The organism is Metabacillus halosaccharovorans (genome assembly GCF_002019635.1).
Lineage (GTDB): Bacteria > Bacillota > Bacilli > Bacillales > Bacillaceae > Metabacillus > Metabacillus halosaccharovorans.
Map to the genome: position 1 here is coordinate 2,028,290 of NZ_KV917372.1, position 57,671 is coordinate 2,085,960.

The 57,671-nt window shown below is 36.4% G+C and carries 64 protein-coding genes, 1 tRNA gene, 1 pseudogene and 2 riboswitches (1 of these 68 cut by a window edge); of the genes and pseudogenes, 24 read left to right on the forward strand and 42 right to left on the reverse strand.

Features of this window, described 5'->3' with window-relative positions; genetic code table 11:
* Window positions 1-666 precede the first annotated feature (666 nt).
* From BK577_RS26540 to BK577_RS23760, 4 genes and pseudogenes are all read left to right on the forward strand, one after another.
* Window positions 667-883 (forward strand): annotated as a pseudogene (locus tag BK577_RS26540) (IS110 family transposase); the annotation flags it as partial.
* A 239-nt stretch (window positions 884-1,122) separates the two neighbouring features.
* Entirely contained in the window at window positions 1,123-1,542 is a 420-nt protein-coding gene (locus tag BK577_RS23750) for a MarR family winged helix-turn-helix transcriptional regulator (protein ID WP_026560649.1), read from the forward strand.
* A gap of 19 nt (window positions 1,543-1,561) precedes the next feature.
* Window positions 1,562-1,954, forward strand: a complete 393-nt coding sequence (locus BK577_RS23755) for a rhodanese-like domain-containing protein (RefSeq protein WP_026560648.1) — start codon at window positions 1,562-1,564, stop codon at window positions 1,952-1,954.
* Between the two features lie 5 nt (window positions 1,955-1,959).
* A complete protein-coding gene (locus BK577_RS23760) occupies window positions 1,960-2,388 on the forward strand; it encodes an EVE domain-containing protein (protein ID WP_026560647.1) in 429 nt (142 codons plus the stop codon).
* Between the two features lie 267 nt (window positions 2,389-2,655).
* Here BK577_RS23760 and BK577_RS23765 read toward each other — a convergent pair whose 3' ends face one another.
* The gene (locus BK577_RS23765; protein ID WP_026560646.1) at window positions 2,656-2,994 is read right to left on the reverse strand and encodes a winged helix-turn-helix transcriptional regulator; all 339 of its coding nucleotides are present in this window, start codon (window positions 2,992-2,994) and stop codon (window positions 2,656-2,658) included.
* A 105-nt stretch (window positions 2,995-3,099) separates the two neighbouring features.
* Between BK577_RS23765 and BK577_RS23770 the strand changes: the two genes are divergently transcribed.
* Complete coding sequence (locus tag BK577_RS23770) at window positions 3,100-3,483, forward strand: RidA family protein (RefSeq protein WP_078435154.1); 384 nt, start codon at window positions 3,100-3,102, stop codon at window positions 3,481-3,483.
* A gap of 445 nt (window positions 3,484-3,928) precedes the next feature.
* Here BK577_RS23770 and BK577_RS23775 read toward each other — a convergent pair.
* Together BK577_RS23775 and BK577_RS23780 are read right to left on the reverse strand one after the other, a co-directional pair.
* Window positions 3,929-4,000, reverse strand: a tRNA-Val gene (locus BK577_RS23775).
* A gap of 208 nt (window positions 4,001-4,208) precedes the next feature.
* A complete protein-coding gene (locus tag BK577_RS23780; RefSeq protein ID WP_026561103.1) occupies window positions 4,209-5,219 on the reverse strand; it encodes a TAXI family TRAP transporter solute-binding subunit in 1,011 nt (336 codons plus the stop codon).
* 190 nt (window positions 5,220-5,409) lie between these two features.
* Here BK577_RS23780 and BK577_RS23785 point away from each other — a divergent pair, with 190 nt between their 5' ends.
* Window positions 5,410-7,950 (forward strand): bifunctional diguanylate cyclase/phosphodiesterase, encoded by a 2,541-nt coding sequence (locus BK577_RS23785; RefSeq protein ID WP_078435155.1) that lies wholly within the window; start codon window positions 5,410-5,412, stop codon window positions 7,948-7,950.
* A 32-nt stretch (window positions 7,951-7,982) separates the two neighbouring features.
* Here BK577_RS23785 and BK577_RS23790 read toward each other — a convergent pair whose 3' ends face one another.
* From BK577_RS23790 to BK577_RS23805, 4 genes are all read right to left on the reverse strand, one after another.
* Window positions 7,983-8,978 carry a DoxX family membrane protein gene (locus BK577_RS23790; protein WP_078435156.1) on the reverse strand — a complete coding sequence of 332 codons (996 nt, stop codon included), beginning with the start codon at window positions 8,976-8,978 and terminating at the stop codon, window positions 7,983-7,985.
* 142 nt (window positions 8,979-9,120) lie between these two features.
* A complete protein-coding gene (metC, locus tag BK577_RS23795; RefSeq protein ID WP_078435157.1) occupies window positions 9,121-10,308 on the reverse strand; it encodes a cystathionine beta-lyase in 1,188 nt (395 codons plus the stop codon).
* The gene (locus BK577_RS23800) at window positions 10,295-11,419 is read right to left on the reverse strand and encodes a methionine biosynthesis PLP-dependent protein (protein WP_078435158.1); all 1,125 of its coding nucleotides are present in this window, start codon (window positions 11,417-11,419) and stop codon (window positions 10,295-10,297) included. Before BK577_RS23800 ends, metC begins: the two co-directional genes overlap by 14 nt.
* 512 nt (window positions 11,420-11,931) lie before the next feature.
* A riboswitch (SAM riboswitch) is annotated at window positions 11,932-12,071 on the reverse strand.
* A 132-nt stretch (window positions 12,072-12,203) separates the two neighbouring features.
* On the reverse strand, window positions 12,204-12,485 hold the full coding sequence (locus BK577_RS23805; protein WP_078435159.1) for a hypothetical protein: 282 nt from the start codon (window positions 12,483-12,485) through the stop codon (window positions 12,204-12,206).
* Between the two features lie 168 nt (window positions 12,486-12,653).
* Here BK577_RS23805 and BK577_RS23810 point away from each other — a divergent pair, with 168 nt between their 5' ends.
* From BK577_RS23810 to BK577_RS23820, 3 genes are all read left to right on the forward strand, one after another.
* Window positions 12,654-13,379 carry an esterase family protein gene (locus BK577_RS23810; RefSeq protein ID WP_139367426.1) on the forward strand — a complete coding sequence of 242 codons (726 nt, stop codon included), beginning with the start codon at window positions 12,654-12,656 and terminating at the stop codon, window positions 13,377-13,379.
* A gap of 84 nt (window positions 13,380-13,463) precedes the next feature.
* Window positions 13,464-13,982 (forward strand): YjcG family protein, encoded by a 519-nt coding sequence (locus BK577_RS23815; RefSeq protein ID WP_078435161.1) that lies wholly within the window; start codon window positions 13,464-13,466, stop codon window positions 13,980-13,982.
* Complete coding sequence (locus tag BK577_RS23820) at window positions 13,983-14,417, forward strand: GNAT family N-acetyltransferase (RefSeq protein ID WP_026561095.1); 435 nt, start codon at window positions 13,983-13,985, stop codon at window positions 14,415-14,417.
* Window positions 14,418-14,436: 19 nt separating this feature from the next.
* Here BK577_RS23820 and BK577_RS23825 read toward each other — a convergent pair whose 3' ends face one another.
* Window positions 14,437-15,450: a DUF3231 family protein gene (locus BK577_RS23825; protein ID WP_078435162.1), complete on the reverse strand. Its 1,014-nt coding sequence runs from the start codon at window positions 15,448-15,450 to the stop codon at window positions 14,437-14,439.
* Window positions 15,451-15,603: 153 nt separating this feature from the next.
* On the opposite strand from BK577_RS23825, the gene BK577_RS23830 reads away from it, so the two are divergent.
* Window positions 15,604-16,278, forward strand: coding sequence for a YetF domain-containing protein (locus tag BK577_RS23830; RefSeq protein ID WP_180321233.1), 675 nt, complete (start codon window positions 15,604-15,606; stop codon window positions 16,276-16,278).
* 47 nt (window positions 16,279-16,325) lie between these two features.
* Here the strand turns inward: BK577_RS23830 and BK577_RS23835 are convergent, their stop codons facing one another.
* Window positions 16,326-16,571, reverse strand: coding sequence for a hypothetical protein (locus BK577_RS23835; protein WP_034332652.1), 246 nt, complete (start codon window positions 16,569-16,571; stop codon window positions 16,326-16,328).
* A gap of 175 nt (window positions 16,572-16,746) precedes the next feature.
* Between BK577_RS23835 and BK577_RS23840 the strand changes: the two genes are divergently transcribed.
* Window positions 16,747-19,026 carry an ATP-dependent helicase gene (locus BK577_RS23840; protein WP_078435163.1) on the forward strand — a complete coding sequence of 760 codons (2,280 nt, stop codon included), beginning with the start codon at window positions 16,747-16,749 and terminating at the stop codon, window positions 19,024-19,026.
* A 217-nt stretch (window positions 19,027-19,243) separates the two neighbouring features.
* Here the strand turns inward: BK577_RS23840 and spoVIF are convergent, their stop codons facing one another.
* The 6 genes from spoVIF to BK577_RS23865 all read right to left on the reverse strand — a co-directional run bounded on the left by spoVIF (window position 19,244) and on the right by BK577_RS23865 (window position 21,688).
* On the reverse strand, window positions 19,244-19,498 hold the full coding sequence (gene spoVIF / locus BK577_RS23845) for a sporulation-specific transcription regulator SpoVIF (RefSeq protein ID WP_026561091.1): 255 nt from the start codon (window positions 19,496-19,498) through the stop codon (window positions 19,244-19,246).
* Window positions 19,499-19,796: 298 nt separating this feature from the next.
* Window positions 19,797-19,928: a YjcZ family sporulation protein gene (locus BK577_RS23850; protein WP_372496303.1), complete on the reverse strand. Its 132-nt coding sequence runs from the start codon at window positions 19,926-19,928 to the stop codon at window positions 19,797-19,799.
* An 87-nt stretch (window positions 19,929-20,015) separates the two neighbouring features.
* Complete coding sequence (locus BK577_RS23855) at window positions 20,016-20,219, reverse strand: hypothetical protein (RefSeq protein WP_078435164.1); 204 nt, start codon at window positions 20,217-20,219, stop codon at window positions 20,016-20,018.
* A complete protein-coding gene (locus BK577_RS23860; protein ID WP_078435165.1) occupies window positions 20,216-20,929 on the reverse strand; it encodes a DUF421 domain-containing protein in 714 nt (237 codons plus the stop codon). The genes BK577_RS23855 and BK577_RS23860 overlap by 4 nt, the downstream gene beginning before the upstream one ends.
* A 140-nt stretch (window positions 20,930-21,069) precedes the next feature.
* On the reverse strand, window positions 21,070-21,195 hold the full coding sequence (locus BK577_RS26700) for a hypothetical protein (RefSeq protein WP_275955366.1): 126 nt from the start codon (window positions 21,193-21,195) through the stop codon (window positions 21,070-21,072).
* A 142-nt stretch (window positions 21,196-21,337) separates the two neighbouring features.
* Window positions 21,338-21,688 carry a DUF1360 domain-containing protein gene (locus BK577_RS23865; RefSeq protein ID WP_078435166.1) on the reverse strand — a complete coding sequence of 117 codons (351 nt, stop codon included), beginning with the start codon at window positions 21,686-21,688 and terminating at the stop codon, window positions 21,338-21,340.
* 307 nt (window positions 21,689-21,995) lie between these two features.
* On the opposite strand from BK577_RS23865, the gene BK577_RS23870 reads away from it, so the two are divergent.
* From BK577_RS23870 to BK577_RS23890, 5 genes are all read left to right on the forward strand, one after another.
* A complete protein-coding gene (locus BK577_RS23870) occupies window positions 21,996-22,418 on the forward strand; it encodes a spore coat protein (protein WP_078435167.1) in 423 nt (140 codons plus the stop codon).
* A 90-nt stretch (window positions 22,419-22,508) separates the two neighbouring features.
* Window positions 22,509-22,790: a hypothetical protein gene (locus tag BK577_RS23875; RefSeq protein WP_078435168.1), complete on the forward strand. Its 282-nt coding sequence runs from the start codon at window positions 22,509-22,511 to the stop codon at window positions 22,788-22,790.
* A 93-nt stretch (window positions 22,791-22,883) separates the two neighbouring features.
* Window positions 22,884-23,402: a spore coat protein gene (locus BK577_RS23880; protein ID WP_078435169.1), complete on the forward strand. Its 519-nt coding sequence runs from the start codon at window positions 22,884-22,886 to the stop codon at window positions 23,400-23,402.
* 706 nt (window positions 23,403-24,108) lie between these two features.
* Window positions 24,109-24,594 carry a CotY/CotZ family spore coat protein gene (locus BK577_RS23885; RefSeq protein ID WP_078435170.1) on the forward strand — a complete coding sequence of 162 codons (486 nt, stop codon included), beginning with the start codon at window positions 24,109-24,111 and terminating at the stop codon, window positions 24,592-24,594.
* 152 nt (window positions 24,595-24,746) lie between these two features.
* Window positions 24,747-25,160: a CotY/CotZ family spore coat protein gene (locus BK577_RS23890; protein ID WP_078435171.1), complete on the forward strand. Its 414-nt coding sequence runs from the start codon at window positions 24,747-24,749 to the stop codon at window positions 25,158-25,160.
* A gap of 57 nt (window positions 25,161-25,217) precedes the next feature.
* On the opposite strand, the gene BK577_RS23895 is transcribed toward BK577_RS23890, so the two are convergent.
* From BK577_RS23895 to mgtE, 11 genes are all read right to left on the reverse strand, one after another.
* Window positions 25,218-25,715 (reverse strand): CotO family spore coat protein, encoded by a 498-nt coding sequence (locus BK577_RS23895; RefSeq protein ID WP_078435172.1) that lies wholly within the window; start codon window positions 25,713-25,715, stop codon window positions 25,218-25,220.
* Window positions 25,716-25,954: 239 nt separating this feature from the next.
* Window positions 25,955-26,728 (reverse strand): enoyl-ACP reductase FabI, encoded by a 774-nt coding sequence (fabI, locus tag BK577_RS23900; RefSeq protein WP_078435173.1) that lies wholly within the window; start codon window positions 26,726-26,728, stop codon window positions 25,955-25,957.
* A gap of 76 nt (window positions 26,729-26,804) precedes the next feature.
* Complete coding sequence (thiE, locus tag BK577_RS23905; RefSeq protein ID WP_078435174.1) at window positions 26,805-27,455, reverse strand: thiamine phosphate synthase; 651 nt, start codon at window positions 27,453-27,455, stop codon at window positions 26,805-26,807.
* 93 nt (window positions 27,456-27,548) lie between these two features.
* The gene (gene thiD, locus BK577_RS23910; RefSeq protein ID WP_078435175.1) at window positions 27,549-28,364 is read right to left on the reverse strand and encodes a bifunctional hydroxymethylpyrimidine kinase/phosphomethylpyrimidine kinase; all 816 of its coding nucleotides are present in this window, start codon (window positions 28,362-28,364) and stop codon (window positions 27,549-27,551) included.
* A 17-nt stretch (window positions 28,365-28,381) separates the two neighbouring features.
* Window positions 28,382-29,398: a thiazole biosynthesis adenylyltransferase ThiF gene (locus tag BK577_RS23915; RefSeq protein WP_078435176.1), complete on the reverse strand. Its 1,017-nt coding sequence runs from the start codon at window positions 29,396-29,398 to the stop codon at window positions 28,382-28,384.
* Entirely contained in the window at window positions 29,398-30,171 is a 774-nt protein-coding gene (locus BK577_RS23920) for a thiazole synthase (protein WP_281252647.1), read from the reverse strand. Before BK577_RS23920 ends, BK577_RS23915 begins: the two co-directional genes overlap by 1 nt.
* On the reverse strand, window positions 30,171-30,374 hold the full coding sequence (gene thiS, locus BK577_RS23925) for a sulfur carrier protein ThiS (RefSeq protein ID WP_078435177.1): 204 nt from the start codon (window positions 30,372-30,374) through the stop codon (window positions 30,171-30,173). The genes BK577_RS23920 and thiS overlap by 1 nt, the downstream gene beginning before the upstream one ends.
* Complete coding sequence (thiO, locus tag BK577_RS23930; RefSeq protein ID WP_078435178.1) at window positions 30,371-31,498, reverse strand: glycine oxidase ThiO; 1,128 nt, start codon at window positions 31,496-31,498, stop codon at window positions 30,371-30,373. The genes thiS and thiO overlap by 4 nt, the downstream gene beginning before the upstream one ends.
* Entirely contained in the window at window positions 31,482-32,099 is a 618-nt protein-coding gene (gene tenI / locus BK577_RS23935) for a thiazole tautomerase TenI (protein ID WP_169908456.1), read from the reverse strand. The genes thiO and tenI overlap by 17 nt, the downstream gene beginning before the upstream one ends.
* A gap of 77 nt (window positions 32,100-32,176) precedes the next feature.
* A riboswitch (TPP riboswitch) is annotated at window positions 32,177-32,286 on the reverse strand.
* Window positions 32,287-32,514: 228 nt separating this feature from the next.
* Window positions 32,515-34,362 (reverse strand): monovalent cation:proton antiporter family protein, encoded by a 1,848-nt coding sequence (locus BK577_RS23940; protein ID WP_078435180.1) that lies wholly within the window; start codon window positions 34,360-34,362, stop codon window positions 32,515-32,517.
* Window positions 34,363-34,526: 164 nt separating this feature from the next.
* Window positions 34,527-35,894: a magnesium transporter gene (gene mgtE / locus BK577_RS23945; RefSeq protein ID WP_078435181.1), complete on the reverse strand. Its 1,368-nt coding sequence runs from the start codon at window positions 35,892-35,894 to the stop codon at window positions 34,527-34,529.
* A gap of 351 nt (window positions 35,895-36,245) precedes the next feature.
* Here mgtE and BK577_RS23950 point away from each other — a divergent pair, with 351 nt between their 5' ends.
* Window positions 36,246-37,421 (forward strand): FtsW/RodA/SpoVE family cell cycle protein, encoded by a 1,176-nt coding sequence (locus BK577_RS23950; protein WP_078435182.1) that lies wholly within the window; start codon window positions 36,246-36,248, stop codon window positions 37,419-37,421.
* A gap of 70 nt (window positions 37,422-37,491) precedes the next feature.
* On the forward strand, window positions 37,492-38,226 hold the full coding sequence (prpE, locus tag BK577_RS23955; RefSeq protein WP_078435183.1) for a bis(5'-nucleosyl)-tetraphosphatase PrpE: 735 nt from the start codon (window positions 37,492-37,494) through the stop codon (window positions 38,224-38,226).
* Window positions 38,227-38,273: 47 nt separating this feature from the next.
* Here prpE and BK577_RS23960 read toward each other — a convergent pair whose 3' ends face one another.
* From BK577_RS23960 to BK577_RS23975, 4 genes are read right to left on the reverse strand one after another with little or no spacing between them, the layout of a single operon-like run.
* A complete protein-coding gene (locus BK577_RS23960) occupies window positions 38,274-39,164 on the reverse strand; it encodes an RluA family pseudouridine synthase (RefSeq protein WP_078435184.1) in 891 nt (296 codons plus the stop codon).
* Window positions 39,164-39,967: an NAD kinase gene (locus BK577_RS23965; protein ID WP_078435185.1), complete on the reverse strand. Its 804-nt coding sequence runs from the start codon at window positions 39,965-39,967 to the stop codon at window positions 39,164-39,166. Before BK577_RS23965 ends, BK577_RS23960 begins: the two co-directional genes overlap by 1 nt.
* 47 nt (window positions 39,968-40,014) lie before the next feature.
* Complete coding sequence (yjbM, locus tag BK577_RS23970; protein WP_078435186.1) at window positions 40,015-40,644, reverse strand: GTP diphosphokinase; 630 nt, start codon at window positions 40,642-40,644, stop codon at window positions 40,015-40,017.
* 42 nt (window positions 40,645-40,686) lie between these two features.
* Complete coding sequence (locus BK577_RS23975; protein ID WP_078435187.1) at window positions 40,687-41,070, reverse strand: UPF0738 family protein; 384 nt, start codon at window positions 41,068-41,070, stop codon at window positions 40,687-40,689.
* A gap of 161 nt (window positions 41,071-41,231) precedes the next feature.
* Between BK577_RS23975 and BK577_RS23980 the strand changes: the two genes are divergently transcribed.
* The 5 genes from BK577_RS23980 (at window position 41,232) to BK577_RS26215 (ending at window position 44,625) form a co-directional block, all read left to right on the forward strand.
* Window positions 41,232-41,816 (forward strand): CYTH domain-containing protein, encoded by a 585-nt coding sequence (locus tag BK577_RS23980; protein ID WP_078435188.1) that lies wholly within the window; start codon window positions 41,232-41,234, stop codon window positions 41,814-41,816.
* Window positions 41,817-41,827: 11 nt separating this feature from the next.
* On the forward strand, window positions 41,828-42,472 hold the full coding sequence (locus tag BK577_RS23985) for a lytic transglycosylase domain-containing protein (protein ID WP_425435982.1): 645 nt from the start codon (window positions 41,828-41,830) through the stop codon (window positions 42,470-42,472).
* A gap of 304 nt (window positions 42,473-42,776) precedes the next feature.
* Window positions 42,777-43,208, forward strand: a complete 432-nt coding sequence (locus BK577_RS23990) for a globin domain-containing protein (RefSeq protein ID WP_078435189.1) — start codon at window positions 42,777-42,779, stop codon at window positions 43,206-43,208.
* The gene (locus tag BK577_RS23995; RefSeq protein ID WP_078435190.1) at window positions 43,192-44,076 is read left to right on the forward strand and encodes a ClpXP adapter SpxH family protein; all 885 of its coding nucleotides are present in this window, start codon (window positions 43,192-43,194) and stop codon (window positions 44,074-44,076) included. The genes BK577_RS23990 and BK577_RS23995 overlap by 17 nt, the downstream gene beginning before the upstream one ends.
* Window positions 44,077-44,469: 393 nt before the next feature.
* Entirely contained in the window at window positions 44,470-44,625 is a 156-nt protein-coding gene (locus BK577_RS26215) for a hypothetical protein (RefSeq protein ID WP_026561063.1), read from the forward strand.
* Window positions 44,626-44,682: 57 nt separating this feature from the next.
* Here BK577_RS26215 and pepF read toward each other — a convergent pair whose 3' ends face one another.
* From pepF to mecA, 5 genes are all read right to left on the reverse strand, one after another.
* Window positions 44,683-46,509 carry an oligoendopeptidase F gene (gene pepF / locus BK577_RS24000; RefSeq protein ID WP_078435390.1) on the reverse strand — a complete coding sequence of 609 codons (1,827 nt, stop codon included), beginning with the start codon at window positions 46,507-46,509 and terminating at the stop codon, window positions 44,683-44,685.
* A gap of 140 nt (window positions 46,510-46,649) precedes the next feature.
* Window positions 46,650-46,820, reverse strand: coding sequence for a hypothetical protein (locus tag BK577_RS26220; protein ID WP_169908458.1), 171 nt, complete (start codon window positions 46,818-46,820; stop codon window positions 46,650-46,652).
* Between the two features lie 71 nt (window positions 46,821-46,891).
* Window positions 46,892-48,076 (reverse strand): competence protein CoiA, encoded by a 1,185-nt coding sequence (locus BK577_RS24005; protein ID WP_078435191.1) that lies wholly within the window; start codon window positions 48,074-48,076, stop codon window positions 46,892-46,894.
* A gap of 117 nt (window positions 48,077-48,193) precedes the next feature.
* Entirely contained in the window at window positions 48,194-49,705 is a 1,512-nt protein-coding gene (gene cls / locus BK577_RS24010; protein WP_078435192.1) for a cardiolipin synthase, read from the reverse strand.
* Window positions 49,706-50,119: 414 nt separating this feature from the next.
* Window positions 50,120-50,791: an adaptor protein MecA gene (mecA, locus tag BK577_RS24015; protein WP_026561060.1), complete on the reverse strand. Its 672-nt coding sequence runs from the start codon at window positions 50,789-50,791 to the stop codon at window positions 50,120-50,122.
* Window positions 50,792-51,127: 336 nt separating this feature from the next.
* On the opposite strand from mecA, the gene BK577_RS24020 reads away from it, so the two are divergent.
* Window positions 51,128-51,796, forward strand: coding sequence for a TerC family protein (locus BK577_RS24020; protein WP_078435193.1), 669 nt, complete (start codon window positions 51,128-51,130; stop codon window positions 51,794-51,796).
* Window positions 51,797-51,877: 81 nt separating this feature from the next.
* On the opposite strand, the gene spxA is transcribed toward BK577_RS24020, so the two are convergent.
* From spxA to BK577_RS24055, 7 genes are all read right to left on the reverse strand, one after another.
* Window positions 51,878-52,273 (reverse strand): transcriptional regulator SpxA, encoded by a 396-nt coding sequence (spxA, locus tag BK577_RS24025; protein WP_078435194.1) that lies wholly within the window; start codon window positions 52,271-52,273, stop codon window positions 51,878-51,880.
* A 245-nt stretch (window positions 52,274-52,518) separates the two neighbouring features.
* A complete protein-coding gene (locus tag BK577_RS24030) occupies window positions 52,519-53,097 on the reverse strand; it encodes a GNAT family N-acetyltransferase (RefSeq protein ID WP_078435195.1) in 579 nt (192 codons plus the stop codon).
* 389 nt (window positions 53,098-53,486) lie between these two features.
* Window positions 53,487-54,425: an ABC transporter ATP-binding protein gene (locus BK577_RS24035; protein WP_078435196.1), complete on the reverse strand. Its 939-nt coding sequence runs from the start codon at window positions 54,423-54,425 to the stop codon at window positions 53,487-53,489.
* Between the two features lies 1 nt (window position 54,426).
* The gene (locus tag BK577_RS24040) at window positions 54,427-55,470 is read right to left on the reverse strand and encodes an ABC transporter ATP-binding protein (protein ID WP_078435197.1); all 1,044 of its coding nucleotides are present in this window, start codon (window positions 55,468-55,470) and stop codon (window positions 54,427-54,429) included.
* Window positions 55,471-55,491: 21 nt separating this feature from the next.
* On the reverse strand, window positions 55,492-56,514 hold the full coding sequence (gene opp3C / locus BK577_RS24045) for an oligopeptide ABC transporter permease (RefSeq protein ID WP_078435198.1): 1,023 nt from the start codon (window positions 56,512-56,514) through the stop codon (window positions 55,492-55,494).
* Entirely contained in the window at window positions 56,514-57,443 is a 930-nt protein-coding gene (gene opp3b / locus BK577_RS24050) for an oligopeptide ABC transporter permease (RefSeq protein ID WP_078435199.1), read from the reverse strand. Before opp3b ends, opp3C begins: the two co-directional genes overlap by 1 nt.
* Window positions 57,444-57,589: 146 nt before the next feature.
* Window positions 57,590-57,671, reverse strand: partial view of a peptide ABC transporter substrate-binding protein gene (locus BK577_RS24055; RefSeq protein WP_078435200.1) — the final stretch only. It continues 1,607 nt past the right edge of the window; the window shows 82 of its 1,689 coding nt (coding positions 1,608-1,689); its start codon lies beyond the right edge, outside the window; the stop codon is at window positions 57,590-57,592.

Below are 57,671 nucleotides of genomic sequence, written 5' to 3' on the forward strand. Positions count from 1 at the left end.
GCCTTTTCCTTTAGCTTTACTCATAATATCACCCCATTATTATTCCAGGTTAAATTACCTATCAGGTTAGTTTTAGTATTTTACTCGGTTTTTAAACAAGCATATTGCAATAAATAACATCCTTCTGTCACCTATACTATTGTATATCGTTTTTAAACTAACCTGCATTCTTCACAATCTTTAAGTTGATTTTCAACAATCTGGTCCGATTGATGAAGATGATATATTGATAGGTTCGGTGCTTCTTTTCCCCAAGACGTGTTAATAACACTTATAGTTGGGACCTAATCAATAAAAAAAGAGCCTCAATCCCATTACTACCAAGGAATTTAGACGTTTAATCGTATCAAATCTAGTTGTGTTAATAGATATTTTACACGAAGTTAAGACTTTAAAAATAATAGGGAGTTTCCTCCCTCTCTTCAAAACTTTTCATTATAATATCCGATTGGAAAGGCATTTAACATATTTTAGTTAGATAAAACGTGAAATTAGATCTTCAACACTCGCGCTTCGTTTGTTGAAGATGGTCTTGAACTAAAGCACCTGACTATCTCAAGACGAAAAAGATGAACTCATAATATCGAATTGACAATAAACCCAATCTATTGCTTCTTATTATAACGGTAGTCGGGGTAGAACGTCGCACCCGTGGGACTCGATCTCTCTTATCACCTTTGCGAGCTATTTTATAAAGAAGAGTTAGAGCCTTATAAAAAAAGAGGAATTTAACTATTAAACCTTCGTAATCTAACTAGACAACAAGAAAGTATTGCTGAAGTATCAGCACAGACCAAAATACAGCTGCATACCCTTTCTTTTGGATCAGGTTTTTCCTGAATATAGAGGAGTTTTTGGAAGCCTATATTCAAAGGTCTCATTGCCTATTAGCTGGTTTTATTTAAGTAAAACCGTTCACAAATTCATCCTTTAATTACATAAAAAAGAGAACCAGAAGTCATCCCCTAGTTTAAATACCTTATTCAAAAACTTCATTTGATAAAAGGAAAACTTTAACAGATTATTTATTTTATATACGAAGGTAAGCACTTGAATTTTACTAATTAATCAGTTATGCTGATTATTAGTAAAACTGATTAATTTAGGAGGTGAATATTACACTTGGAAAAATGGAATCAATCATATGGTTTTTTGCTAGGAAAAGTTCTTCAACAAATGGAAACTAAGTTTGCTGAAGGACTGACTCCTTATAAAATTAATGCTAGACAATATGGAGTCCTTTTATTTATTAGTGGAAACCCTTATTCTTCACAAAAGGATATTTCCGAAAATCTACAAATTGATCGGACGACTATGGTTAGCCATATCGATCACCTAGAAACTTTAGGATTTGTAGAGAGAACTAGAAATCCTAATGATAGAAGATCATATAGTCTTTTAATCACATCAAAAGGGACTCAAGTTTTAGATTCACGTTGGGAATTTCTAATTGAAACGGAATTAGAAGTACTCACCCCTTTAAACCATCAAGAAAAACAATTGCTGAAGGAGTTTCTTGTGAAAATTTGGTATACATTATAAAACTGGAGGTAACTATTAAATGAATGCACTTGATTATTTTAATGCACGTCTGGAAGCAACTGTAAGTCCTATGGATTATTTGAGATTGGCACAAGTCAATCCAGAAAGATACTTTCTAATTGATGTAAGAAACGGTCCTGAACATGTAAGAAGTCTAACAATTAAAGATGCTATCATCATTCCTCAACAAGAGCTGCAAGAACGATTACATGAGATTCCTAAAGATAAAGAAATTATAGTTTACTGTTGGGATGTTTGGTGTAATACAGCAGCTAAAGTAGCAGCTTTTTTGCTAGAACGTGGCTATAAGGTAAAAGAGTTGACTGGTGGGATAGCTGCATGGAAAAAAATGAATTTTCCTGTATCAGATGTTGCTCAAGTTGTTAATCTATCTGATAATTGTGGATGCTAACTCTAATGCATAATACAAGACGGTTTTGGATTGGAGTAGCTTCACGTGATCATGTTTTAAATGCAGTACAAGGCGGATTTGCTCAGCTTTGCCATGGCAAACATGCGCCTTTAAGAAAAATGAGCACTGGTGATTGGATCATTTTTTACTCTCCTAAGGTAAATTTTAAAGAGAGTGCTCCTCTTCAAAAATTTACTGCTATTGGAAAAATTATTGATGAGGATGTTTATCAGGTAAATGTGGGGAATGATTTTGTACCTTTTCGAAGAAATATTGATTTTTTCCCTAGCATTGAAACACCAATTAAACCACTAATCTCAAAACTGTCATTTATTAAAAATACAAAATACTGGGGTTATTCCTTTCGATATGGTCATATAGAAATAAGCGAAAAAGACTATAAACTAATAGCAGAAAAAATGGTAGATAAATAAGGAGATTAGAACATTCTAACCTCCTTTTTACATTGATTCCTCAGCTAACCAGCCACGTTTCTGCCATAAGATAGATTTAATTTAATACAAGAATGCTGCCCTGTTTGTGCCATAAGAAAGTTTCTCTTCATTATTAAAGGAATGCTGACACGACTGTTAGATAAGGAAACAGCTACATATTAGGTAGGTAACTGTTCTTTAAAGTATGAAACTGAATTATTCTCACTCTGTTTCCAAATCGATCCTTATTAGCTATACAACAAGAAGTTAATTATTGCGGTTTTTTTCTCCCCATTCACATAACTGTTCCAAAACAGGTAATAGCGTTTCTGCTTTATGTGTAAGACTGTATTCCACTTTAGGAGGGATTTGAGGATATTCTTTTCGTCTAACCATCCCATCTGCTTCCAAATCTTTTAGTTGTGAACTCAATGTTTTAAAGGTGATAGTTCCTAATCTTCTTTTCATATCATTAAATCGAACAGGTTGATTTTCCGAAAGGAGATACAGAATTAACATTTTCCATTTACCTCCAACAACTGACAATGTATATCCGAAAGGTGTCTCTTGGATATTACCCTTTTCTTTATAATCAGCCATACTCATATTGACACTATCCTTTCCGGTAGTAACTATCTAAATAGTGCGTACTATTTTTTTCTTTGTATTCATTTTATACTTACCTTACTTTGAAATAAAGGAGAGAAAAAAATGACTAATGTTAAAACCTACAATCACAACCTATGGGATCACGGCATTACGCAAGGATATAGCGTCAACGATACTATCTACATTTCTGGTCAATTTTCACACGATAAGGATGGTATGTTCGTTGGTAAGGAGAATATTGAGGCTCAGACTCGACAAACATTTGAGAACCTCGATCGGGTTTTGGAGGAATTTGGTATCACGAAGTACAACCTCGCTTATGTGGAAGTCTTTCTAACAAATCCGCAAGACCACTCCGAACCAGTAATCAGTCTGTTCAAGGAATATCTAGAACAACACAGACCAGCCGGCAGCCTCATCGGAGTGACTTACCTGGCGTTCCCAGAGCAATTGATTGAAGTCAAGGCTGTCGCCCACACTGATTAAGCAAACTACATTTTAAAAACAAAGTAATTATGTCAGGCCTATTTAGGTCATATTATAACAATTAAATCTGTAATGATCTTGAATTAAATAAATGCAAAAATCATTACAGATAATATTGTTATCTTTCATTTCTTAATGCTTATGTCATAAACCTGCCACTTTAGTTGAAGTATAACTCTTCATAATCTCAATTTCATTCTAACTGATTTTCTCCAATCTGGCCCGATTGATGAAGATGATATATTTGAAAGGTTCGGTGCTTCTCTTCCCCAAGACGTGTTAATAACACTTATCGTTATAGAAGGTATATACAGTAAAATGTAAGAGAAACTTATTATATAAAACTTAAAAATGTTCAAAATAAAGTAAAGTACTAAAAAGATTTGCGAATAAAAACAAAAAAGCCCCAATCCCTTATTTAAAAGGAACTGAAGCTTCACTCTGATGATCCGAGAGGGATTCGAACCCCCGACCCCTACCCTGTCAAGGTAGTGTTCTCCCACTGAACTATCGGATCAATATATTATTTTATGTAACGCTTTAAGCTACATATTCTATTATATTCAGTTACCCACCTCAAGTCAACACTTCTTCTCTATCACTGTTCGACTTATTTCCCAGAAAATATTTGAATCATGTCAAAATGGATTTATCATATGACAAAACCCTCCCATTTTGACACGATTCTCATCATTATTCTTCAAAACTCTGGAATTCTATTTCTACTACTGTATCCCTTTTTCTTCAAAATATTTCGCTGCACCTGGATGTAATTCCAGATTTCCCAATCCTTCAAGTGCAGTTTCAGGTGTAATCAATTCACCTTTAGCATGCGTAATTTTATCTGTGTTCTCAAATAGTGATTTTGTCATCTCGTAGACTAGCTCTTCATCTAAGTCTTTTGTTACAACAAGCATTGCCTTTACAGCGACTGTTGTTACATCTTCTTCTATCTTATATGTTCCTGCAGCAACTGTATCTTGTGCATAATATGGATACTGATCAATTAATGCTTGAATTTTATCTTCTGCAAATGGAACTATTAGGATATCGTTTTGGGCTGATAGTGCTTCTACCGCACCTGTTGGAGTCCCTGCTGTAATAAAAGCCGCATCGATCGTTCCGGCTTGAATGCCATCAGTTGATTCATCAAATGATAGGTTTTGAGGTTTAATATCTTTATCTGTTAATCCATGAGCTTCTAACACTTGCATGGCATTGATATATGCCCCAGAACCTGGCGCACCTACGGATACTGCTTTTCCCTTTAAGTCTTCTACTGACGTAATACCGCTATCTTTCGTTGTGACTAGTTGAACTGTTTCCGGATATAAAGATCCAATTGCTTGAATATTATCAATCGCATTTCCTTCGAACATTTCTAATCCATCAATCGCATATGCGGCAATGTCTGTTTGTGAAAATGCTATTTCCGCTTCTCCAGCTCTTAAGGTTTCCATGTTTTCAGCTGAGGCCCCTGATGTTTGTGGTGTTATATTTGCATTTGTGTTGTCGGTAATAATTTTTCCGATCTGGCCGCCGAGTGGATAATAAGTTCCACCTGTACCACCTGTTAATAAGCTTAAATCTTGCTTATCACCTGAATTATTTTCAGATCCGTTTGTGCCCTCTTCTTCATTTGTATTACCCGAATCAGCACCACTATTACAGGCAGCCATGACCAACATGAAGGCAAGGAGTAGGATAAATAACAAGCTATGACGCATTTTTTTCATCTCTGTTCCCCCTTTGAAATTTTAGTTAAAGCGCTAGCTCTTTTTTATATATGATAAAACCTCTCTGTACATGCATAGGAATCTTGACAAGTTTCCTATATCTACCATCATAGATCACTAGTTCCCAGATAATTCTGTATAGTATAATATCTATACGTATATCATAAAAACGAAAGAAGAAGGATAACCAATGGCACTTGATCAGAAAGAAATCTTAACAAAAATTATTGATACAAGTCCTGATATTATCGTATTGAAGGATTACAAGGGTCGTTGGATCAAAACAAATCAGCGTACACTTGATATTTTCGGGTTAGATGAAAATTCTTATGAAGGCAAAACAGATGAAGAACTAGGACACCTAGGTGCTGGAATTGCTCCCTTCGCACCCGACTTTGAATCTTCTGACCAGAAAGCATGGGATGAAGGAAGACAAATTAAAATAGAGGAAATTATTACAATCAACGGAAAGGATCATATTTTTGAAGTCATAAAAACGCCTGTCTACGACTCGCTTGGAAATCCAGATACTATTGTAGTCATCGGGCGCGATATAACTGATTTATTAAGCAGTAATCAAACATATAAATCTATATTTGAACACCATCCCTATGGTGTCTTTTCAATAGATATAGATGGGACTTTTTTAGATATTAATCAAGAGCTTCAAAAAATCACTGGATATCATAAAGATGAACTTATTGGACATCACTTTGAATCTGTTATTGCAAAGGATAACCTTCCGTTCATAATGGAGAAGTTTAATCATGTTAAATACGGACAAACTCAAACAAATGAAGCAAAGATTGTGAGAAAAGATGGTATCCTTGTTGACTTTCAAATTACAACAATCCCCTCTACCTTAAATGGAAAATTAATAGGAATACATGGAGTTGCCAGAGATATAACAGATCAAAAACTAAGTGAAATGGTAAAGGTGTTTCAGTACAGATATTTAGAAAGAATTGCGTCAGGAGAACCTATTCAAAAGATTCTTCAAGGGATTGTTGAAACTGTTGAGAAACTATCAAATGAAAGTTATTGTTCGATTATGCTTTATGAAAAAGAACATAATTGGCTTCGTGTGGCATATGCTTCCAAACTTCCATCATCATTTCTGGAACAGGTAGATCAGTTCCCAGTCATGTATAACAATGCTTGTTGTGGGCATGCAGCCTACACAAAAAAGTTAGCAATAACTTCAAATATAGAAACCGATCCTAGTTGGGAAGAATGGAGGAGAATTGCATTAGATCATGGAATTCATTCGTGTTGGTCAATGCCGATTCTGTCGACTAAAGGGGTTCTATTAGGAACATTCGCTATTTACCATCCTAAAGTTCGTGCACCTGAACGCTATGAAATTGAGTTGTTAAATGTTTTTAGCTACCTTTCCGGTCTCGCAATTGAACGAAATCTTAAAGAGCAGGAAATCCATTATTTAGCATCACATGACATATTAACTGATCTTTATAATATTCGATTTCTTCATGATATTTCCAAAGACATTATTCAAGAAACGAAGGAGAATAAAACGAAGTTTGCGATTTTAGTCATGGACTTAGATCGCTTCAAACCGATTAATGATTCATTTGGTCATGCATTCGGTGACAAGCTTCTTCAACAAGTTGCTAAAAGAATTACCGATCATGTGCGTGATGGAGATATTGTATCTCGTATGGGCGGCGATGAATTTGTCCTTCTTTTACGTGATGTTTCTGATGAAAAACTTCTATTTACTATTGCAGAAAGAATTATTCATGAAATCAGAAAGCCTATTATTATAGAAAATCGAGAATTTAATGTTACTGCAAGTATTGGAATTAGTGTATATCCAGAACATGGAAACTCCTTAGATCTTCTCATTAAGAATGCCGATATAGCGATGTATCAAAGAAAAGGAGCTGGCGGTAAGTCAGTAGCATTGTATGATGAATCAATGACAGAGCGAGGAATTGAGTTATTCATGCTTAACGAGGAGCTTCGCCATGCATTAAATAAGAACCAATTTGAATTATTTTATCAACCAAAGATGAATGCAGAGATAGGGAAAGTAATTGGATTTGAGGCCTTAATCCGTTGGAATCACCCGGAAAAAGGATTAGTCGGTCCAGCTCATTTTATCCCTTCAGCAGAGGAAAGTGGCTTTATAGAAGAATTAGGTAGTTGGGTCATTTGGGAAGCATGCAGGCAACTTCATGAATGGAAGAAACAGCAGTATCCAATTGTTCCTATAGCGGTTAATGTCTCAATCAATCAGTTTATTCTTACTGACATTCCAGCATTTGTAGAAGAAACATTATCTGAATTTGACCTTACACCCAATTGTTTAGAAATTGAGATCACTGAAAGTGTTTTAAACCAACATAATCAGCATATCCAACATTCTGTGAAACGATTGCAGGATTTAGGAGTAAAAATTTCGATTGATGATTTCGGTACAGGGTATGCTTCTATTACGTATTTAAGACAAATTAGAATTGATACAATTAAAATTGACCGGTCATTTATTTCAACTCTTCCAAACAACAAGGAAGATGCAGCCATTATTTCAGCCCTTATTACTCTTGCTCGTGAGTTAAATATTCAAATTATTGCAGAAGGGATTGAAACAAAGGAACAGCTGGACTTCCTATTATCTAAGGGTTGTACAGATTTTCAAGGATATTATTTTAGTCGGCCTCTTCCTGCACAAAAAACACATAAATTTTTAAGTTCAAATGAAACATAAAGAGCTAACTTTAAATCAGTTAGCTCTTTTTCTTATGCAAATCGATAATAAATCAATAAAAATGTACTTAAAACAAACAGGAAGTTTAGTGATACAAAAATCATTTGATCTAACTTTGATTTATGCATTTTAATTGGAGGGTGGTAAAACGAAATCCCTTCAATAATAAAGATAAGCAGGACAATGTGAATCATTGCATGTCCAACAACCTCAGTGTAGCCAAAAATTGTTGTTGTTAAGATAAATAAGATGGTCACGACAACAGCTAAAACTCTATTCAGGATACCAACCACTAATAAATACCCTACTACAAACTCGATAAAAGCTGACAGAACAACAAATATTCCAGGTTCAAAGCCAAATGTCGGAACATTGTGATGGTGGATAATCTCTGTCGTCATCATTGGGTAAACCCACTTTTCAACAGCTACCCAACATAAACTTAAACCGGTCCCCAGGTATAAAAATGGAAATCCCACATTTTCCAGCTTTGTTTTCCCAATTAATAATACGCCGATAATCGCTACATAGAACCCATAATCTAACATATGGAACCAACCCGCTTCACTCCATACAAAGATAAATAACCCTAACATAAAAAGAGCTGCAATTTTCGTCGCATAGTGATGCGGAATAAGCAAGAAGATGATTATAATCCACATGATGAGGGTTTGCCATGTTTGATGAATCGCAAACTCAGGTGCAAACATCGTCCCATTCACAACCTGAAGAATAAAGGATAAAGCTGTTCCATACTTCAGTAAATACCTCAAATACTTTCGAAAGCTGTCCAGTTTCATATCAATTTTTGCTGCAAGAGGAATATCCATTAATTTACCCATTACTTGGGATAAGACGGCTAAAATAATTGCACATAATAAAGAAATCGTAATAAAAAATGGCGATAGGATTTGTTCAATGCTGACTTTTTCGGGTTCGACTGTTGCAAACCATTTTACGTGTGCACTGGCAATGACGGGTATCAATAAACAAGATATTGCTAGTATCCAAACAATTCGTTTCCTCATAAAGATATCTCCTCTTCTTGAATGAATTATAGATAGTTTTAGAAGAAATAAAGATAATTATGTACGTTTATATCTTGTATAATAAGAACCTATCGTTACCGCTATTCAAAAAAACTGACCCATAAGAGTCAGCATTATTTCTTTATACATTCACATTTTCACTTTTCTTTACAACCGGAAGCTTTTCCAATGCTGCATCAAAATCTTTAATCAAGTCTTCCACTTTCTCTAACCCTACACTTAGTCGAAGCAATCCATCAGAAATCCCACGTTTTTCACGTTCAGCTGGAGGCATTGCTGCGTGTGACATTTTTGCCGGATACGAAAGAATCGATTCAACCGCCCCTAAGCTTACAGCGAAAACAGGAAGCTCAACATTCTCCACCAACGTTCTTACCGCATCTCCATCTGCTAGTTTAAATGATAAAACTGCTCCTGGTCCGTCTGCTTGATATCGCTGTGTATCATGTCCCGGATGAAAGCTTAAGCCAGGGTAGTATACTTCAACCACCTTTGGATGATCAGCTAAAAACTCAGCGATCTTTAATGCTGAAGCTTGTGATTGCTGTAATCGTACATGTAATGTTTTTAACCCTCTAAGTACTAACCATGCATCCTGTACACCAAGCACTGCCCCAAATGCATTTTGTAGTTTATATAAGCGATCCCCAAGATCAGGGTCTTTTACAACCGCAAGTCCTGCAAGCACATCACTATGACCTGCTAAAAATTTCGTTGCACTATGAAGCACAACATCCACACCAAGCTCCAAAGGTCTTTGAAGCTCCGGAGTTAAAAACGTATTATCTAAAAAGGTTAAACAATTATTTGCTTTTGCTAAATTCACAATACCTTGAATGTCGGTTACCTTTAACAATGGATTTGAAGGTGTTTCCATATAGATCACCTTCGTATTTGGTCTGATTTCAGATGCAACCTGATGAAGATCTGTCATATCAACAAATGTATGCTCAATGCCAAAACGAGTTAATACGTCTGTAATAATCCGAAATGTCCCGCCATATACATCCTCTGTTACCAATACGTGATCACCTTGCGATAACAATAAGAATGCTGTTGAAATAGCAGCCATTCCTGAAGAAAATGCCAACCCTTTGGATCCACCCTCTAATTCTGCTATAGCTTGTTCCAAAGCTTCACGGGTCGGATTTCCTGAACGGGCATAATCATACTTTCCAAACTCATCAACATTAAATTGATGAAAAGTGGAAGAATGGTGAATAGGCACACTTACCGATCCTGTGCTGTGGTCCACCTTTGATTCATTATGAAGTAGTTTTGTTTGAAATGACCAATTATGATTGCTCAATTGCTACCGCTCCCTTCATTGCTTTAAATGCTTGTGTAAGATCTTCTATAATATCTTCCGCATGTTCAACACCTACTGAAAAGCGCAATAACTTGTTACAGACACCATTAGCAATGCGAATTTCTTCAGGTATGTCCATATGAGTTTGGGTAGCCGGATATGTGATAAAGCTTTCAATTCCGCCTAAGCTTTCAGCAAATGAAATAGTTTTTAAGTTTTTCAAAAATGGATTTACCCATGTTTCATCCTGCAAACGGAAAGAAAGCATTCCACCTTTTCCGGGATAAAGTACATCAAGTACGTCAGGATGCTCTTCTAAAAATTGTGCAACCTGCTGAGCATTTTGCTGATGCTGTCTCATACGAAGAGATAATGTTTTCATCCCTCTCATTAATAACCATGAATCGAATGGAGATAAAACTGCTCCGATCGCATTTTGATGCTGAAAAAACTCATCACTCAGTTCCTGGCCTTTTGTTACAACTAAACCGGCTAGTAGGTCATTATGTCCACCTAAATATTTTGTTGCACTATGAATGACAATATCAGCACCATCTAAAATTGGCGTTTGAAGCACAGGAGTATAAAAGGTATTATCAACAATCACTAAAATATCATGTTTTTTTGCAATTGCTGCTAATTCTTTTATATCTGTTTCCTGCATTAATGGATTTGTTGGTGTTTCAATAAATAAAGCTTTTGTTTTCTCATTTATTAACTTTTCTGTTTCCGCTGGATTTGTGAAATCATCGTATTGAAAAGATAGTCCGTACTTTCTCCACTCTCTTTCAAACAAACGATATGTTCCGCCATATAAATCAGATGAGACGATTAATTCATCTCCACTTTGAAATAAAGCCATGATCGTTTGGATTGCAGCCATTCCCGAGCTGAAGGCAAATCCCCGATCACCATGCTCTAAATCAGCGATTGCCTGCTCTACGAGTAACCTAGTAGGATTTCCTGTACGTATATAATCAAATCCTGTTGATTCTCCAATCCCTGCATGACGATATGCTGTAGAAAAATAAACTGGAGGGTTTACAGTACCTGTTACATTTTCACTTCTGTTACCAATTTGGGCTAATTTCGTTTCAATTCGTTTGCTCATGTTTGTCACTCCTAAAGTTTGAATTAATGATTATGGACATGAGAGAAAGCGTTAAACAAAAGCGCAAGCGCCTTGGTCAGCCCCGACAAGCATAAGACGCAAATGAATAGAAGACGTTCTTTGTCTTCAATTCATTTGTGGCTTATGACCTCGAGGGGCTAGGCGCTGGAGCTGGATGTCTAAGCACCTATCAAAGTACACGATTTTTTATTATCTTCTAAGGCAAAATAAAAAGTCTTCCCCGTTAAGAAGAAGACTGTATTGTTTTAAATGCGCTTCTTCTTATCTCTCAAGCATAAAGCTGGTGTGGCTTGCTGGATTTAGCACCTTGGCACTCGTGGAAGATCTTTCGTAAAATGTGTTAGCTTAATATTTACTTATGAACTTAGAAGCTACTTAATTTGTTTAAGTGGGGTTTTTAAAAACACGCAAGTGCTTGCGGCTTGCGATGCAAGCCTGCGACAGATAATGAAAAATGCTTCGAACAAACAAAATCGCTTTGTTCGCTTCATTTTTCATCATCTGTCGGTGCTTTTAAAAACCAACATAGGTAGTTTCTAAGAAAATAAATATCAATCACCAGATCTTCACTCGTTATGAACCGGTTGCTGAGGCTTCATAGGGCCAGTCCCTCTGCCTCTCTTGATAAGAAATATATGAAATTTTTTGGTTTACTTTTTTTACTACTTTACATGATTCGAGTTTAGAATGCAATACAATTATTGAAATAGTTTGATTTGTATAATAATTCCCACACAAAAAGCCGACGTTTTGTCGGCTTCTACTAAGATTTCGATTTTTCATTAAAATAATTGACAGAGTACATAGATCCTTCCGCAACCATCGAATTATCTTCTATATCATAAGGATCGGGATGTCCGGCTTTTTCCATAACTGGTTCCTTCCTAGATAATAGGATTTTTGCTTTATTTTTTATTCGCTGTATTCCATAATTCATTTTATCTTTTCGTTTCTCATCTTTTAATAAATAAGAAGTAACACCTATTGTTGATAGCGCAACACCGGATAAAACCACTGTCCTCTTTGATAAGGCTTGTTTTTTCATTGTGATTCTCCTTTCACTCTTTTTTAATAGGTTTACTATGTACATTCCCTTGTCCCATTTTTTCAAACCTTTTTTCTCTATCTTTCTATTTGCATTTTTAAGGATGAATCATCTCAGGCGTGTTAAAATAGAAAAGGGTTTCAAACACATACATTAAGGAGGGAAATGATGAGTAAACAAACAGGTATTATAAAGGAGCGTTCCTTTTTTTCAGCATCTTTAGAGGAAGAAGTAACATTACTTATTTATCTTCCGGAAAATTTTTCTCCTTTATATAAGTATAGTTTGTTAATTGCACAGGATGGTCAGGATTATTTCAAGCTGGGCCGAGTTGGCAGACAACTCGAAGCACTCATGAAAGAAGAAGAAATTGAGAATGTTATTGTTGTAGGAATTCCATACAAAGATGTGGATGACCGCCGAGACAAATATCATCCTAATGGAGTTAAGGTTAAGCAGTATATACGCTTTCTTGCACATGAGCTTGTTCCATATTTGGATGAGGAGTTTCCAACCTACCAAATCGGATACGGCCGTGCTCTTATCGGAGATTCTTTAGGGGCAACCGTTTCATTGCTGACAGGCTTAATGTATCCAAATATTTTTGGTAAACTCATTTTGCAATCCCCATTTGTAAGTGATGATGTATTGGAAGCAGTAGAAAACTTTACTTCATCTACTCGTCCAATTGTTTATCATCAAATTGGAAAGAAAGAAACAGCTGTAAAAACAACTCATGGTGAGATCCTTGATTTTGTGACACCGAACCGCAAGCTTGCAGAAGCGATTGAAAAAAAGGGATTTTCATACACCTATGAAGAATTTGATGGCGATCATACATGGAAGTATTGGCAGCCTTCTTTAACTCCGATTTTCAAGCAAATATTCGAGTAATTTTCAGGCACATCATACGTACATATTTTTATTTTCAAAAATTTGATATACTAACATTACAATGACTCGTTAGGAGGGAATGACATGAAATACGGAATTGCCCTTTTTCCATCTAAAAAACTGCAGGATCTTGCCAATTCTTACCGTAAACGATATGACAAACATTACGCTTTAGTTCCACCGCATTTAACGTTAAAAACAGCATTTGATGCAGAAGATACTGAAATTAAAGCTATTGCAAAAGAGTTACGTGAGATCGCTGAAGCAACAAAACCTTTGCACATATCCATTAAGAAGGTAAGCTCTTTTTCACCTGTGAATAACGTCATTTATTTAAAAGTAGACCCGACAGATGAGCTTAAAGCTCTCCATGAAAAGCTGCATACAGGATCACTGAATAGCAAGCCGGAGTATGCGTTTGTTCCACATATAACAATTGGTCAAAAACTATCAGACGATGAACATTCAGATGTTTTAGGAAATCTTAAAATGTTGGATATTCGTCATGAAGAAGTTATTGATCGTTTTCACCTTTTATACCAATTAGAAAACGGTACTTGGACTGTCCACGAAACATTTTTACTCGGAAAGGAAAGCGAATAATTGAACATACAACAAGTCACAACAAAAGAACAACTAGATGATGCATTTTCAGTACGATACACTGTTTTTGTAGATGAACAACAAGTTCCAGTGGAAGAAGAAATTGATCAACTTGAGAATGAAGCAACACATGTCGTGCTATATGATGACAGTCAAAAGCCTGCCGGTGCAGGACGGGTGCGAGTTGTCGACGGCATAGGCAAACTTGAAAGAATCTGTGTTTTATCATCAAGCCGCAAAAACGGCGCTGGTCGAATGATTGTTGAAAAATTAGAAGAAATTGCGACTCAGCAAGGTGTAAGCAAGCTAAAGCTTAACGCACAAACCCATGCGATTCCTTTTTATGAGAAGTTAGGTTATGAGGTTGTGTCTGATGAGTTTATGGACGCAGGGATACCTCATGTGACGATGATCAAGGATATAGAAAAAAGCTAACATGAATGTTAGCTTTTTTCTATATATCCTTCTTTACAAGCTTTTTGCGATCCTTTAAACCTGGCGGCTGCTCAAGCCAATTGTTATTTATCATGATATCTGCTCCGGTTTTTGCAAATTCTGCAATTTCTACAGAAAGCCTTTCATAATTAACCGCTAAATCCGCCCGTTGGCTTGCTGCTGCAGCTGTTGCGTAATTACCCGCACCTGCTGCACTAAGCAACGACATTTGAAACATCATTAATTTATCGGAGTATGTTTGTGATGTAGAATCACTTACACAAACATCAGGAGAACCAGGTGCTAAGATATCACTCTCAGCCAATGTTTTTGTAAAAATTTTTACATGTTTTTTTGAAATCTCACTTCCTCTCATCATATATTCCTGTACTTCCTTATTTTGAGATGTCTGTCCAAAACTTAAGCATAATTTACTTCCGACTGAATTGGTTTGGATGTTCATGTATAAATGTGAAATCTCAATCGCATTTAATGGCCGTTTTTCTGAAAAAGGATTTAAACCACTAAGATATTTTTTCGTCTCCACATAATCACTGTCCTCTGGTACTTCTATGTACGGTGGTTTGACATAAAAGCCTTTTTTGTCAGCAATTTCAAGGGTGGAGTTATATAAATCTGCCGCCTTTTTCAAACACTCCGTGAAGAAATGCCTTGTATCTTCTCGTACACACATAGCCAAACAACCTGAATACCCCAGCATGGCCACCTTTGACATGTGATTAATATAGATAAGGATAAATGTGTCGGAGTATAATTTTTGTGCATTTGTATATATGTCTTCATTTGTAAATCCAACTGGTTTTGCATATTTATGTTTCTGGAAAAATTCTGTTAAAAAATTCAAATTATGATTCGCCAGTTCATAAGATTGCTGGACCCCTGTTTTTATTTCACTCTCCTCTATATCTCTAAGCATATGTGATAACATCGTCTTCACCATGCTCTCATTCATATAGGTCGTCCAAAGTGATGCAATTTCAGTTGAGGTAAGTATGTTATAATCCTCAGACACTTATACGCCTCCTTCTACAATTAAGAATTTTTTAATATTCTTTCCTTCCATTCCTTTTTTTATTTCAATCATTTCTCTCATATTTCTTTAGTATAAAAACAATTATGACGCTAAAGATACTATATATGGACTTGTGTGACGGAGGTTTTGAATATGCATTTTGGACAAATAACAATTGAACTTATCTTTGGATTTATTGCTCTCTTTGTTATCACAAGAATATTAGGAAAAACACAAATTACACAAATTACAACATTTGACTTTATCTCTGCCCTTGTTTTAGGTGAATTGGTCGGGAATGCCGTTTTTGATGATCAAGTTAGTATTGCTGAAATATTTTATGCTGTTTTCATTTGGGGACTTCTCATTTTCATCTTAGAAATAATTACGCAAAAGTGGAGTAAAACTAGGGGATTTCTTGAAGGAAAGCCAACCATTATTATTAGAGAGGGAAAAATACTAAGAGACAGCTTAAAAAAGTGTAAACTTGACATTAATCAATTGCAGCATTTAATTCGATCTAAGGGTGTATTCTCGATTAGGGAGCTGGATTATGCTGTCCTTGAAACAGATGGTACCGTCAGTATTCTTAAAAAAGCAGAATTCGAAAATCCAACAAAGTCAGATCTTCAAGTGAATCAGGAAAAAGTTCACATCCCCATTACAATTATTAGCGATGGAAAAGTTTTAAAAGATAACTTAATTGAAGCTGGTTTTAATTACAATTGGCTTGAGCAGCAATTAAAGCAACAGAATATTTTTCGGACAGAGGAAGTTCTCTATGCAGAGTGGTTAGAAGGGAAAGGGTTACATGTACAATCTTTCTAAATTGAAAAAGGGATTGTTTCCAATTGGAACCAATCCCTTTTTCCTATCTAAACATATTCATTCAAGTGATTTCCTTTTCCTGTATATGTTGCTATGTATTTATTCTGCTTCATTTTATCCTTTAAAATATCTGCAAACTTTTGTTGTTCTGCCTGTGGACTTTCCCGGAGATGACGAGTATTCAATGTGATTGCGGATGTTGGCAAAACATGTGCATAATGTTGTTGAACTGAGACAGATCGATTAGCGTATTGAGTGTATGTATCATGTTGTATCGGTAAGATATATCCCATTTTTATCACTCCTTATTCTTTATTTCCCATATCTTTGGAAGGTTAAACCATTTTCTTTCACTTTTCGTTCAGTTCTCGTTCTGTTATCATAGATTTTGTCGCTTCATTTATTCGCTTATACTAACTTTCTATATACATACGATGAAATATCCTATTTTAAGGGAGGAGGACAACAATGAATTCAGCAAAAATGAACGAATCAATCATCTCCTTAACACAATTACCTCAGCAGGAAATCCAAAGAATACATGAAGAATCCTTAAAAGAAGCTGTTGTTTGCAGGTGCTGCGGAAAACCGGTGAAGCTGTATTTAGGCATTAACCATCCTCCCTATTTTTATCACTCAAACAGAGAATTAAATGAAACATGCCAGAAGCAATTTCATATCGATTTTCCGCAGCAAGAAGAAACACCTACTCATGAAACAACAACAGAGAACGACTCTGAGCACAATGGGTTTCGGTTACCAAAATCCAGAAGTATTGCTACAGCTGATAAAAAAGAAACAACAAAATGGCGTGAACCAAAAACGCTAAAAGGGAGAACTCCTTTTTCAGTAAAAGTAAAAGCTCCTGCGTCCCTATTGGGCATTCCACTGGATGTGGAACAAAAAGAAGCTGTCACAACGACTGAAGGACCTTTGCTTATTTTAGCTGGTGCCGGTAGTGGAAAAACACGTGTATTAACAACAAGAGCTTTATACATGATTGAAGAAAAAAAGATTTCACCTACATCGATGATGCTTGTCACCTTTACAGCAAAGGCCGCAAAAGAAATGCAGCAACGGCTTATTGCAAACTCTTCTGTCCAGGCTGCAAAGCTTAATCAATTGGTCATTGGAACATTTCATAGTATCTTTTATAAAATCCTTATCCACCACGATCGTGAGAAGTGGAATAGCCGACACCTGTTAAAATGGGATTGGCAAAAGGAAAGCTATCTAAAAGCCTCCTGCAGAGAATTAGGAATTGTTGAAAAGGACTTTCCATTTGACCAAGCAATCCAACAAATCGGTTATTGGAAAAATACAATGCAAATGCCCCAGTGTTTAAAGCCTGCTGATGATTGGGAGCAAACCGCACTCACTCTTTATAGAGAATACGAGGATCAAAAACAACAGCGCGGTCAATTTGACTTCGATGATATGCTTGTAAAATGCTATGAGCTACTAAATGAAAATCCTGATCTTTTATCCTCTTATCAACAACGGTTTCAGTATTTTTTAATTGATGAATTTCAGGATATTAATCCTGTCCAATATAAGCTTATTAAGCTATTATCAAGTCATACTAACAATCTATGCGGTGTCGGTGATGATGATCAAACTATTTATAGTTTTAGAGGCAGTCAACCGTCATTTATTTTAAATTTCAAACAAGAATACCCATTAGCAAAAGTGATTACACTCTCTGCTAATTATCGTTCTGATCATCAAATTGTCTCAACAGCAAATGATGTTATATCAAAAAATAAACAAAGACTCAGCAAGCAAATGATCGCTCAATATGAAACGCCACACTCACCTGTTGCTTTTTTTCCATATGATGAAGAGGAAGAAGCTACAATGATTCTGCAAGATATGAAGGAGAAAATTGAAGCAGGAGCAAAACCCGAAGAATTTGCCGTTTTATATCGTACACATACAGGTGGACGAGCAATATTTGAACGATTTGTTCAATCAAGCATTCCTTTTACTATTGAAAAAGGACAATCATCCTTTTATGAAAGAAAAATAGTACGTGGTATTTTATCCTATCTTCGCCTAAGTATGAACTCTGATGACAGCTCCGCCATAACGGAGTTGATACGCGCTTTATTTTTAAAACAATCGGTTCTCAATGATGTCAAAGCTTTATCCATCCTGCATGACTGCTCACTTGTTGAAGCTCTGCTGCATGTAAATGGACTGCCTGCATTTCAAAAAGCAAAGCTAAAGAAAATCATCCCAAGGATCAACTCTCTTCAGTATGAAAAACCGGCTGTTGCATTAACGATCATTGAAAAAGATTTAGGCTTTGTTGATTACTTAAAGAAGCAAGGTAATGAAGGAAATGCAATGGAAAAGGGCTCAGATGACTTGAATGATTTAAAGGTAGTTGCGAAGAAATTCATGACTGTTACTGATTTTCTCCAGCATGTTGACCATATGATTGTGACACAGCAATCATTAAAAACATCAACACAGGAATCCGGAGTCCAGCTTATGACGATACACCGGTCAAAAGGCCTTGAATTTAAATATGTCTATGTATTAGGTGTTGTCGACGGCTCTTTACCACATGATTTCGCTTTGGAGTCGGCTCGAAAGGAAAAGTTCGAACACCTTGAGGAAGAAAGAAGATTACTTTATGTAGCGATGACGCGGGCAAAAGAACATTTATATTTGTCTGTTCCCTCTTATCGGAGAGGTCGAAAGGCTGTCCCTTCCCGGTTTATACGAGGAATGATGAAATAAGTTAGAAAACAGCTGCTCTAAGTCTGATTTCATTTACAAAATCAGCTCATGTTTGCAGACTTCCACTAGTTTTTTGCAGATTTCAAATTTTTTTTGCAAGTTTGACTTATATTCTTGCAAATTCTTAATCTATTTTGCAAAAGAGAGTTTTTTTTGCAGAACTTAATTTTCTAACCTACTACAAAGGGTCTGACCATAAGTCAGACCCTTTTTCTGTTTATTTCTTATTTATCATTTTAGAAATCGTATTAAAATCCAATTTCTCATTTCCGTTAACAATAGAGTTAACGATTTTATCTTCCATTTGCTTGTTAACTGGTTTATTGGCAATCTTAGAAACTCGTTGAATGACGCTGCGTACTGTTTTTTCATCTTTAAAGTTTGCACCTTGTAATGAGTTAGCTAATGAGAAAATATCATTCATGTTAACGCCGGTTTTTCCTTCAAGATTCTTAAAGAATTTGCTATCCATTTTCCCGCCTCCTTAATTCATGATATATCGTATGGAATTCCATCTAAAATGTGATAGGAAATTCGTCTTTTTAATAAAATTCAAGTTAGAAAAGCACAAGCGCCTTGATCAGACCCGACAGGCATAAGACGATTTGGAATAGAAGGCGTTCTTTGCCTTCAATTCCAAATTGGCTTATGACCCCGAGGGTCTAGGCGCTGGAGCTAGACACCTATACTAAGTAAAAACTTTATTAAAAAGACGAAAGTACGAGCAGCCTACCATGCTCGTACTTGGTTCGTCATTAAAGCTTCACACATTAGTTATAAAAAGATGCACCAACAATGATTAAAAGAATGAACAATACAACGATTAATACGAAAGTACTTCCGTAGTATCCGCCACCGCCATAACCATAGTTACCACCACCGTAGCCGTAACCCATGAGCATAAGCACCTCCTCTACCCTAACTTCTTTATAATCTATGTAGGTATTGAGAAAACGGTGTGGACGAATAACAGTGTTTCTGCCTTAATTTCACTTTGATTTTGACTTCACCCATTTTTCATATTCTATTGCTGCGCTCTCCATTCGATATTCAAAATCTTCTGTTGTTTGGTCTAATGTTTTTAATTGGTCATGCAGTTCAGCCAATTTCACATCTTCTCCAGATTGAATCCGATCATGCTTTTTCATAGTAGAATTCAGCCATCCTTCAAAAAACAGCTCTAAAATATTCATTTTTTCTCTCCTGTTTCCGGCTTTTTTAGTTCATCATCATAGTAATCTGCATATAGATTCCCATCAGAGTCGAGTTGAGCAAGAAATACATCCTTCACATTTCTTTTTTTCTCCTTCAACTTACTCCTCACCCAATCTAAACTATAGCCACCCTCATAAATAGCACTTTCTAAGTAGTTTCCATCCATAATGACCGTTAACGGTGTTTTCTGTTTTGGCCCTTCTCCGAAAAAGTCTTCCCATTTTGTTGGCTGCTTTTCTTTTTTTAATAAAACACTTAGCTCTCCATTCGTCTCTAATATGGCAAATTCAACATCAGAAACTTGAAAGATATTTTTCTTGCGCAGCTGTTCAAGTAATTCATCTGTACTATATTTTTCGTACTTTAGATTTCCTTCTAAGATTTTCCCATCCTGAATAAACGTAGTTGCTTTTCCTTCAACAACATCCCGAAACTTCTTACTTTTAAGCGAGATATGAGATATGACAAGGGGAAATAACGTCCATATTAAGATAGAAACCACTCCGTTCAAGATATTTAATTCAATATCCATCGTGATGGTTCCCGCAATATCTCCTACTGTTATGCCAACAATATATTCAAAAAAAGATAATTTGGATAATTGCTTTTTCCCAAGTAACTTCGTAATAAAAAAAAGGCCACCAATGATGCAAAAAGAACGAATGACAACTTCAATCCAATCTGGCATATAACTATCTCCCTAACTTTTGAAATAATAACTTAATTTAGTATGTGGATATATATGTAAATATATGTAATATGTTTTTTACCATTAAAAAGAGACTACCAATTATGTAAAGTAGTCTCTCCATTCAAACCTATTAAAAGCTACACACGTTTATTTTTCTTTCCACAGCCGCAGCCACTCTTTTTTACCTTTTTAGGTTTTGACACAGAGATCGATTGATTCGAGTTAGTCGGTCTTCCGGAAGGATTAAAGTTTGCCTTTTTCATGATTATCCCACCTTCCTATCGATTTAATATAGCTTTTAGACGTTATGCAGAAGAAGTCAGTTGTTCTTTTTACAGTCTGCAGTCATTTAGCATCTATATCTCATCTTATGTGTAATTGCTTTTATGTTTCTATGTGTTTTGCCTATTCTATTAGTTTCCCTACGATAGATTCAATGATTCCGGCTAAGCCTGCAATGGCTAAAATCACAAGTAATGGTTCGGCACCTATTGGCCAAAACCACCACAATCCGCATAAAAAGGCTGTACACCAGACCCCTGTACACCAATAACAACTTAATAATTCACCGATCCATGCTCGTATTCCTTTTCCTTTAATTTCAATATAAATTTCGGTTTCACCGTTTTCGTTTATCTCTTCAATTTCACGATGGAATGGACTGCGAATAAAGGAGGTGATTTTATCGAAAACCATTAATCTCGTTAACCGAAAAGATGCCAATGCAATGATCAAAAATTCTACCCATGTGATCATCCCCTCCCACCTTTCTAATCATAATCTTTATACATTATGAAGGCATTTTTATTTTATGAACTTGGACATGTTAATTTTTTTATGTATAGGCCAAATCCCTAAACAGTCATTTGTCCATCAGCATTTATAAGAAAAATGGGTGCAAACCTGTATGTTTGCCTCATTCAAAACCTAGTGAATCTGCATTATATACAAGTAAAAGGGAACACAGCATACCTCACGATTTCTTTCCTCCCTAAACGTCCCATCGTAACGGTTAATCGTTGTGTCCCCTTTTTACCTCTTATCGTGAAAGGAGTGAATTTGGATGTCAACTAGATGGTCTGCCTTAGATGATTGCAAATGTAAGCATGATAAAACTAGCCCAACACAAGATGCGGTTCAAACAAATGAGACAGTTCAAGTTTCAGAGGAATTTATCCACATTAAAGATTCCTGCAACGTTGATATTAAATCAACAGACACACAAGTAGCTGTTTCATTACAAGCAGCAATTCAAGTAGCGATTGCATTAGTTATTAACTTAACAATTGCTGACAGCGCCCGTGCTGAACAAGTAACTCAGGATTTACTACAAAACTCTGTTATTAGGCAAGCAAATAAACAAAAAGTAATCATTGAGAATTCCCGTGACGTTAAGATTACAACAACTGATACAGATGTAGCCATTTCTCTCCAGGTTCTAATTCAAATTTTACTAGCATTGTTAGTATCAATTGATATCCTATAAAACTACCAGAGATAAATAAAAAATCTTTATGGGGAAGGGGTCGCTATGCGCTATTTCCCCTATCCATTTATGTTATGGAGGTGAATGACATTGTCTAATGATAAATTAAATCTTCAAGACATCTCACAAACAATGATGCAACTATTCGTTCAAGACGTATTAAGCAAAAATAACATCTCAGATGAAAGTAAAAAGAAATTAACGGACGACCAAAAGGAACAGTTAAAAAAGGTAGTAGCAGATCTTCAAGCACAAGTGAATGAATTTGTAAAAGGTGCTCAGGCGAAAAAAGAAGATCCTGAAAAAGTTGAAGAAGCACCAAAAAACATGACACTACGTGACATGTTAAAAAATAAAAAGAAAGACAAATAAACTAAAAATGGGTGAAAACACCAAGATGTTTGTCTTATACAAAAATAAAATCCTGACATTTAATAATAGTACATCGAAAGGAGGAATTAAAACATGCAAGCAAAACCATATGAGTGGGTTGCATTAGACCGTAATTCTTGTCATCCAACACATTGTGGCTGTGGTAATCACAACAACAACAACAATAACAACAACAACGAGGTGGCTGGAGCAAACGTTGGCAATTTCTTTGGCGACGATGCTCAAGTATCACAAGGAGCTAATCAAGTAAGCGAAACAGAGCAAATTTCTTCAGAAACAATCATTGTAAGAGATTCTTGTGACATTGATATTAAATCAACTGATACTCAAGTAGCTGTTTCCCTACAAGTAGCACTTCAAGTGGCAATTGCACTTGTTATCAACTTAACAATTGCTGACAGCGCTCGTGCAGAGCAAGTAACACAACAATTACTTCAAGAAGCAGATATGAAACAAGTTAACAAACAAAAACTAGTCATTGAAAATTCAAAAGATGTAAAAGTTACAACAACTGACACAGACGTTGCAATCTCACTTCAAGTTCTTCTTCAAATCTTAATCGCACTAGTTGTTAACATCGACATTTTCTAATGACAAGAAGCAGGGGCTGCCCTGCTTTTTTTATGCTGTTTTAAATGTAGTTGAAGGTAAAAATTAGTTCGTTCCATTACGCTGCAGACACTCCATGCGCCGGGGAGGAAGCTGAGCCTCCCTCAGCTTAGCCTGCGGGGTCTCAGCATTCCCTCTACTTCCCGCAGGAGTCGAGTGTCTTCCGCTCCATTTCACTATAGAGTTAAAATATTGTTTTAAAAGCCACAATCTTTGCGGAAACTGCCTTTTCAGTTTATGTTTTTATCCTCAACTAAGTAAAGATCATATCATATGTTGTATCCAACTAATTTTATTATTATTAAACTTTATATGAGTCTATATTTAATAGCATCTGTAAACAATAACTTTGTAGGTTGATTGAAGCGGAAGGTGCGAGACTCCTGTGGGAGTTGTGGGATAGGTGAGACCCCGCAAGCGCTAGCGCTGAGGAGGCTCACCGCCCACCCCACTTAAGATGAGCATCCTGGAGCTTCAATCAACCAGCAAAACACTAATTACTTTAGCAGCAAAGTATCCGATGCCTTGTTTTAAGAAGACAAGTTTCATCTCTTTTTTTGATACATTCACCTAAAAACTTTCTGGATGAATACATACAATATAGACGATAACCCACACCAACTAGTCATTTCCCACATAGTCTGTTAAGGACTAAAGTCAATAAATCATTTAAGGAGATGACTATTCAATGGGTTGCAAAGATAAAAAAGATAGAGACAATAATTGCGTATGTGAAGCCGTTGAACAAATTTTAGCTGAACAAGAAGCAGTAGAAGAAATCTCATGCCCAACTAGCTGCTACAGCAATTTATTAGGCCCTGTCTCTGGTCCTCAAAGAGATACAATTCCTTTCATCCTTTACGGAAAAAAAGGTGAACTCTTTAAAGCATTCGGTAATGTTGGTGGATTCAATGGAGACATGACTTGCTTCCAAACAATCTTCTTCCGTGTTGAAGCTGTTGAAGATTGCTGTGCAACATTATCATTATTACGTCCGGTTGATGTTGATGGCAATACGCTAAGCGTATGTAATCCTTGTGACGAAGATTTCTTCGGTCTTGAAAAGACTGACTTCTGCATCGAAGTAGACCTTGATTGCTTCTGTGCTATCCAATGCTTATCACCGGAATTAGTGGACCGTGTTGCAGACGAAAGAAAAAAACACCACAAATAAACTGGATCATCAAAGACTGCTGAACAATCGGCAGTCTTTTCTTTTTATATATGCAACAAGATCTCCAGAAAAATAGGCACTTTCCCCAGAACCTATTGGCCAATTAATTCTTATACTATTAATAAGAACTATTGGTGGGAGGGATATCAAAAATGAGACATAATAATGCCTTTAACTGTGTCTGTGATGCGGTTGAAAATATACTGAATCAACAGGAAGCTGTCGAAGATGAGAAATGTCCAACTAGTTGTTATTCAAACCTTCTAAACCCTGTCAAATCACTTGGAGATACAATACCCTTTATTCTGTTAAATGAAAAGGGTGAGCCATTTAAAGCATTCGGTCATGTTGGTGCGGAATGCTTTGAAACAAACTTTTTCAGAGTCGAAAAGATTCATCATTGCTGTGCAACGCTTAGACTACTGCTTCCAATCGATTGTCATGGACATATTGCTCATGAAATTTGTGATGTAAAAGAGCTTGTTAAAACAAGAAATTGTGTAGAGGTTGACCTAAGCTGTTTCTGTGCAATTCAATGCTTATCACCCCGTTTATTAGTTGATTAAAAATCTCATCAAAAAAAGTTAGACACAAATGTGCCTAACTTTTTTTGTTTAAGTACGTTAGAAACCTAACAAATTAATTTCTTTAATCTGATTTAGCGGTATATCAATCGGTTTAGAATGTGTTAACGATCGAATTGTAACAATGTCATTTTCTTCTGTCATAATCACTCCACGGTATGTTTCTTCAACTGTACTGATCTGACAAAGTGTCCTAGGCATATTTTTCGGTAAATGTTTAAAAAACTCAATCTTTTCCTGAACGTTCATCTGGGTAATAGGTTTTCTTTGCTTTCGATACTGCTTAACTGTAGGTTCTTCTTCTACCTGTTCTTCCTCTTGAATCTCCACAGCCGTACTAACAGCCCCTAGCAGTTCAGTTTCGACTGCTTCCTCTACTACTGTATTAACAACAACTTCTGATTGTTTTGGCTTCTCCACCACTTTTTGTTTTGCTTTTTTCACAACATAAGACTGCATATTTACATGAACACCATCAGAATCAGGTTGAACAATATACATAAGGGGCTTCATTTTGTAATTTTGCTTATTTGCCATTCGTTTCCCTCCTAAACAAGAGTCTACACACTCAACATGTTATGCGGGAGTACTGGGTAATGTGCCTATTTTCTAGGCTCTAGGATTTTTTCTTAGAAAAACACGACTTACCGTCAAGAATGGCGGAAGTCGATGTCTTTTCTTATACTTTAATCCTTAAATATAGTTAAACTTTCTTAAAGTATAAAAAAAATCGACTTAACCAAACGGCTAAGTCGATTTTCTAATATGATCAAAAATTATGCTAAGATATGGTATCCTGAGTCAACGTGAAGATTTTCTCCAGTCATTCCTCGAGATAAATCACTGAATAAGAATAATGCAGTATCTCCAACTTCTTCCGGAGTTGTTGTGCGGCGAAGTGGAGAACGCTCTTCAATATCTTTTAAGATTGAGTTAAAGTCACTAATACCTTTTGCAGAAAGAGTTCGAATCGGACCAGCGGAAATTGAGTTAACACGGATTCCGTCTTTTCCAAGATCACTTGCTAAGTATCTTACACTTGCTTCTAAAGAAGCCTTTGCAACACCCATTACATTGTAGTTAGGCAGTACACGCTCTCCACCAAGATACGTTAGCGTCACAATGCTTCCGCCTTCTGATAATAGACCTCTTGCTTCCTTAGCAACAGCTGTTAAAGAATATGAGCTGATGTTTTGTGAAAGCAGGAAACCTTCACGTGTTGTGTTTAGGTATTCACCTTGTAACTCTTCTTTATTAGCAAACGCGATACAATGTGCAATACCATGAATCACTCCAACTTGTTCTTTAATTGTGGCAAAGCATGTTTTAATTTCTTCATCATTTGTAATATCACAAGGTAGAACAAGTGAATCATTACTTTCTAATGAATCAGCTAAATCGCGAACTGATTTCTCAAGACGTTCACCAGCATATGTAAAAATTAATCGTGCTCCGGCATTATGTAAAGAACGTGCAATTCCCCAAGCAATACTGCGTTTATTCGCTACACCCATTACGACAATATTACGTCCTTTTAATGATAAACTCATGTACATCCTCCTTAAATTAATACATGTTATTAGTACCTGGTTATAATTATATCACTGATTTTGAAAAAGTGCTATTTCATATTTTGGTTGCTTTGATGGAAAGAAATTCTGCAGCAGCCTGTTTCGGTGATTCATCTCCACTAATGGCACTTATAACAGCCACCCCATTTGCTCCTGCCTCATAAACAAGATTCGCCCGATCAAGTGTAATTCCACCTATCCCAACAATCGGAAATTGGTCCAAACCTGATCTTCTAATTGTTTTAATTAGGTCAGGTCCCACCACCTGATGTGCATCCTCTTTTGTTTTAGTAGGAAACATCGGTCCTACCCCTATATAGTCAGCTCCATCCTTTACTGCCTGTTGGGCTTCTGCGATTGAATGTGTAGAGAGTCCCATCCACATGTTCTCGCCAATTTGTTTTCTTGTCCTATATGGGTCACCATCATCTTGTCCAATATGTACACCATCAGCATGAAGTTCTAGAGCAAGCTCAATATCATCATTGACAATAAACGGAATCTTATTCTTCTTACAAAGCTGTCTCAATTTTTGCCCCAGATATAAACAGTCGTTTTCTTTTAAAGCTTCATTCCCTTTTTCCCGAAATTGAAATAACGTAATTCCACCTTCAATTGCTTCAGCCAAAGTCTTTTCTGGATCAAAAACACGACAATTTGTTGATCCCATGACAAGATATAGTTTTAATGCTTCAGATACATTCATGATTATGTCTCTCCCCGCAAAAAAACTGACTCCACAAATACACGGCAACTAATCGATAGATTGCCCCGCCTAATCAAGAGTCAGTTCTTTTTATTATGAACTAAATATAAGATTCTTTTTTCTGTATGCCCAATGATTGGTTGGGCCGTGTCCTCCACCAATTCCTAATTGGTCATCGATTGCTGCTTGTATAAATTCCTTCGCTGTACCAACGGCTTCATGCACGTTTTTTCCTTTGCTTAGTTCAGCCGTAATGGCTGCGGCAAATGTACAGCCAGTTCCATGAGTATGCTTTGTTTCTCTTCGTATACCCTCAAATGATTCAAAGCTGTTTCCATCATATAAAAGGTCAATCACAACTTCTCCTGTTATATCATGGCCTCCCTTAATCATGACGAACTTGGCACCAAGATTGAACAACTTTTTAGCCGCTTCTTTTTTATCCTCAAGCGTTTGAATTTCCATTCTTGTTAAAACCTCTGCTTCAGGGATATTTGGAGTGATCACTTTAGCCAGAGGTACTAAGGCTGTCAGCAGTGCACTGACTGCTTCTTTTTGCAAAAGCGACTGTCCGCCTTTGGCGATCATAACCGGATCAACTACTATATTCTCCCATCCATAATACTGGATGCGATCAGCAACTAGCTGAATCATCTCAGCATTAAAAAGCATACCTGTTTTAATTGCAGCCGGCTTCAAATCAGTAGCAACCGAATCGATTTGATTCTTTAACGCATCAAGACTAAGCGGATATACCCCTTGTACTCCTAATGTATTTTGGGCCGTTACAGCAGTAATGGCTGACATACCAAACACACCAAGTTCCTGAAAAGTTTTTAGATCCGCTTGAATACCAGCTCCTCCTCCAGAGTCAGATCCGGCAATTGTAAGCGCTCGAGACACTTTCATGTTTCTCCCTCTCCCTACTACCCAACGTAGCGGTGATAAATCTTCTTCGCTTCCGATATATCCTTTGTTCCGTGAATTAAGGCACGCCCATCTTTAAACAGAACGATTCTATGCTCCCCAAATGTAAATGACATTAAAAACGGATTTTCTAAAAATGCATCTGCAAGCGGCTTTACACGTTCAGCCACTTGTGCAAATGAAAATTGTTTTGTCTCACTTGGTCTGATTTGTACAGTATCTCTTCCACATAGAACGGCAGCCTTTGTTTCCATTTCAGCTGTTAAGTAAGGATATACTGGATTTGTTCCACATGTCGGGCAAGCATTATTTTTTAGACGGTCCATGTTGATTGATGAATATTGATTTTTCCATAAGTCAAAGGAAACAAGCTTACCACGTCTATTTTCTTCATCTCCCACAAGAAGTTTTAGCGCTTCTGATGTTTGATGTGAAGCCACCATACTTACGATTGGTGAAATAACCCCCACCGTATCACATGTCATTCCATCAAACGGGATATGTTTTAATAAGCAGTGCAAGCATGGTGTTTCATGTGGAATAATGGTAAAAGTTAATCCATAGCTTCCGACACATCCACCATAAATCCATGGAATCTCATGTTTTAATGCCACATCATTTATCAGTAATCTTGTTTCAAAGTTATCGGTCGCATCAATGATTAGATCGACACCTTCTGCAAGTTCTTCAATATTTGCTGATGTTACATCTTCAACATATGAATGAACTTCTACTTCTGAATTTATTTTTTTCAGATGAAGCTTTGCCGCAACAGCTTTAGGGATGCGATTCTGTGCATCCTCTTCTATATAAAGCTGTTGACGCTGCAAATTGCTCCATTCTACATAATCACGGTCGACGATTGTAAGTTTTCCTATCCCGGCGCGGGCAATCATCTCGGCATTTGCGGTACCCAATGCACCTGCACCAACTACCAGGATATGTTTCTTCCGTATTTGCTCTTGACCTTTTTCCCCGATTGGAGAGAATAGTATTTGTCTAGAATAGCGTTCCATTAAGTCGTAATCATTCCTTCTGTTGGACTACTTGCGATGGCATAGTCTTTTTTAGCTATTCTACCAGCTTCATACCCTAATCTGCCAGCTTCAATAGCCAGCTTCATCGCTACAGCCATTTTCACAGGATCTTTTGCAGCAGAAACAGCTGTATTTAAAAGGACTCCATCAGCACCAAGCTCCATTGCCAATGCAGCATCTGCAGGAGAGCCGATTCCGGCATCAATGATAACAGGCACTTTTGATTGCTCAATAATAAATGATAGATTAAGAGGATTTAATAATCCTTGACCTGAGCCAATCGGTGAAGCACCAGGCATAATTGCATGAACACCTAATTCTTCTAATCTTCTTGCCAGAACCACATCATCTGATGTATACGGTAAAACAATAAATCCTTCTTCTAACAGCATTTCGCTCGCTTTTAATGTCTCAACAGGATCTGGAAGCAATGAACGGTCACAGCCGATCACCTCTACTTTAATCATGTCACATAATCCTGATGCTTTTGCAAGCTTCGCAATTCTCACTGCTTCTTCAGCCGTTTTTGCGCCCGCGGTATTTGGCAACAGTGTATATTTTGATACATCTAACTGTTCAAGGAAATTCGGCTGAGATTCTTCGAAAATATTCATTCGACGAACGGCAAACGTCAAAATCTCCGCTTCTGACTGAGCAACAGCTTCCTTTTGAATTTCGAATGACGGGTATTTTCCTGTCCCCAATAATAATCTTGATTGAAATACTTTATCAGCAATTTTTAACATGTCAATCATCCTCCTCCTACAAAATGAACTAATTCAATTTCATCTCCATGTTGAATGGTTGTTGAATCATATTGATCCTTTACAATAATTTCCCGATTATGTTCTACGATAACCAGACGGTTTTCCAACTGATAAAAAGCTAATAACTGCTGAACTGTCTTAACATCTTCCTTTAGGTCAACCAGCTCTCCATTAAGCTTTATGCTCATACGATCACCTCATTAGACTGTGCTAAATTTCTCGTTACAGAGAATGCTCTCACATAGTTTTCATCTATCTTTTTCTTTAAAATAAAATCCCTTATCATCGTTCCTGTTTTAGGAGCAAGCAGGATTCCGTTTCGGTAATGTCCTGTTGCAAATAGAATATTATCATCTTCAGGATGCACCCCAATATAAGGTTTTCCATCCTCTGACTGTGGCCTTAACCCTGCCCAGGTGCTTATAAGTTGTGCAGAAGATAACCCAGGCACAAGCGGGGAGACCTTTTCAATTAACGCATGAATTCCTCCTAAAGATGGTGTCGTACTCCAGTCATCCTCTACCATCGTGGCACCAACGACAAATCTTCCATCACCTTTGGGAACAATATAGCAATGATCATAAAAAATTGTCTTTTCCAAATGCAAAGTATTACTTTTTACTGCCAGGCATTCTCCTTTAACAGGCTTCATCCTATTTGGTAACCCTAACTGTTTAAAGAAGTAACCGCTCCAAACGCCATTCGCTATAACTACTTTATTACAAGTAAAATCTCCTTGTGGTGTACTGAGTATATAGTCATTGACCGATGCTTTTTTTATGGACTGAACGGGAGCATTCTCGATAAAAGTTGCACCAAGTAAACTAGCTGATTTTGTAAATGCCTCACAAACGTGTGTTGGTGAAACATGACCATCCTCGGGGATATGAAGTGCTCCTTCAATTTCACTTGAAACAGAAGGTTCGTGATTTAAAACTGTTTCCCTTGTGTGCCATTCAAGTGCTTCATGATGTTGTACCGCATTTTTTAAAGCTATGGCTTCTTCTTGAGATAAAGCTACTTTATACATTCCTTTATCAACTAGTTGAATATGAATCTGAGAAAAATTAGAAAGTTCGTCTTGTAATAGATGATATTGTCGTTGACTTTCCTTCGCAAACTGGAAAAAAGCATCATTCTGTTCAAGTTCAGAATTCGCTCCAAGCATTCCTGCTGCAGCACTTGTCGCACCAGATCCCCCTTTATGACGATCCAACACAAGGACAGAGATACCTTCTTTTGCCAATTGGTAGGCAATCGATTGACCAATGATTCCGCCACCAACAATTCCTACATCATAGTGCTTGCTCATTGTATCTCTCCTCTACTACCTTTTTTAATTTCATCAATGCACTCTTGGGGTCTATGCTCTCCATGACATAAGACATAATAGCTACACCATGTACATTTGTTTGGTTTAGTTGATCAATTGTTTCAGGAGTAATTCCTCCTATTGCGATAACCGGTATCGTGACGTTTTTACAAATGTCCTTTAACTGCTCGACACCCCGAGGCAAAAGATCAACTTTACACGTTGTTTCAAAAATATGTCCATATAATAAATAATCTGCGCCTTCATTCTCACATTGAATCGCTTCCTCTAAAGAATGAATCGATCGGCCGATTCTAAATGAAGGCCTGTATTTTCTTACTTCTTGAATCGAAAAGCCATGGCTTGGTAAATGGAGATTAGGTATGTTATGTAAAACAGCCACATCCATTCGATCATTTATGACAAGCTTTTCCTTTGGTACACCTTTGTCCACTAACACAGATAAGAGCTCCATAATGTCTGAAGCTGATTTTGTTTTTTCTCGAATATGGATATAATCAAATTCAGTGTGAATGATTGACAATCTAGATATCAGTTCATCTATGGATTGCTTACCATCTGTTATGACATGGAATTCCAATACGATCACCTAGTTCTTTTATGGCAAATAAAAAAACCACTTTTCCATAGAAAAGTGGTTTTACATACATTTATATATCATGCTGTAATCCACTTCCCTACGCTGGTATGAACCAGATCAGGTTATAAGGGTCTTAAAGAATCACTTTAATCTCAGCCCATTGTATAGGGCTCCCCTAGCGGTTGATTGCCAATATTTATTTGTTATTTACTATTATCATACCAAATGTGTGCGAACTTTCAAGAAATAATTGAATTAAAATAGAGTTTGAGACACTTTGTACTCTATTTTAATGTGAAAGTATATCGTTCCATTGCGCTCCAGACACTATCGACTTAATAATAAATATTCAAAGATTAATCTTTATGAAAAAGCAATCATTATAAAATATACAAAATACATTATCCTACATATATCAGACTAACTCCAACTCCTGTTTAAGTTCATTTACATATTCTCTTGAGCCTGTGACGATGAGGCGGTCACCGAGTTTAAGGTCTGTATCACCGTGAGGTACAATGGAATCTTTTCCTCTGAAAATTCTTACGAAAATGATATCACCTGTAAACGGAAAGTTGCGTAATAAAATATCATCGTATTTTGGATTGTTTAAATTGATTTGGTAAAGAGTTGTTTCTTGGTTTGTTAAAATTCTCATGACACTTGGTGCTTCAATTAAAGCACGCAGTACTGTATTCGTAGATAGTAGTGTTGAGAAGATGTCGATTTCTTCATCTTTTAATTTACTTGCTAAATCTGGTGAACCAACACTCGCAATTACCCGATTAACTTGTTCTTCTTTTGCATACAGGGCAATCGCAGCATTTTTTTGTTCATCTCCAGTTGCCACAACGATCATATCAACATCAAATGCATTCTGTTCTTTTAAAGCATCAACCTGAAACTCACTTATTTCTTTAATTTCGAATAATGATTCAGCTATTTGCTTATCAATCTTGTCTTGTTGAATATGATAAACCGTTGTTTCATAAAGATCTGGATTTAATTCCCTTGTAACAGGTAATGTCATTTGGTTTGCACCAATAAATGCCACTTTAATTTTTGTAGGCTCTGCTTCCGTTTTAGGGAACAGCTTTTTAAAGAATATTGGTGTCACAATACTCGTAATAACAGCAACTAAAATCAAGGCTCCTGACATTTGAGAAGTAATGATTTCCATCCTTTCCCCGATTGTCGCTGCTGCAATAACTAATGATAAGGTTGATGTTAACAAGAACCCTGAAGCTAAAGTGGTTTTCATGTCATACCATTTCTTCAAATACAACACGGGTACAATTTTAGAAATGAGTAAAGCGATAAACAATAATGGGATCAAAATGAAAATTTTAGGGTCTTGGAATAATGCCCATATATCTAAATCAACCCCAACCATTACAAAGAAAATCGGAATAAGGAAACCATATCCAAACGAATCAAGTTTTTGAACCATTTCTTTGTTAGGAGATAGGAGTGATACTAATACCCCCGCTAAAAAGGCTCCAAGGATATTTTCTGCCCCTATAGTCTCTGAGATTGCCACTAATAAAATGATTAAAGTAAAAACAGCACGAGTCCCAATTTGAATGGTTCCCTTTGACATTGTTTCAATGAACGACCGATTCATAAACGTTTTTCCTAAGAAGTAGAGCGCAACACCTGCTCCAAACAGAATGAGTAGCAGCCATGTATTGCTTTCTCCTCCTCCATATATAGAGGCAAAAACAGCAAGTAAAATCATCGTTACTAAATCAGCAATAACAGCGACCAGCAAAATAATTTGACCGATGTTGGATTTCATAATGCCGGCATCCTTTAAAGTAGGAACAACAACACCAAGCGAAATGGTTGAAATGATCAATGTCATGAGGAAGGCATTGTCCATTAAACCGATCCATACAAATATGTAAGAAAGTAATAATGATAGGGCAAATATCCCCACAAAAATAACTGTTGAAACTAAGAATGTATTTGGAGCATTTTTCCCTGAAGGAAGCTTTTCTTTCTTCTTCCCTCCCGCAAATGCTGTAAAGTCGATTTCAAGTCCACTAAGAAACATAAGAAAGATAAAGCCAAGCATTGACAATGTCTCCAACCACATATCCTCGTGAACAATATTGAAGCCGCTTTTTCCAATAAATAACCCGATGATAATCTCAGCTACCACAACAGGCATAAAATTCAATTTTAAACGGTGGAGTAAAATTGGGGTTAAAAAGGCTGCGAGAATAACAATAACTAATGAAGTTACAGAAGCTCCGTGCATCCTATCCCTCCTTTTTATTTTTTTCATAATTGAAATGGTTGAATGCAGAAATGAAGATAATCGTATGTCACTGCATTCAACCTCATCATTTTTCTCTTTAGATAATTCTAGTTCCTATCATATACAAATTTAATTTTTAATTGTATTAATATGCTTGCTTGTTATTAAATCAAATATTGCATAAACAATGTTGCCATTCCAAAATAAATTAAAATGCTAATAATATCATTAATCGTTGTAATAAAAGGTCCTGATGCAACAGCAGGGTCAACCTTTAGTTTGTGCATGATTAGCGGAATGAATGCTCCTGAAATGGTCGCAACTGTTAATGTAGCCAAAATAGACACACCTACTAATATTCCCAGAAAAAGCGTCCCCTTCCAAATAAAGACAGTGAGAGCAACAACAATTCCACATATTGTTCCTGTAATGAGTCCAGTTCCAGCTTCCTTGAATACCATTTTGCTTAAACTTTGATTTTCTGTATCTCCTAATGAAATTCTTCTAACAGCGACCGCTAATGCCTGTGTCCCAGTGTTACCGGCCATTCCCGCAATTAACGGAATAAAGACAGCTAAAATGGCAACTTTGTCTAAAGTTTCTTCAAAGCGTCCGATTAAACTTGCCGTAAACATTCCTAAGAATAATAAGATAATAAGCCATGGCAGTCTCTTTTTAGCTGCTGAAAACGGATTTCGATCTGTTGATCCAACATCGGAAACAGCGGCTAATTTTGAATAGTCATCACTAGCCTCTTCATCAATAACATCAACGATATCATCAACTGTGATAATTCCTAATAAATGACCTTGAAAATCAACAACTGGAAGAGCTAAAAAGTTATAGTCCTTCATTTTTCTTGCGACTTCTTCTTGATCCTCAGCAACACTTACAGAATATACCCTCTCGCTCATAATCTCTGAAATCATTGTATCTGAATCACTTATAATTAGATCTCTTAACGAAATAACTCCTGCCAGCTTCTCATCTTCATCAATGACAAACACATAATAAATGGTTTCTGCATTCGGTGCTTCCTGCTTCAATATTTGCATGGCAGAGTGAACGGTTTGATGGGCATGAATGGAGATATACTCAGTCGTCATAATACTACCTGCAGTATATTCTTCATAATGAAGCAACTCACGAATTTCTTCAGCTGCATCATCATCCATAATCGTTAAATAGCTTGCAACCTGATCTTTATTTAATTCATTCAATACGTCGACTGCATCATCCGCATACATCTGGGCAAGCATCTGTGCCGCAAATGTGGGATCCATTTCAGATAAATAGGTTTCATATTGACCGTCTTCATCCTCAATGTTTTCAAACAATGCAGCCATTTCTTCAGGAGAAAGATATTGATATACTGTATTTCGTTGGTCAAGATCAAGTTTAATAAATACATTTGCTTGGTCATATGGATGTTGCTCTAAAAAAATGGACCGGAATTCATCCATATTTTTATCTGACAAACTTGTTAGAAGTGCTTCCACTTCATGTTCTGCCTGTTCTTTTATTTCTGACATAAGTTGTTCCTCCTCTCTTCTGGATCGATTGGATCGTTTATATTTATATGGAAAAATATTTTATGCGTTCGACAAAAACTTATATCCTTCTACATATTGTGCTTCTGTCCATAATAACTATAATATTCTATATACAAATGATGAATCAATAAGTTGACGACTATTTACACAAATGAAACATTTCTGAAAAGTTGAATGACCTGCAACATAACAAAAAACAAAATAAATTGTACATTCCACATCTTTTTAAAAAGGATTCTTTGCAAATCGTTCACAATCCTTTAAGATTGTACATGATACAATGAAGATGGACTGTTTTTCAAGTTAAAAGATTTTAGAAAGGGATCGGCTATGACAAATGATAAATCCCCTCAACAACAAATAGATTATACGTTAATTTTTATATTGTTTTTATTAGCGATTGTCAGTTCAGTCGCAATTAATAGTGCTGAATCAACATTACCAGCAACCCTGCAAAGCATCAATTTTTCGATGAAACAAATTCAGTGGTACATTATTGGTGCAGTTGCCATTGCAGTAACAATGCTCATTGACTATGATCGGTTTAGACAGCTTGCTTGGTATTTATATGGTTTTGGCTTTTTACTATTACTTGGTTTAGAAATATTACCGGAAGGAATCGTTCAAACCATTAAAGGAGCAACAGCCTGGTATAAACTTGGACCATTTGGTAATTTTCAGCCATCAGAGTTAATGAAAATTATCATTATTATCGTCTTGAGTAAGGTCGTTGCTGACCACCGAGAGAAGTATCCGCAAAATACAACAGCAGATGACTTTCTTCTTATCGGAAAAGTAGCTGCTGTTGCCGGCCCTCCTATACTATTGTTAATTAGACAACCCGATATGGGGATGACAATGGTATTTTGTGTAATTATTGCTTCTTTACTGCTTATCTCAGGCATTAAGTGGCGTATTATTCTGCCGGCTGTTATTACGTTTGTAGTAGGTGTTGGTACATTTCTTATTCTATTTTTTAAATACCCTGATATCCTTTTAAAATACATTCTAGGTGGTCAATCTTATCAATTGGACCGATTTTATGGTTGGTTAAATCCTTATGAATATTCAGGAGAACAAGGTTTCCAGCTTGTAAAATCACTCCTCGCTATCGGATCAGGAGAACTACATGGAAAAGGGTATAATAATTTAGAAGTTTATTTACCTGAGGCCCATACTGACTTTATCTTTGCGATTATTTCTGAGCAATTTGGATTTATTGGCGGCAGTATCGTTGTATCGTTATTCTTTTTACTTATCTACAGAATGATTCACATTTCTCTGGAAAGTAATGATCCATTTGGCAGCTATTTATGTACCGGTGTTATCGGTATGATTACATTCCAAGTATTCCAAAACATCGGCATGACAATCGGACTTCTTCCGATTACCGGCTTACCATTACCATTTGTTAGCTACGGCGGTAGCTCACTGGCAACATATATGGTCGCAATCGGTATTGTTTTAAATGTCAGGTCTCGTACAAGAAAATACATGTTTGATTAAGACAAGTGGTACTCTATTTCTAGAGTACCCTTTTTATTACTAGCAAAACAAAGATATGAGGTGTCTACATATGAAAATCGATGTAATCGGTGATATACACGGATGTTATGCAGAGTTTGAAGAGTTAACGAAGAAATTGGGATATGATTGGGAATGTGGTATGCCTGTTCATCCTGAAGGACGTAAGCTCTCTTTTGTGGGAGATTTAACAGATCGTGGGCCAAATTCTATTAAGGTTATTCATATGGTTTACAAGCTTGTAAAAGAAAATCATGCCCACTACTCACCTGGTAATCACTGTAATAAGCTTTATCGATTCTTTTTAGGTAATAAAGTTCAAATCACTCATGGACTTGAAACCACTGTTGCAGAATATGAACAGTTAGCAACCGATGAGCAAGCTGATGTGAAAGCAAAATTCATGTGGTTATATGAATCTTCTCATTTATATCAAATTCTCGATAATGGCAAATTGATTGTTGCCCACGCAGGCATTCGTGAAGATTATATAGGAAAGAACACCAATGCTGTCAAAACCTTTGTGTTATATGGAGATATCACCGGTAAGAAAAACCCGGATGGAACGCCTTTACGCCGCGATTGGGCTCAGCATTACCAAGGGAAACCAATGATTGTATATGGCCATACACCAATTAAAGAACCCAGACGGGTAAATCGTACAATTAATATCGATACAGGAGCCGTTTTTGGTAATAAACTCACCGCCTTCCGTTACCCGGAAGAAGAACTTATTTCCGTCCCATCCAGCCTGCCATATGATGAAACAAGATTCAGGGAAAAATAATGGAAGTTCAATTCACTATCAAAGGCCCTACTAATGATATAGTAGGGCTAACTAAGTAATTCTCTCATATCCTCAGGCATTTCCGCCTCAAATGTTAATTGCTTTTCTAACAAAGGATGCCAAAATGACAGCTGTGAACTATGAAGGGCCTGTCTTTTGATCTCGTATTCATTTCCACCGTATAATTGATCTCCACATAAGGGGTGCCCGAGTGAAGACATGTGCACTCGGATTTGATGAGTTCTGCCTGTTTCAAGGACCAGCTCTACAAGCGTTTTATCCTCCAGTCGTTGAATGACCTCATAATGAGTAACTGCCACCTGTCCATCTTCACAAACTTCTCTCTCGATAATACTATCTTTTTTTCGGCCAATCGGAGCTGTTATCGTTCCCTTATCCAGAGTCAATACACCATGCACGACCGCTTTGTACGTTCGATGGATTTGCTTGGTTTTTTGTTGAGTAGAAAATAAAGAGTGAGCAAATCGGTGTTTCGCAACAAGCATAAGTCCTGATGTATCTTTATCTAATCGATTCACAATGTGAACGGTCGAAGGTATATGATGTTTTTCATAATAATCAATCAATCCGTTCGCCAATGTTCCTATTGTATGCTCCCGGGACGGGATAGACGGGACATATGGCGGTTTATTAATCACTAAACAATGTTGATCTTCATAAACAATGTTAAATGGTACTTTGTCTGCCTGTAAGCCTGGGCCTCGTTCTTCCTCGGGAAAAATGATTGTTAGGACATCTCCTTCTTTTACCTTATACCTAACAGTCACATGGTTAGAGTTAACTAATATGTCGCCGCCATTAAATTTTATATCTGTTAAAGCACGCTTAGAGATTTGCTTTGCTTTCACAAAGTCAAAGATGAGCATACCATCTTCTTCCTTGCGAATGGTCCACTTCAGATGAAACGCTCTGTCCATTATCTTTCTGTATTTCCCACAAATGAATCTCGTACACGATTCCAAAATGGAAATGGCTTAAATCGTGCAAATCGGACATTTTCATGAGCCACTCTACATTGAATGGACTTTACATCTTTATGCAGCAAGGTGAGATGGTCAATCGTAACCTGAAAATCAACATCATTTACCGGCTTCAGCATACATGTATGGTGCTCAGGTAAAATTAATGGTGATCCAATTGTTCGAAAGACTCTGTTATTTATAGATGCCATTTCCGCCAATTGAATCGCCCGTAAAGAAGGATGTAAAATTGCTCCACCAAGCGCTTTATTATAAGCGGTACTTCCTGACGGTGTTGATATACATAATCCGTCACCTCTAAAGGTTTCAAACATTTGGCCTTTAATTTCAACGTTCATAACCAATGTTCCTTCAATACTTTTCACCGTACATTCATTGAGGGCCAAATACCTTGCCTCCCTGCCACCATCATTATGACGGACAATAACCTCTAAGATTGGATATTCAACAACCTGGTAAGGTGTTTTTGCTATGGCAATCACAAGCTTTTCAATTTCCTCAGGTACCCAATCAGCATAAAATCCTAAGTGACCGGTATGTACTCCAATAAAGGCGGTTTTGTCCAGTCTACTTTTGTAGCGATGAAATGCATATAATAGCGTTCCATCCCCTCCAACTGAAATCACGATATCCGGACATTCTTCATCATATTCCAGCTGAAAATCAAGTAAATAGGTTTTCATTTTTTGCATAATTGAGTTTGAAATTGGATCACCCTTTGATGAAATGGCAAATTTCATAGATACTACCCCTTTATTGTTTATTTTCATAATAAGGCTAGTTCAGCTTATTTTTTATCGGTCTTCCTTGAGAAAATAGCTTGGGCTTCTTGGATTTCTCCTCTTATCTGGGACATTTCTTCATCTAGTGAGTAAGCAGCTTCAGCAGCTCGTTTTAAGCGGACTTTGATGTTGTCCGGTATGTTTCCACTGTATTTATAATTTAATGAGTGTTCAATCGTTGCCCAAAAGTTCATTGATAACGTACGAATCTGAATTTCAACCAGCAGCTTCTTTTCACCTGCAATAGTTTGTACCGGGTATCTTGCAACAAGGTGATACGATCTGTAACCACTGTCTTTTTGATTTGTAATATAGTCTCGTTCCTCAATGATTTCGAGGTCGTTTCGATTTTTCAACATATTTACAACAAATCGAATATCATCAACAAACTGACACATCATCCTTACCCCTGCGATATCTTGAAGACCTTCTTCCAAATCTTCCATTGCTATATTTTTCCGCTTAGCTTTATCTAAAATACTAGCAATAGGCTTCACTCGCCCAGTAACAAACTCGATCGGAGAATTCGAATGTTCCAGCTCATATTGTGACCGAATGCCTCTTAACTTAACCTTTAATTCCTCCACTGCCTGGTTATAAGGAGCCAAAAAGGCTTTCCATTGTTGACCTTCCATCTATGTATCCCCCTAACACAACCGCCTGTTGTCCACTACATTTTAAGATAGAGAAAAAAGTTCTACTACCTTGCTCTCCATTTCATCTCCGTAATTTGCATTATCTTTAATATTTTCTAATAGATAACGTAATTCATCTGTTAAATTTTCGAGCTCAATCTGCTTGCCATTCAATTTCATAGCAACTTTATACTCTTTATCCAACGCTTCTTTTAAATGCGGCCAAATTTGATAAGGAAGACTTGCATAGACAAACTCATCTTCTGATTCCAATATATAAATAAAAGCCAATTGATCAGAATCAACAAGCATCTGTCCTTGTGCCTTTACATCACTTTGTTCCAATCCGGATGAAATTTCTGCCGGCTCCAAAATTAATACATGATCTTCTACTTTTGCTTCGACTAATTCAATTCTAGTATTCATACGAATCTCCTTCCATTACAATCCAAGATTATTTTACCATATTAAAAAGTTACATGATAACATTGCAGACTATTTAAATTCGAGAGATAATAAGAAATGCGGAAGCACCTGTTTAAGGTAATGGCTTTCGTTGAAACTCTGATTAGTGAGGTCAAACCGATATGTCACAGGAAATAGAAATTGAATTTAAAAACCTATTAACTCGCAATGAGTTTAAGAACATAAAAGAAGTATTTCAGTTGAAGGATGAACAATTTTTTCTTCAGGAAAATCATTATTTTGACACCCCACAGTTTTCATTAAAAGATCTTGGATCTGCTCTTCGAATTCGAAAGAAACAGAATCAATTTGTCATGACATTAAAGGAGCCTGCACAAGTTGGCATACTGGAGACTCATCAAATCGTTACAAAAAAAGCAGCCCAACAGATGATGGAAACTGGGATTCTCGAGGATGGACAAATTACTGAGAGATTAACGAGCCTTGGAATTAATAAAGCGGACATGACCTATTTTGGTACTTTATCCACATTACGGGCAGAAATAAATTATAAAAATGGTTTACTTGTGATCGATCACAGCCGATATTTAAATATAGAGGACTTTGAACTTGAATATGAAGTAAAAGATGAACAAGAAGGTAAAAATGTTTTCCATAATCTTTTAGAAGAACTAAATATACCAATTCGCGAAACGAAAAATAAAATTCGCCGTTTTTATGAGCAAAAATATAGTGAGATGAGGTAAGACTTTTGGATATTAAAATGCAATATTACAAAACCATGCTTGAACTGCAGGCACTTCAAAGCTTTAATCAATCTGCTAATCAGTCAAGTAATTCCACTTTTGAAACGAATTTTCAAGAACTACTAAAATCTTTCTTATCAGTCGGTACTAGCAGTAATAATGAAACAGTCCAACAGAATGTTACACCAACACTATCATCTTTGCCAATATCTTCGTTGATGAGTTCACCTGTTGTTGATCAATTGACTTCTACTAGTCAATCGGACACTCCTTTACAGGCAAACTCAATTGATGAAATCATTAATAAAGCAGCCGAAAAGTATGGTGTAGATGAGAAGTTAATTCGTGCTGTCATTAAACAGGAATCCGGTTTTAACCCGACTGCCAAAAGCCATGCCGGAGCAATGGGTTTGATGCAGCTAATGCCTGCAACTGCAAGATCTCTTGGAGTTGATAATCCGTTAGATGCCGCCCAAAATGTTGACGGAGGAACAAAATATTTAAAACAAATGCTATCACGATACAATGGAGATGTTTCCCTCGCTTTAGCAGCATATAATGCGGGACCAGGAAACGTAGACAAATATGGCGGTATTCCTCCATTTAAAGAAACACAAAACTATGTAAGAAAAATCACGTCAACTTATCAGGTGTAAAGTAAACTTTTTAAAGACCATCTTCTTGATGGTCTTTTTTTAAACTGATAAGATAGTATATAATTTGTACTTAGTTTTAGTGTCTAGCTCCAGGCGCCATCGGCTCGAGGTCATAAGGCGATTGGCAGGCGCCTTGCGCTTTTCTTCTTCCACATACAATAATGGTAAATATAACATTTGAGAGCGGTTTGTTTGAGATATGAAAGAACGCTTGTTAAAATGAATTTACATCAAAACAAAAAACTACCTAAGATTCAATTTTAACGTAACTTGTTATTTAGCATATCGAAAAGGAGAAATCAACATGACGAATCAACATTTAACACCTTATGAAGCGATCGGAGAAGAAACACTTTCGCAGCTTGTTGATACCTTTTATTCTCATGTTCAGAATCACCCGTTACTGGCTCCCATATTTCCAGATGATCTCACGGAAACAGCACGTAAGCAAAAGCAATTTCTGACACAATACTTAGGTGGACCACAACTTTATACAGAAGAACATGGGCATCCGATGTTAAGAGCAAGACATCTGCCCTTTGAAATCACACCTTCCAGAGCAAATGCTTGGATAAGCTGTATGCAAACCGCTATGAAAGAAACAGGCTTAGAAGGGGAAATAGCGGATTTTCTCCTTCATCGATTACAGCTAACAGCACATCATATGGTCAACACAATTGAACCGGAAGAAGAAAGCAATCAGAAAGAAGGCACAAACAATGAAGGAACATCATGAGAAACAGAACGTATCCCTCTTCTTCTCCCATTGTCATGGGCATCCTGATAAACCAATTGAGATTTATATGTTTGTTGATCCTCTATGCCCCGAATGTTGGGCATTGGAACCAATTATAAAAAAGTTACAAATCGAGTACGGACGGCTTTTCACCCTTAAATACATCATTAGCGGACGTCTCGCTACATTGAATATTACAAAAAGAAAAAGCCCTGAAAAGCTCGCTCAGGCTTGGGAAAAAACTGCATGTCGTACAGGCATGTCTTGTGACGGTAAAGTATGGATGGAAAATCCATTATCAACTCCGTATCGGGCATCACTGGCAATAAAATCCGCTGAATTGCAAGGTAGAAAAGCAGGACTTCGCTATTTACGAAAATTGCAGGAATTATTATTTATTGAAAGTCAAAATGTATCAGATGAAGAAATTTTAGTAGATATTGCCAATAACGTAGGACTGGATGTAACTGAATTTCGGAAGGACCTCCATTCTGAGAGTGCTGCAAAAGCATTACAATGTGATCTTAAAATCACATCAGAAATGGATATCCAGGAAATCCCCACACTCGCCTTTTTTAGCGAAGAAGTTGAGCAGGAAGGATTAAAAATAACCGGCATTTATTCTTATGAAATGTATGTAGAGCTTTTAGAAGAAATGGTTGGTGACGTGATTAAACCTTCCCATACACCTCCATTGGAAATATTCTTACAGCATTATCGATTTGTTGCATCAGTTGAGATTGCAACCGTTTATAATATGACCATAACTGAAGTAGAAAAAGAGCTTAAAAAGCTGGTTCTTTCCCAAAAAGTTGAAAAGATTCAAGCGAAACACGGAACATTTTGGAGATATACAGGAACCAAATAAAGGGATTGGGGGATTGACTATAGTCAATCTCTTTTTTATGAATAAGAAAGTAAAGAACTTTCACTTCCAAAATAAAAAGACCCTATACAAAGTAAAGGGTCTCTTTTATATGTCTTAACGACAACAAAGGGGATGGGAGAAATTTTTCACGGTCAAACAAAGGGGTAAATGTTTGTTTGTGATTAATTTCACATCTATAATATATCAAAATGTGTCGACATTTGACAAGTAAGATAGCTCCTTTTCACAAAAAATTCACATTCCAATGAGGTTTAGTTGCACTTCTCGATGACTTAACCTGTCTCAATTTTCATGGATAATTGGTTCACTGATAACATATAAAATACTAAGAATTAATTCTAAGGGGGATTACTCATGAAAGGTAGCTGGATCCTGCTTCTCACCTTAATAACAATCGTTTTAATCATTATTAACTTATTAGCATTTATGGACATTTTCCCGCTATATATTACCTCTCCTCTACTATTTATTGCTATTTTTACAACTCTTTATTTTATTAACCATCGAAAAACATTTAAAGGATTTTAAAGAATTAATATGTTATAACCCAAAAAGGAATGTGCAATTGCACATTCCTCTTTCATTTTAACTATTCACTTTCGCTAATAACTCTTCCATTTCATTTAATTTTTCTTCAAATACTTTGCAAGCTTCTTCGATCGGTGCAGATGAAGTCATATCAACACCTGCTTTTTTAAGAACTTCAATTGGATAATCAGAGCTTCCTGCTTTTAAAAATTCTACATAACGGTCTACAGCAGGCTGACCTTCCTCTAGAATTTGGTTGCTCAATGCTGTTGCAGCACTATAACCTGTTGCATATTGATAAACATAGTAATTGTAATAGAAATGAGGAATTCTCGACCATTCCAATCCGATTTCTTCATCAACTACAATATCTTCACCAAAGTATTTTTTGTTTAAGTCATAATAGGTTTTTGTTAATAATTCAGGTGTTAACGGCTCTCCATCCTGTGCTTTTTGATGAATGATATGTTCAAATTCAGCAAACATGGTTTGACGGAAAACAGTTCCTCTAAATCCTTCAAGGAAATGATTTAGTAAATATAACCGTTTCTTTTCGTCATCAATTGTATTTAACAGGTAATGATTTAACAGTGCTTCATTACAAGTTGAAGCTACTTCTGCAACGAAAATAGAGTAGTTTCCATAAGGATATGGTTGAGACTTGCGTGTGTAATAGCTGTGTACAGAATGTCCGAACTCATGAGCAAGTGTAAATAAATTGTTAACATTATCCTGCCAGTTCATTAAAATGTATGGATTTGTTCCATATGTACCTGAAGAATAGGCACCACTGCGTTTTCCCTTATTTTCATGAACATCAACCCAACGATTTTCAAAGCCTTCTTCAAGTATAGAAATGTAATCTTCTCCTAATGGCTCAAGACCTTTTAAGATATAGTCTTTTGCTTCGTCATAGGTTACTTCCATTTTCACATCTTTGATGAGAGGTGTATACAGATCATACATATGAACTTCATCAAGCTTCAGTACTTCTTTACGAAGCTTCACATACCGTTGAAGCAAATCCAAATGATCATGAATCGTATTCACTAAATTATCGTAGACTTCCTCAGGAATATTGTCACTGCTTAGTGCTGCCTGCCTAGCAGAATCATAATTTCTTACCTTTGCACTAAAATTGTCTTTTTTTACTGTCCCACTTAAAGTACTGGCAAAAGTGTTTTTGAATTCATCATATTTTCCATATACTGCTTTAAATGCCTCTTCACGTACTCTGCGATCTTCGCTTTCTAAAAAGCGGATATATCGGCCATGTGTGATTTCTACCTCTTCCCCGTTTTCATCCTTAATTGTCGGGAAAGTTAAGTCAGCATTGTTCAGCATACCAAATGTATTGCTTGAAGAATCCAAGACCTCTGAAGCTTCAGCCAATAGTTCTTCCTTTTCAGCTGAAAGAACATGTGGACGCTGACGATTAATTTCGTCTAAAGCATGCTCATATAGTTTCAGCTCTTCTTTTTCACCTAAAAATTGCTTAATTTTCGCTTCATCAATTGATAGAATTTCCGGTACAATATATGAGCTAATACTTGAAGCCTGTGTGTATAAATTTCTGGCACGATCATTTAGTGCCTGGTACTTTGAGTTTGTTGTGTCCTGATCATACCTCATATGTGCATATGTATACAGTTTTCCTAAGCGCTCCATTACTTCGTCTTGATAGAAAAGAGCTTCATGAAGTGATGCTGCACTGTCCCCTAGTTTTCCTTTAAACTCGGCTAATTTAGGTAGTGCTTGTTGGACTTCATTATATTCTTTCTCCCAGGCATCATCTGTAGAAAAAATATCCTCTAATCTCCATGTATCATCTACTTTGATGTCACTTCTAGATGGTAACTTTTTTACTGCTGCTTGTTCCGACATATCATTTCCCCCTTTAACGTTAACAGCTAATGCGGAGCTTGGGCTCATTGAACCCATAAGTGTAAAAGCTGTTAGAAGAGATAACAGTTTGCTTATGTTCATATCCAACCCTCCCGAAGATCATTCTCCGCATGAGCCAATTAAAAATCATTCCTTATATAATCGAAAGGATTTTCTGTTGGATATGACTCCTTACTATCTCTATCTTCACCCCGCATTGCTTCTTTTGTCAAATAGTAAGTAGCTGCCCCAACACCTAACATCGAAGCCACCATTAAAACAGGATTACTTTTTCTCTTCATATTAAACATATGTTCACCTCTTTATGTTAATATCTCCCTTTTAATTTGTTCAAAAAATAAATTACTATTCACTGTCGTATTTATATTGATCCTATTATTTTTACATCTTCCTTGAACAGCTCTTCCATTTGGTTTGTCCACCTTATTTCTTTTATCTTCTTCAATCGATCCTTTCCTTCGAAAACCACAACTGCCAAGTCTGCAAGCTTCATGAGATATGTATCAATTGCTGAAATAAAGGACACTTGCTTTATTAAAGAACGAGATGTAATGGAGCCTTCATTCATTCTCATTGAGATGGCATGGTAAACATCATGTGTACGAAATGAACCATTTAACGAGATAGCATGAATAAACAAGAGGATCCATCCCTGCCACACATAGACAGGAGATTCAAAAATATAATTATTGGCCAAAGGAAGAAATGCATAGGAAGGTAAATATGAAAGTGGCAGATGAACGGTTTGATATAGATATTGTTGGAGTTTTGACGATTGTTTAGATTGAAAACCCGGTGCTTTAAGACGAAAACTTCTAACCTTACGAATCCACTCCTTATGCAAATTCTCTTTTTTATAAGGTTGAAGTTTCATGACATCATGAACGGAGCTTGAGGGTAAAGGGTAATGTTTATGTTCAGAAATAACTGTTCGTGAGGAAAATGGAAGAAGATGATATAACACAATCATTGCCCTTGAATTAGGGCAATACGAAAATAGATATGGCGCTGAGTTTTCTTTTTTTAAGATAAAATTCCATTGAAAAGGAGATAGACGATAGGACTGTGATGCTACTCTTGTTAGAGTTTTGGCACCTAAGATCCATAGATAGGAGATTCCTTCCTGGTGATATAGTTGTGATCTTTTTCTCAAAATTCTCGTATCAATTGTTGAGCATTGATATTCAATCGCAATTTTATTTTGATTATATTCAATGAATAAATCCGGGCGCTGCATTGTTTCTTGTAGATAAGGTTCGAGTTGTACAGATTCAACCCCTTTCTGACTAGTAAACCAATGATACAAATCATGTTTTCCCCTCATATGATAGTCACTTTCATGACTTCCTTTGACGGTGGGGCATTCCCCATATTTTTTGTGTGCAAAATGTGCAGCGATAATAGAGCCAATTTTCAAATCTACTTCTTGCTTACATGTTGGACAGTTGAAGTTCCTTTTTTCCCTGAGCTTCATTAATCTCTGTCTTGACCACTTTTTTTCTGCAACATTAACCATCAATCCTTCTTGATCAATCGCGACAAACACCTGCTTCCCCTCCCTTTTCTATCCATTATCCATATGAAGGGGATTTTGACAAATTGCGAAAAGTTAATTTTTGAAAAGAAAAACAACCAATTTCCACTGGTTGTTTGAACTTTTGTGTTAAAGCAATGGTGACATAAGCCTTGCCCCGGATTCAAAAAGTTTTACCGGAAGCGACCGCTTCGAAAACTGTTCTAAATTAATCTCTCTGGAATGATTAATATCATTTATATATGCGTCTACTAACTTTTGTGTACTACCCGTCCGGTATAAAAAGGCGTTCACTTCAAAATTCAAATGAAAGCTTCTCATGTCCATGTTGGCTGTCCCAATGGAAGCTAGTTCATAATCAACAATTATGATTTTACTATGTAAAAATCCTTTTTCATATTCATATACTTTTACTCCTGCCTCTAATAGCTCAGGAAAGTATGATCTTGATGCATAATAAACAATTTTTTTATCCGGTCGCTTTGGTACGAGAAGTCTAACGTCAATTCCACTTAATGCGGCAACCTTTAGTGCCGAGAGAATATCTTCATCAGGTACAAAATAAGGAGAAGCAATCCATATCGACTCTTTTGCAGAGATAATCATTGAAAAAAATAAGTTCTTAATAACATCCCATTTATTATCTGGACCACTTGCAATTAACTGCACCCCTCCCGTTTCCTCTAATGACTCTGTGTTTGGTGCTAAATACAAATGAGGTAACAGTTTTTTATCTGTCATGTAGTACCAGTCTTGTAAAAAAATCATTTGTAATGTTCGAACTGCTTCACCCTTAATCAGTAGATGGGTGTCTCGCCAGTAACCAAAATAGGAATCTTTCCCCAGATATTCATCCCCTACATTCAAGCCCCCAACAAAGCCAACTTCTCCATCAATCACGACGATTTTTCTATGATTTCGAAAATTTATTTTATTGTTAAAGAAGGGAATTTTGACCGGTAAAAACGGAACCATTTCTATACCCGATTTACTTAGTTCTTTAATATATTCTTTAGATAATTTCCAGCAACCAACAGCATCATATAGAAACCTGATCTCCACGCCTTCATTTGCTTTTTCAATCAGAAGGTTCTTTAACCCTTGTCCAACCTCATCATCTCTCACAATGTAATATTCAAGATGAATATGATGCTTTGCTTTCTTAATTTCCTGAAAGATATGTTCAAATGTCTCGATTCCATCTGTTAACACTTTTGTCTTGGTGCTAAATGAAATAGGACTATGTCCTAAACGGTGAGCTAACTTAAACAATAATTGCTGATGATTCCCCATATGCTCAATTTTATCTTGATATGACCTTTGATTTCCCTCTATTTCCAAAAATGCTTTTTCATCTAAAAGAGCTTTTTTTTCAAACAACCGCCTCTTTTTAATATTTCTTCCAAAGAATAAATAAAAAAAGAAACCTACTAGAGGAAATCCCCCTAATACGACGAGCCATGTGATTGTATGAGATGGATGTCTGTTTTCTAAGAAAATGACAATGCAAATAAATATGATGGAAAGTGTAAAAAGGACACTGACAGATCCAACAATCCAATCTCCCCAGAAACTTTTGGTAATTAGGATAATGGAAGCAATAAGTGTGATAAATAGTAGTAATCGGAATGTAAATTTCATCGATTTTCACCTGTCTTATTTTTATTCTTACTTCCCTTCTTTTAATAAAACAAAACCTTTCCGGCTGTTTTTCAAAGTTTGCTGCTTTATAGTTCTCACTATTTTATTACTTAAGAATCCTTTTTAACCCTTAAATAGGAAAATAAAGTGAGACTTCCATCAGTGGGGATTTTATTCTTCCCCCACTGATGGTTAGCCAAACTTATCAGGCTCATAACGCCACATCCTTATGTCTAGCCTGACTTGGACGTCCTGCCTTCGTCGGACTTTTACGGGCAGTTAGTTAACTCTCTCTTATCTTCTTTGCTTCTCCCAAATCTTGAAATAGAAATTTCACTGCACGTTAAGGTGGGATAAAAAACACAGAAAAAACCGATTCATGAATAATCGGTTTTTTCTGCTACTTATAATTTATTAGGAAAAGTGCTTTCTGATAACAGTAAGTGCATGATCTTTTGCAATAATAGAACCATATTCCTCAAGTCGGTGAATGGTCACCCGAGATTCTTGTCCATATTCAAGAAGAATACTTAATGTGTTCTCGATTTCATCATCACTGACCTCGTCATCAAACTCTATAAATAAATAATACTGTTGGTCGAGCGTGTATAAATGATTCGTCATCCCATTCAGTTGCGAATATTTAGACAAGGAAATAATATGTTCAAGATCATTAAATTTTAATACAAACTGAAGCTGTTGTTCCATATCTTCCATGTGATCATCTTGTGAATCACTTGATTTATTAAAATGTTGATCCAATAAGGATTCAATATTTTCATCTACTGGCAGTTCTTTAAGCTTCTCATCAGAAATTGGAAGTTCAAGCTTTTGTCCGTCTTTTGATAATTGGGCCTTTGTCACAATAACTTCTAAACCTTTATCAAGCGCCTGAACTTGAATCCAAAGAGGACCTTCAACCATAAATTCTTCTTCCTCATGGACTTCATCCATCATTTCCCAAAAAAGCTCTTCACTTCGATCACGATTATACCATATTTCATCACGATCAAATCCACGCTCTTCTATATCTAAATACGAAATATAAAACTTTACGGTATTCTCGTTAATACGTTCAATTTCCATTACTCAACCTTCCCTTCTATATAAGATGTTGAAGGGACAACCCCCCTCAGGGTAGTTGTACTTTACTACACTTTACCCAAAATTTCAACTATTTAACCCGGGTAAAGGGAAGTGTCAACATTCTCCTAAAAGAATGATTCACACTAATGTTCAAAACCTTCAATATTGAAAGAATCTTGTACTCCTATTTTATGATAAAAAGTGCTTAAAGGAAATAAAAAAACTCTGAATTTACAAAAACAGTTATTTACCTATATGAATCTTAAAAGCATAACTTAAAAATACAATCATATAATTTGTACGAGCAGTCAAAAAGCTGAAAAGAGGGTTTATTCGATGGAACACGATTTCTTGTTATCACTTCTTATGATCATAGGAATTGATTTAGTCCTTGGTGCAGACAACGCTGTTGTTATTGCTATGGCATGCCGTAACTTACCCGTTGTTCAGCGTAACAAAGCGATTGTATTAGGAACAATGCTTGCAATTGTCATTCGGATCCTCATTACATTAGTTGCCGTGTATTTACTAAAAATACCTTTCCTTCAGCTTATTGGTGGTGTTTTTCTCCTCTATATTGCGTACCAACTTATTGTCGGAAAAGAGGAAGACACGACAAAGATAAGAAGTCATCAATCTTTATGGAAAGCTATTAAAACAATAGTTGTTGCCGATTTATTAATGGGATTTGATAATGTTCTTGCGGTAGCTGGAGCAGCGCAGGGGCATATGTTATTAGTAGCACTAGGACTATTTATTTCCATTCCTATTATCATTTGGGGAAGTAAGATCATCCTTGTCTTACTGACAAAGTATCCATTTTTGATCTATATTGGCGGAGGCTTACTTGCGCTTACATCAGGAAAAATGATTATTGAAGAGCCTAATTTGCAAAATCTGTTTATCTCTTACCCTATGATTGAGCAGAGCATCCCCTATTTAACCGTGTCTTTTATTTTGTTAGCAGGTCTTATTTATCAACAAATTTCTTTAAGAAAAGAATAAACAATCCCCAAATAAACAAAGAGGTATTTCTACAGTATTCAAGAATTTGAATAGAATGTAGAAATAACCTCTTTTTCATATTTAATTAACTAAACGTTGTGCTTCTTGTAATTGATAAGTTCGAACACGGCGAGGAAGGAAACGTCTGATTTCATCCTCATTATAGCCTACCTGCAGTCTTTTTTCGTCAATGATAATAGGACGACGAAGAAGTCCAGGGTTTTCTTGAATCAAAGTATACAGATCTTGCAATGGCATTGTTTCTAAGTTAATATTTAACTTTTGGAAAATCTTAGAACGTGTTGAGATAATTTCATCTGTTCCGTCTTCAGTCATTCGTAGGATTTCTTTAATCTCCTGAATGGATAAAGGTTCGGAAAAAATATTTCTTTCAACGTACGCAATTTCATGTTCCTCTAACCATGCTTTTGCTTTACGACATGAAGTACAACTTGGTGATGTATACAATGTAACCATTGACTTTCACTCCTCTAAATATAGAATGAGTAACATTTATATCTTTCTAAAATTAAAATTAATTTAATTAAGAATCAATAAATTGATTATACTATAAAAAAGTAAGTATGCATATAGCTATTATATTAAAAGTATGACAAAACGATTACAATCTTGAAAAGTCTAGATAGTGTATGTAAACAGTGACTTATTTTGGCTTTTAAAAAAGCCAGCTGTTCCAAAAAAGTCACTGTCTGCATTCTCAATTAAGTCAGCTCATCGAAAATATTTTGATTGTTCTTCTTATCATCCATTGACAGTACTTCATGAACAGGTTGATAGGATTCCCCGTAAAGTTCTTTGTCTTTGAATGTATGAATAAGGGTATATGTTTGTTGCATGGCTTCAAAAATCTTTTCTTCAGATTCATCATTTGGTGCCCAATATAAGATCTCAAGCTTATTTATTTCATTTGTTGCAAGTGAGCGCCTTTCATAACCAATTGATTCAGCATGCTTAAAGCCTTGTTTTTGGTAAAATTTCAAGCGCTTTTCGGAATCAGAATCTTCATAATTAATGGGCTCAACCTCAAGAATGATAGGTTTCTTTTTATCTTTGAGCTTATTTATTAATTTACTCCCTAAGCCTTCTCCCCGAGCATCTTTTGATACGAAGAGATAATCAATAAAAAGAAAATCAGGAAGTTCAGCGTACATTAGGACATGATTTTTCCCTTCATCCTTATGATAGATATCTTTCCTCTCTTGAAGCAATGTTTCCATATGTTTTTTTGATTTCATTTCTTCAATGGGAAAATACTGATTTAATTTCTCATACCAGTTCATTCATCTACTCCTATCACATTTAATAAATTCTCCCATGCTTATGTATACCCTTTTTATGAATTATTAAACATTCTATATTAATAAAAGGCTATTTCTTACATACTAATGGTAAAAATCAGTTCGTTCCATTGCGCTCCAGACACTCACTTTCCGCGGGGAGGAAGCTGAGCCTCCTCGGCTTCGCCTGTGGGGTCTCAGCCTTTCCTCACTTCCCGAAGGAGTCGAGTGTCTTCCGCTCCATTTCACTATAGAGTTATTACTATTTTTTTAAAAAACAATCCTTTCGAAAACACACAAGGAACACACGTTCCCACCTGATTATAACATAATTTCTTCATATGTCCACGTAAAAAAGAGACTACCCGTGGGTAATCTCTTTCACAAAATCATTAAGCATTTTCTTTTTTATATTTTTCAAATTCCGCTTGTGAACACATGACAAAGTGTCCTGGTTTTACTTCTCTGAATTCAACTTCATCACCTGGTTGATAATTATGTTGACTAGGAGAATACGTTCTTCTAACTCGAGTGCGCTCATAATCCGGATCAGGAAGTGGAATTGCTGATAATAAAGATTGTGTGTAAGGGTGAATTGGATTGTTGTAGAGTTCTTCTGCACTAGCCAGTTCCACAAGCTTTCCAAAGTACATAACACCAATACGATCACTTATATATTTCACCATTGATAAATCATGGGCAATAAATAAATATGTTAAGCCTTTTTCTTTTTGAAGCTTTTTCATTAAATTAACAACCTGAGCTTGAATCGATACATCTAGTGCAGAAATTGGTTCATCTGCAATAATGAATTCAGGCTCTACAGCAAGTGCACGAGCGATTCCGATACGTTGACGCTGCCCGCCACTAAATTCATGAGGGTAACGGTTTGCGTGCTCTTTATTTAAACCTACTGTTTCAAGTAATTCAATGACTCTGTCCATTCGTTCTTTTTTCGTTTTTGCAAGACCGTGAATGTCAATACCTTCAGCAATAATATCTGAAACCTTCATTCTTGGGTTTAAAGACGCTTGGGGATCCTGAAAGATCATTTGCATTTTTCGGTTAAATTCTTTTAATTGTGAACGGGACTTTTTCCCATGTACATTTACACCATTGAATAGAACCTCACCGTCAGTAGCATCATATAATCTGATAATTGTTCGGCCGGTTGTAGATTTACCACACCCGGACTCTCCAACTAATCCTAATGTTTCCCCTTTAAAAATATCAAACGAAACATTATCTACTGCTTTTACTTCATTTGCCTTACCAATGTTAAAGTATTGCTTTAAATTTTTAATTTCTAATAACTTTTCTGTTGTTTCCATTTTAGTTCCCCCCTTTTCCATCAGGGAATTGACGCTGACGTCGTTTTACTGCGAGTGGCGGTTCAACCTTCGGCGCATCCGGATGGAGTAACCATGTTGCAGCATAATGTGTATCAGACACTTTAAACATAGGAGGCTGCTCCTCCAGATCAATTTGCATTGCATATTCATTACGAGGTGCAAATGCATCACCCTTAGGCGGGTGTAATAAATCAGGCGGAGTACCTGGAATTGCATATAATTCCTCTTCTTCAGTATCAAGGCTTGGCATTGAACTTATTAATCCCCATGTATATGGATGCTGCGGATTATAGAAAACTTCATCAACAGTTCCAGTTTCAACAATTTTCCCACCATACATCACGGCAACACGATCAGCAACATTTGCCACAACACCTAAATCATGGGTGATAAAAATAATGGATGTATTAATTTTCTTCTGTAATTCCTTCATTAATTCAAGAATTTGAGCTTGAATTGTCACATCTAACGCAGTAGTCGGTTCATCAGCAATCAGAACCTTCGGGTTACACGCAAGAGCAATCGCGATTACGACCCTTTGCCTCATTCCACCGGAAAATTGATGTGGATATTGATTAAAACGATCTTCAGGTTTAGGAATACCTACAAGCTTTAATATATCAATTGCACGTTCCTTCGCAGCTGATTTACTTAGTTTTTGATGTTTAATAATTGGTTCCATAATCTGCTTTCCAATTTTCATTGTTGGATTCAACGAAGTCATTGGATCTTGGAAAATCATCGAGATATCTTTCCCACGAATTTTTTGCATATTTTTATTTGATTCTTTTGCTAGATCTTTACCTTCAAAAAGAATCTCACCTTGTTTAATGTCTGAATTTGCTTCGGGAAGCAAACGCATAATCGCTTTTGTCGTAACTGATTTTCCAGAACCGGATTCACCTACGATTGCTAAAGTCTCCCCTTTAAACAAATCAAAATTAACTCCACGAATTGCCTGCACTTCTCCAGCAAACGTATGGAATGAAATGTGCAAGTCTTTCACTTCTAAGATTTTATCCATTTTCGGGTTCACCTACCTTTTCTAGTCACGCATTTTCGGATCTAAAGCATCGCGCAGTCCATCTGCAATCATATTAAAGCAGATCATAATTAAACTGATAATAATTGCCGGTATGATCATTTGATAAGGGTATAGCTGAAGTACTTTAAACCCGTCATCAATCAGTGTACCTAAAGAAGCCAACGGCGGCTGTAATCCCAGTCCAATGAAGCTTAAAAAGGCTTCGAAGAAAATGGCACTTGGAATAGTAAACATTGTGTTGATGATAATTACACCAGCTAAGTTTGGTAAAAGATGCTTCCAAATAATCTTTCCATTTGACAAACCTAATGTTCTAGCAGCTAAAACATATTCCTGTTGTTTTAATTTCATGACCTGGGCACGGACAACCCTCGCCATTCCAACCCAACCTGTAATGGTTAAGGCGATTGTAATCGATAAAATACCTGGATCCAACACAATAATCATGAGGATAACAACAACAAGGTTTGGAATACCTACTAATATTTCTGTAATCCGTTGCATAACATTATCAGTGCGGCCGCCGACAAATCCGGAAATAGCACCGTATAAAACACCAATAACCATATCAATAACGGCAGCTAATACTGCAATATATAATGATACTTGTGTACCTTTCCATACACGTGTAAATAAATCACGACCAAGACTGTCTGTCCCTAACCAGTAATATTCATCTACATTTTTTTGTTCATAGGCATTATAAACATCGCCATTTTTTCTAGTTAAGTCCCCATCAAATGGTAACCAGCTAATATTCTCTAGCCCCTGAATTCTTGGAGGTAAGTTAGAATGTTTAAGATTTTGTTCGTCAATGCCATACCCGTTTATATGCGGGCCAACAAGAGCCATAATAGTTAATATTGCCAGAACAATTAAGCTTACAATAGCTCCTTTGTTTTTCCTAACGCGTAACCATGCATCCTGCCAATAATTAAGGCTTGGTTTGGAAATCTCTTCGCTTTTCGCTGAATCAATATGAGCGGGTTTAAACAACTCTTTTGAAATTTTCTCATGTGCCATTATTTTTTACCTCCCGCTAAACGAATCCGCGGATCAATGATTCCATACAGTAAATCTACAATTAAGATAACGACAACAAACAGAACCGCGAATAGGATTGTTGTACCCATAATAACCGGGTAGTCGTTTACTGTAATTGACTTCACGAATTGCTCACCTAGTCCCGGAATCCCAAATATCTTTTCAATAACAAGGGAACCGGTCATTAAACTAACAACCAACGGTCCTAAAACAGTTACTACTGGAATTAAAGCATTTCTAAGAGCATGCTTGAAAGCAATTTCAAACCAGCTGGCACCCTTAGCTTTAGCAAGTGTAATGTAATCGGATTCTAAAACCTCTACCATTTCGGTTCTAACAAACCTTGCCGCTGTTGCAATCGGGAACATAGCTAATGCAATTGTAGGCAATACCGTGTATTCCGGGCCTTTCCAGAATGCAACTGGAAACCACCCTAATTTTACAGCAATGTAATATTGCAATAGTCCCGCAAAAACAAATGAAGGGATTGATTTACCAAGTACCGCTAAAAATGTTGCACTATAATCAACCCAAGTATTTTGTCTTAATGCTGAAATGACTCCTAAAATAATACCGAAGATTGTACCGAAAAGAATGGCCTGAAATCCGAGTGTTGCTGATGGACCAATGCTATTCACAAGTATTTCAGTGACACCTACATTATTGAACTGAAAGGAAACACCTAAATCACCTTTAAGCATATTCACCATATAGTTCATATATTGAACCGGTACGGGTTCATCTAAACCATATTTATCTTTCATAATCGTTAGCTGTGTCTCTGACAATTTACTAGCATTTGTAAAAGGTGTACCTGGAATAATTTTCATGAGGAAAAAAGTAAACGTGGCAATTAATAAAAGTGTAATGACCATATAAATAACACGTTGAGTTAAGTATTTCGCCATATGAGTGCACCTCCTAAATAAATTAAATATTCTACAAAGTTCGACAATTTCCCAACAAGGGAAAAGAGAGTATATCGACATTCAATATACTCTCTCTCTTTACATCAATTATCACTATAATCAAAAAGTACTAATAAAATCAATACTTATTTTACTGATGCCCATTTGTAACTATATTCTGGTCCAACTAAGTGGTAAGTAAATCCTTCAACATTCTCATTTACTAAC

Bases quoted from the DNA above. Each gene is read 5' to 3' on its own strand.
- BK577_RS23815 (WP_078435161.1), top strand. From the start codon at position 13,464: ATGAAATACGGAATTGCCCTTTTTCCATCTAAAAAACTGCAGGATCTT.
- BK577_RS24030 (WP_078435195.1), bottom strand. From the start codon at position 53,097: ATGAACTGGTATGAGAAATTAAATCAGTATTTTCCCATTGAAGAAATG.
- BK577_RS23800 (WP_078435158.1), bottom strand. From the start codon at position 11,419: ATGAGCAAACGAATTGAAACGAAATTAGCCCAAATTGGTAACAGAAGT.
- fabI (WP_078435173.1), bottom strand. From the start codon at position 26,728: ATGAGTTTATCATTAAAAGGACGTAATATTGTCGTAATGGGTGTAGCG.
- BK577_RS23755 (WP_026560648.1), top strand. From the start codon at position 1,562: ATGAATGCACTTGATTATTTTAATGCACGTCTGGAAGCAACTGTAAGT.
- BK577_RS23760 (WP_026560647.1), top strand. From the start codon at position 1,960: ATGCATAATACAAGACGGTTTTGGATTGGAGTAGCTTCACGTGATCAT.
- BK577_RS23870 (WP_078435167.1), top strand. From the start codon at position 21,996: ATGTCAACTAGATGGTCTGCCTTAGATGATTGCAAATGTAAGCATGAT.
- opp3b (WP_078435199.1), bottom strand. From the start codon at position 57,443: ATGGCGAAATACTTAACTCAACGTGTTATTTATATGGTCATTACACTT.
- BK577_RS23980 (WP_078435188.1), top strand. From the start codon at position 41,232: ATGTCACAGGAAATAGAAATTGAATTTAAAAACCTATTAACTCGCAAT.
- BK577_RS24020 (WP_078435193.1), top strand. From the start codon at position 51,128: ATGGAACACGATTTCTTGTTATCACTTCTTATGATCATAGGAATTGAT.
- BK577_RS23940 (WP_078435180.1), bottom strand. From the start codon at position 34,362: ATGCACGGAGCTTCTGTAACTTCATTAGTTATTGTTATTCTCGCAGCC.
- spoVIF (WP_026561091.1), bottom strand. From the start codon at position 19,498: ATGGATAGCAAATTCTTTAAGAATCTTGAAGGAAAAACCGGCGTTAAC.
- thiO (WP_078435178.1), bottom strand. From the start codon at position 31,498: ATGAGCAAGCACTATGATGTAGGAATTGTTGGTGGCGGAATCATTGGT.
- spxA (WP_078435194.1), bottom strand. From the start codon at position 52,273: ATGGTTACATTGTATACATCACCAAGTTGTACTTCATGTCGTAAAGCA.
- yjbM (WP_078435186.1), bottom strand. From the start codon at position 40,644: ATGGAAGGTCAACAATGGAAAGCCTTTTTGGCTCCTTATAACCAGGCA.
- pepF (WP_078435390.1), bottom strand. From the start codon at position 46,509: ATGTCGGAACAAGCAGCAGTAAAAAAGTTACCATCTAGAAGTGACATC.
- BK577_RS23915 (WP_078435176.1), bottom strand. From the start codon at position 29,398: ATGGAACGCTATTCTAGACAAATACTATTCTCTCCAATCGGGGAAAAA.
- prpE (WP_078435183.1), top strand. From the start codon at position 37,492: ATGAAAATCGATGTAATCGGTGATATACACGGATGTTATGCAGAGTTT.
- BK577_RS23785 (WP_078435155.1), top strand. From the start codon at position 5,410: ATGGCACTTGATCAGAAAGAAATCTTAACAAAAATTATTGATACAAGT.
- BK577_RS23855 (WP_078435164.1), bottom strand. From the start codon at position 20,219: ATGAATATTTTAGAGCTGTTTTTTGAAGGATGGCTGAATTCTACTATG.
- BK577_RS23950 (WP_078435182.1), top strand. From the start codon at position 36,246: ATGACAAATGATAAATCCCCTCAACAACAAATAGATTATACGTTAATT.
- BK577_RS23770 (WP_078435154.1), top strand. From the start codon at position 3,100: ATGACTAATGTTAAAACCTACAATCACAACCTATGGGATCACGGCATT.
- BK577_RS24035 (WP_078435196.1), bottom strand. From the start codon at position 54,425: ATGGAAACAACAGAAAAGTTATTAGAAATTAAAAATTTAAAGCAATAC.
- cls (WP_078435192.1), bottom strand. From the start codon at position 49,705: ATGAAATTTACATTCCGATTACTACTATTTATCACACTTATTGCTTCC.
- BK577_RS23765 (WP_026560646.1), bottom strand. From the start codon at position 2,994: ATGAGTATGGCTGATTATAAAGAAAAGGGTAATATCCAAGAGACACCT.
- BK577_RS23965 (WP_078435185.1), bottom strand. From the start codon at position 39,967: ATGAAATTTGCCATTTCATCAAAGGGTGATCCAATTTCAAACTCAATT.
- BK577_RS23865 (WP_078435166.1), bottom strand. From the start codon at position 21,688: ATGATCACATGGGTAGAATTTTTGATCATTGCATTGGCATCTTTTCGG.
- BK577_RS23990 (WP_078435189.1), top strand. From the start codon at position 42,777: ATGACGAATCAACATTTAACACCTTATGAAGCGATCGGAGAAGAAACA.
- BK577_RS23830 (WP_180321233.1), top strand. From the start codon at position 15,604: ATGCATTTTGGACAAATAACAATTGAACTTATCTTTGGATTTATTGCT.
- BK577_RS23780 (WP_026561103.1), bottom strand. From the start codon at position 5,219: ATGAAAAAAATGCGTCATAGCTTGTTATTTATCCTACTCCTTGCCTTC.
- mgtE (WP_078435181.1), bottom strand. From the start codon at position 35,894: ATGTCAGAAATAAAAGAACAGGCAGAACATGAAGTGGAAGCACTTCTA.
- BK577_RS23975 (WP_078435187.1), bottom strand. From the start codon at position 41,070: ATGAATACTAGAATTGAATTAGTCGAAGCAAAAGTAGAAGATCATGTA.
- BK577_RS23895 (WP_078435172.1), bottom strand. From the start codon at position 25,715: ATGGCAAATAAGCAAAATTACAAAATGAAGCCCCTTATGTATATTGTT.
- BK577_RS23840 (WP_078435163.1), top strand. From the start codon at position 16,747: ATGAATTCAGCAAAAATGAACGAATCAATCATCTCCTTAACACAATTA.
- BK577_RS23790 (WP_078435156.1), bottom strand. From the start codon at position 8,978: ATGAGGAAACGAATTGTTTGGATACTAGCAATATCTTGTTTATTGATA.
- BK577_RS23995 (WP_078435190.1), top strand. From the start codon at position 43,192: ATGAAGGAACATCATGAGAAACAGAACGTATCCCTCTTCTTCTCCCAT.
- BK577_RS23860 (WP_078435165.1), bottom strand. From the start codon at position 20,929: ATGCCAGATTGGATTGAAGTTGTCATTCGTTCTTTTTGCATCATTGGT.
- BK577_RS23835 (WP_034332652.1), bottom strand. From the start codon at position 16,571: ATGGGATATATCTTACCGATACAACATGATACATACACTCAATACGCT.
- BK577_RS23850 (WP_372496303.1), bottom strand. From the start codon at position 19,928: ATGCTCATGGGTTACGGCTACGGTGGTGGTAACTATGGTTATGGCGGT.
- mecA (WP_026561060.1), bottom strand. From the start codon at position 50,791: ATGGAAATTGAACGTATTAACGAGAATACCGTAAAGTTTTATATTTCG.
- thiS (WP_078435177.1), bottom strand. From the start codon at position 30,374: ATGAGCATAAAGCTTAATGGAGAGCTGGTTGACCTAAAGGAAGATGTT.
- BK577_RS23805 (WP_078435159.1), bottom strand. From the start codon at position 12,485: ATGAAAAAACAAGCCTTATCAAAGAGGACAGTGGTTTTATCCGGTGTT.
- BK577_RS23885 (WP_078435170.1), top strand. From the start codon at position 24,109: ATGGGTTGCAAAGATAAAAAAGATAGAGACAATAATTGCGTATGTGAA.
- BK577_RS23880 (WP_078435169.1), top strand. From the start codon at position 22,884: ATGCAAGCAAAACCATATGAGTGGGTTGCATTAGACCGTAATTCTTGT.
- opp3C (WP_078435198.1), bottom strand. From the start codon at position 56,514: ATGGCACATGAGAAAATTTCAAAAGAGTTGTTTAAACCCGCTCATATT.
- thiD (WP_078435175.1), bottom strand. From the start codon at position 28,364: ATGAAAGTGTCTCGAGCGCTTACAATTGCCGGATCTGACTCTGGAGGA.
- BK577_RS24040 (WP_078435197.1), bottom strand. From the start codon at position 55,470: ATGGATAAAATCTTAGAAGTGAAAGACTTGCACATTTCATTCCATACG.
- BK577_RS26220 (WP_169908458.1), bottom strand. From the start codon at position 46,820: ATGTTTAATATGAAGAGAAAAAGTAATCCTGTTTTAATGGTGGCTTCG.
- BK577_RS23960 (WP_078435184.1), bottom strand. From the start codon at position 39,164: ATGGACAGAGCGTTTCATCTGAAGTGGACCATTCGCAAGGAAGAAGAT.
- BK577_RS23890 (WP_078435171.1), top strand. From the start codon at position 24,747: ATGAGACATAATAATGCCTTTAACTGTGTCTGTGATGCGGTTGAAAAT.
- BK577_RS23810 (WP_139367426.1), top strand. From the start codon at position 12,654: ATGAGTAAACAAACAGGTATTATAAAGGAGCGTTCCTTTTTTTCAGCA.
- thiE (WP_078435174.1), bottom strand. From the start codon at position 27,455: ATGAATGTATCTGAAGCATTAAAACTATATCTTGTCATGGGATCAACA.
- BK577_RS26700 (WP_275955366.1), bottom strand. From the start codon at position 21,195: ATGAAAAAGGCAAACTTTAATCCTTCCGGAAGACCGACTAACTCGAAT.